Origin of the sequence: Desulfitobacterium sp., assembly GCF_034927245.1 — a bacterium.
Taxonomy (GTDB): Bacteria; Bacillota; Desulfitobacteriia; order Desulfitobacteriales; family Desulfitobacteriaceae; genus Desulfitobacterium_A.
In genome coordinates this window covers 115,343-173,013 of the sequence record NZ_JAYFQK010000003.1, presented here as the reverse complement: position 1 = coordinate 173,013, position 57,671 = coordinate 115,343, and the positions used below count along the sequence as shown (strand labels likewise).

The 57,671-nt window shown below is 46.5% G+C and carries 63 protein-coding genes (2 of these 63 running past the window's edge); 7 read left to right on the top strand and 56 right to left on the bottom strand.

Translation table 11 applies throughout. The features are described from left to right. The 22 genes from VB077_RS01035 to VB077_RS00930 form a co-directional block, all read right to left on the bottom strand. Positions 1-337 carry the beginning of an NADH-quinone oxidoreductase subunit M gene (locus VB077_RS01035; RefSeq protein ID WP_323413347.1) on the bottom strand. The gene continues 1,199 nt to the left of window position 1, outside the view, so 337 of the gene's 1,536 nt are visible here — the first part of the coding sequence; it begins with the start codon at positions 335-337; the stop codon falls past the left edge of the window. Continuing rightward, positions 337-2,295: an NADH-quinone oxidoreductase subunit L gene (gene nuoL, locus VB077_RS01030; protein ID WP_323413346.1), complete on the bottom strand. Its 1,959-nt coding sequence runs from the start codon at positions 2,293-2,295 to the stop codon at positions 337-339. The genes VB077_RS01035 and nuoL overlap by 1 nt, the downstream gene beginning before the upstream one ends. Positions 2,296-2,316: 21 nt before the next feature. Beyond that, a complete protein-coding gene (gene nuoK / locus VB077_RS01025; protein ID WP_323413345.1) occupies positions 2,317-2,649 on the bottom strand; it encodes an NADH-quinone oxidoreductase subunit NuoK in 333 nt (110 codons plus the stop codon). Then, positions 2,646-3,155, bottom strand: coding sequence for an NADH-quinone oxidoreductase subunit J (locus VB077_RS01020; protein WP_323413344.1), 510 nt, complete (start codon positions 3,153-3,155; stop codon positions 2,646-2,648). The genes nuoK and VB077_RS01020 overlap by 4 nt, the downstream gene beginning before the upstream one ends. After that, positions 3,152-3,562 (bottom strand): NADH-quinone oxidoreductase subunit I, encoded by a 411-nt coding sequence (locus tag VB077_RS01015; protein ID WP_323413364.1) that lies wholly within the window; start codon positions 3,560-3,562, stop codon positions 3,152-3,154. Before VB077_RS01015 ends, VB077_RS01020 begins: the two co-directional genes overlap by 4 nt. Before the next feature lie 8 nt (positions 3,563-3,570). Next, positions 3,571-4,617 carry an NADH-quinone oxidoreductase subunit NuoH gene (gene nuoH / locus VB077_RS01010; protein ID WP_323413363.1) on the bottom strand — a complete coding sequence of 349 codons (1,047 nt, stop codon included), beginning with the start codon at positions 4,615-4,617 and terminating at the stop codon, positions 3,571-3,573. 26 nt (positions 4,618-4,643) lie between these two features. Then, complete coding sequence (locus VB077_RS01005) at positions 4,644-5,747, bottom strand: NADH-quinone oxidoreductase subunit D (RefSeq protein WP_323413343.1); 1,104 nt, start codon at positions 5,745-5,747, stop codon at positions 4,644-4,646. A 13-nt stretch (positions 5,748-5,760) separates the two neighbouring features. Further along, positions 5,761-6,252: an NADH-quinone oxidoreductase subunit C gene (locus tag VB077_RS01000; protein WP_323413342.1), complete on the bottom strand. Its 492-nt coding sequence runs from the start codon at positions 6,250-6,252 to the stop codon at positions 5,761-5,763. After that, entirely contained in the window at positions 6,242-6,751 is a 510-nt protein-coding gene (locus VB077_RS00995) for an NADH-quinone oxidoreductase subunit B family protein (RefSeq protein WP_323413341.1), read from the bottom strand. Before VB077_RS00995 ends, VB077_RS01000 begins: the two co-directional genes overlap by 11 nt. Continuing rightward, complete coding sequence (locus VB077_RS00990) at positions 6,742-7,101, bottom strand: NADH-quinone oxidoreductase subunit A (protein ID WP_323413340.1); 360 nt, start codon at positions 7,099-7,101, stop codon at positions 6,742-6,744. Before VB077_RS00990 ends, VB077_RS00995 begins: the two co-directional genes overlap by 10 nt. Positions 7,102-7,242: 141 nt before the next feature. Next, positions 7,243-8,025 carry a ribonuclease HII gene (locus VB077_RS00985; protein WP_323413339.1) on the bottom strand — a complete coding sequence of 261 codons (783 nt, stop codon included), beginning with the start codon at positions 8,023-8,025 and terminating at the stop codon, positions 7,243-7,245. 122 nt (positions 8,026-8,147) lie between these two features. Then, complete coding sequence (gene ylqF / locus VB077_RS00980; protein WP_323413338.1) at positions 8,148-8,972, bottom strand: ribosome biogenesis GTPase YlqF; 825 nt, start codon at positions 8,970-8,972, stop codon at positions 8,148-8,150. A gap of 54 nt (positions 8,973-9,026) precedes the next feature. Continuing rightward, a complete protein-coding gene (gene lepB, locus VB077_RS00975; protein WP_323413337.1) occupies positions 9,027-9,539 on the bottom strand; it encodes a signal peptidase I in 513 nt (170 codons plus the stop codon). 178 nt (positions 9,540-9,717) lie between these two features. Next, a complete protein-coding gene (gene rplS, locus VB077_RS00970; protein ID WP_323413336.1) occupies positions 9,718-10,059 on the bottom strand; it encodes a 50S ribosomal protein L19 in 342 nt (113 codons plus the stop codon). A 154-nt stretch (positions 10,060-10,213) separates the two neighbouring features. Beyond that, positions 10,214-10,771: an RNA methyltransferase gene (locus tag VB077_RS00965; protein WP_323413335.1), complete on the bottom strand. Its 558-nt coding sequence runs from the start codon at positions 10,769-10,771 to the stop codon at positions 10,214-10,216. 1 nt (position 10,772) lies between these two features. Further along, entirely contained in the window at positions 10,773-11,570 is a 798-nt protein-coding gene (trmD, locus tag VB077_RS00960; protein WP_323413334.1) for a tRNA (guanosine(37)-N1)-methyltransferase TrmD, read from the bottom strand. Then, positions 11,567-12,076, bottom strand: a complete 510-nt coding sequence (gene rimM, locus VB077_RS00955; RefSeq protein WP_323413333.1) for a ribosome maturation factor RimM — start codon at positions 12,074-12,076, stop codon at positions 11,567-11,569. The genes trmD and rimM overlap by 4 nt, the downstream gene beginning before the upstream one ends. A gap of 81 nt (positions 12,077-12,157) precedes the next feature. Beyond that, a complete protein-coding gene (locus tag VB077_RS00950; RefSeq protein WP_323413332.1) occupies positions 12,158-12,388 on the bottom strand; it encodes a KH domain-containing protein in 231 nt (76 codons plus the stop codon). A 23-nt stretch (positions 12,389-12,411) separates the two neighbouring features. Further along, positions 12,412-12,678 (bottom strand): 30S ribosomal protein S16, encoded by a 267-nt coding sequence (gene rpsP / locus VB077_RS00945; protein ID WP_323413331.1) that lies wholly within the window; start codon positions 12,676-12,678, stop codon positions 12,412-12,414. Positions 12,679-12,779: 101 nt separating this feature from the next. After that, positions 12,780-14,153 carry a signal recognition particle protein gene (gene ffh / locus VB077_RS00940; RefSeq protein ID WP_323413330.1) on the bottom strand — a complete coding sequence of 458 codons (1,374 nt, stop codon included), beginning with the start codon at positions 14,151-14,153 and terminating at the stop codon, positions 12,780-12,782. Positions 14,154-14,168: 15 nt separating this feature from the next. Beyond that, the gene (gene ylxM, locus VB077_RS00935; RefSeq protein WP_323413329.1) at positions 14,169-14,537 is read right to left on the bottom strand and encodes a YlxM family DNA-binding protein; all 369 of its coding nucleotides are present in this window, start codon (positions 14,535-14,537) and stop codon (positions 14,169-14,171) included. A gap of 54 nt (positions 14,538-14,591) precedes the next feature. Further along, positions 14,592-16,094, bottom strand: coding sequence for a carboxylesterase/lipase family protein (locus VB077_RS00930; RefSeq protein WP_323413328.1), 1,503 nt, complete (start codon positions 16,092-16,094; stop codon positions 14,592-14,594). A 332-nt stretch (positions 16,095-16,426) separates the two neighbouring features. Here VB077_RS00930 and VB077_RS00925 point away from each other — a divergent pair, with 332 nt between their 5' ends. From VB077_RS00925 to VB077_RS00910, 4 genes are all read left to right on the top strand, one after another. Then, on the top strand, positions 16,427-16,558 hold the full coding sequence (locus VB077_RS00925; protein WP_323413327.1) for a hypothetical protein: 132 nt from the start codon (positions 16,427-16,429) through the stop codon (positions 16,556-16,558). 510 nt (positions 16,559-17,068) lie between these two features. Continuing rightward, positions 17,069-17,614 carry a ubiquitin gene (locus VB077_RS00920; protein ID WP_323413326.1) on the top strand — a complete coding sequence of 182 codons (546 nt, stop codon included), beginning with the start codon at positions 17,069-17,071 and terminating at the stop codon, positions 17,612-17,614. A gap of 25 nt (positions 17,615-17,639) precedes the next feature. Further along, a complete protein-coding gene (locus VB077_RS00915) occupies positions 17,640-18,314 on the top strand; it encodes a response regulator transcription factor (protein WP_323413325.1) in 675 nt (224 codons plus the stop codon). Beyond that, entirely contained in the window at positions 18,307-19,773 is a 1,467-nt protein-coding gene (locus tag VB077_RS00910; RefSeq protein ID WP_323413324.1) for a HAMP domain-containing sensor histidine kinase, read from the top strand. The genes VB077_RS00915 and VB077_RS00910 overlap by 8 nt, the downstream gene beginning before the upstream one ends. Positions 19,774-20,023: 250 nt before the next feature. On the opposite strand, the gene VB077_RS00905 is transcribed toward VB077_RS00910, so the two are convergent. The 19 genes from VB077_RS00905 to VB077_RS00815 form a co-directional block, all read right to left on the bottom strand. Continuing rightward, on the bottom strand, positions 20,024-21,316 hold the full coding sequence (locus VB077_RS00905; protein ID WP_323413323.1) for an amidohydrolase: 1,293 nt from the start codon (positions 21,314-21,316) through the stop codon (positions 20,024-20,026). 27 nt (positions 21,317-21,343) lie between these two features. After that, entirely contained in the window at positions 21,344-21,982 is a 639-nt protein-coding gene (locus tag VB077_RS00900; RefSeq protein WP_323413322.1) for a class II aldolase/adducin family protein, read from the bottom strand. Further along, a complete protein-coding gene (mtnA, locus tag VB077_RS00895; protein WP_323413321.1) occupies positions 21,983-23,020 on the bottom strand; it encodes an S-methyl-5-thioribose-1-phosphate isomerase in 1,038 nt (345 codons plus the stop codon). It lies immediately after the preceding gene. Between the two features lie 15 nt (positions 23,021-23,035). Then, positions 23,036-23,812: an S-methyl-5'-thioinosine phosphorylase gene (locus tag VB077_RS00890; protein WP_323413362.1), complete on the bottom strand. Its 777-nt coding sequence runs from the start codon at positions 23,810-23,812 to the stop codon at positions 23,036-23,038. Positions 23,813-23,823: 11 nt separating this feature from the next. After that, entirely contained in the window at positions 23,824-24,777 is a 954-nt protein-coding gene (ftsY, locus tag VB077_RS00885) for a signal recognition particle-docking protein FtsY (RefSeq protein WP_323413320.1), read from the bottom strand. 164 nt (positions 24,778-24,941) lie between these two features. Continuing rightward, a complete protein-coding gene (smc, locus tag VB077_RS00880) occupies positions 24,942-28,541 on the bottom strand; it encodes a chromosome segregation protein SMC (protein WP_323413319.1) in 3,600 nt (1,199 codons plus the stop codon). Beyond that, positions 28,525-29,232 (bottom strand): ribonuclease III, encoded by a 708-nt coding sequence (gene rnc / locus VB077_RS00875; RefSeq protein ID WP_323413361.1) that lies wholly within the window; start codon positions 29,230-29,232, stop codon positions 28,525-28,527. The genes smc and rnc overlap by 17 nt, the downstream gene beginning before the upstream one ends. 97 nt (positions 29,233-29,329) lie before the next feature. Beyond that, complete coding sequence (gene fabF, locus VB077_RS00870) at positions 29,330-30,574, bottom strand: beta-ketoacyl-ACP synthase II (protein ID WP_323413318.1); 1,245 nt, start codon at positions 30,572-30,574, stop codon at positions 29,330-29,332. 33 nt (positions 30,575-30,607) lie between these two features. Next, the gene (locus VB077_RS00865; protein ID WP_323413317.1) at positions 30,608-31,555 is read right to left on the bottom strand and encodes a nitronate monooxygenase; all 948 of its coding nucleotides are present in this window, start codon (positions 31,553-31,555) and stop codon (positions 30,608-30,610) included. A 165-nt stretch (positions 31,556-31,720) separates the two neighbouring features. Beyond that, positions 31,721-31,948, bottom strand: coding sequence for an acyl carrier protein (acpP, locus tag VB077_RS00860; protein WP_323413316.1), 228 nt, complete (start codon positions 31,946-31,948; stop codon positions 31,721-31,723). A gap of 43 nt (positions 31,949-31,991) precedes the next feature. Continuing rightward, positions 31,992-32,735: a 3-oxoacyl-[acyl-carrier-protein] reductase gene (fabG, locus tag VB077_RS00855; protein WP_323413315.1), complete on the bottom strand. Its 744-nt coding sequence runs from the start codon at positions 32,733-32,735 to the stop codon at positions 31,992-31,994. 1 nt (position 32,736) lies between these two features. Further along, on the bottom strand, positions 32,737-33,678 hold the full coding sequence (gene fabD / locus VB077_RS00850; RefSeq protein ID WP_323413314.1) for an ACP S-malonyltransferase: 942 nt from the start codon (positions 33,676-33,678) through the stop codon (positions 32,737-32,739). A gap of 34 nt (positions 33,679-33,712) precedes the next feature. After that, on the bottom strand, positions 33,713-34,660 hold the full coding sequence (fabK, locus tag VB077_RS00845; RefSeq protein ID WP_323413313.1) for an enoyl-[acyl-carrier-protein] reductase FabK: 948 nt from the start codon (positions 34,658-34,660) through the stop codon (positions 33,713-33,715). A gap of 16 nt (positions 34,661-34,676) precedes the next feature. Continuing rightward, positions 34,677-35,669: a beta-ketoacyl-ACP synthase III gene (locus VB077_RS00840; RefSeq protein WP_323413312.1), complete on the bottom strand. Its 993-nt coding sequence runs from the start codon at positions 35,667-35,669 to the stop codon at positions 34,677-34,679. A 16-nt stretch (positions 35,670-35,685) separates the two neighbouring features. After that, entirely contained in the window at positions 35,686-36,681 is a 996-nt protein-coding gene (gene plsX, locus VB077_RS00835; RefSeq protein ID WP_323413311.1) for a phosphate acyltransferase PlsX, read from the bottom strand. 17 nt (positions 36,682-36,698) lie between these two features. Continuing rightward, positions 36,699-37,268: a transcription factor FapR gene (fapR, locus tag VB077_RS00830; RefSeq protein ID WP_323413310.1), complete on the bottom strand. Its 570-nt coding sequence runs from the start codon at positions 37,266-37,268 to the stop codon at positions 36,699-36,701. A 117-nt stretch (positions 37,269-37,385) separates the two neighbouring features. Beyond that, a complete protein-coding gene (rpmF, locus tag VB077_RS00825) occupies positions 37,386-37,565 on the bottom strand; it encodes a 50S ribosomal protein L32 (protein ID WP_323413309.1) in 180 nt (59 codons plus the stop codon). A 31-nt stretch (positions 37,566-37,596) separates the two neighbouring features. Then, on the bottom strand, positions 37,597-38,118 hold the full coding sequence (locus tag VB077_RS00820; protein ID WP_323413308.1) for a DUF177 domain-containing protein: 522 nt from the start codon (positions 38,116-38,118) through the stop codon (positions 37,597-37,599). Positions 38,119-38,183: 65 nt separating this feature from the next. Beyond that, positions 38,184-39,383 (bottom strand): acetate kinase, encoded by a 1,200-nt coding sequence (locus tag VB077_RS00815; protein ID WP_323413307.1) that lies wholly within the window; start codon positions 39,381-39,383, stop codon positions 38,184-38,186. A 298-nt stretch (positions 39,384-39,681) separates the two neighbouring features. Between VB077_RS00815 and VB077_RS00810 the strand changes: the two genes are divergently transcribed. Further along, positions 39,682-40,848 carry a nucleoside recognition domain-containing protein gene (locus tag VB077_RS00810; RefSeq protein ID WP_323413306.1) on the top strand — a complete coding sequence of 389 codons (1,167 nt, stop codon included), beginning with the start codon at positions 39,682-39,684 and terminating at the stop codon, positions 40,846-40,848. A gap of 47 nt (positions 40,849-40,895) precedes the next feature. On the opposite strand, the gene VB077_RS00805 is transcribed toward VB077_RS00810, so the two are convergent. Further along, a complete protein-coding gene (locus VB077_RS00805; RefSeq protein WP_323413305.1) occupies positions 40,896-41,387 on the bottom strand; it encodes an ATPase in 492 nt (163 codons plus the stop codon). Positions 41,388-41,399: 12 nt separating this feature from the next. Next, the gene (gene rsmD, locus VB077_RS00800) at positions 41,400-41,945 is read right to left on the bottom strand and encodes a 16S rRNA (guanine(966)-N(2))-methyltransferase RsmD (RefSeq protein WP_323413304.1); all 546 of its coding nucleotides are present in this window, start codon (positions 41,943-41,945) and stop codon (positions 41,400-41,402) included. A 255-nt stretch (positions 41,946-42,200) separates the two neighbouring features. Between rsmD and gpr the strand changes: the two genes are divergently transcribed. Continuing rightward, positions 42,201-43,187 (top strand): GPR endopeptidase, encoded by a 987-nt coding sequence (gene gpr / locus VB077_RS00795; protein WP_323413303.1) that lies wholly within the window; start codon positions 42,201-42,203, stop codon positions 43,185-43,187. 292 nt (positions 43,188-43,479) lie between these two features. Here the strand turns inward: gpr and VB077_RS00790 are convergent, their stop codons facing one another. From VB077_RS00790 to VB077_RS00765, 6 genes are all read right to left on the bottom strand, one after another. Further along, complete coding sequence (locus VB077_RS00790; protein ID WP_323413302.1) at positions 43,480-43,599, bottom strand: small, acid-soluble spore protein, alpha/beta type; 120 nt, start codon at positions 43,597-43,599, stop codon at positions 43,480-43,482. Positions 43,600-43,795: 196 nt separating this feature from the next. Next, on the bottom strand, positions 43,796-46,249 hold the full coding sequence (recG, locus tag VB077_RS00785; RefSeq protein WP_323413301.1) for an ATP-dependent DNA helicase RecG: 2,454 nt from the start codon (positions 46,247-46,249) through the stop codon (positions 43,796-43,798). Next, the gene (sdaAA, locus tag VB077_RS00780; protein ID WP_323413300.1) at positions 46,246-47,109 is read right to left on the bottom strand and encodes an L-serine ammonia-lyase, iron-sulfur-dependent, subunit alpha; all 864 of its coding nucleotides are present in this window, start codon (positions 47,107-47,109) and stop codon (positions 46,246-46,248) included. Before sdaAA ends, recG begins: the two co-directional genes overlap by 4 nt. A 13-nt stretch (positions 47,110-47,122) precedes the next feature. Further along, positions 47,123-47,794 carry an L-serine ammonia-lyase, iron-sulfur-dependent subunit beta gene (gene sdaAB, locus VB077_RS00775; protein WP_323413299.1) on the bottom strand — a complete coding sequence of 224 codons (672 nt, stop codon included), beginning with the start codon at positions 47,792-47,794 and terminating at the stop codon, positions 47,123-47,125. Between the two features lie 102 nt (positions 47,795-47,896). Further along, positions 47,897-49,579, bottom strand: coding sequence for a DAK2 domain-containing protein (locus VB077_RS00770; RefSeq protein ID WP_323413360.1), 1,683 nt, complete (start codon positions 49,577-49,579; stop codon positions 47,897-47,899). A gap of 42 nt (positions 49,580-49,621) precedes the next feature. Next, positions 49,622-49,978, bottom strand: a complete 357-nt coding sequence (locus tag VB077_RS00765) for an Asp23/Gls24 family envelope stress response protein (protein WP_323413298.1) — start codon at positions 49,976-49,978, stop codon at positions 49,622-49,624. Positions 49,979-50,152: 174 nt separating this feature from the next. Between VB077_RS00765 and rpmB the strand changes: the two genes are divergently transcribed. Next, positions 50,153-50,344: a 50S ribosomal protein L28 gene (rpmB, locus tag VB077_RS00760; RefSeq protein ID WP_323413297.1), complete on the top strand. Its 192-nt coding sequence runs from the start codon at positions 50,153-50,155 to the stop codon at positions 50,342-50,344. A 106-nt stretch (positions 50,345-50,450) separates the two neighbouring features. Here the strand turns inward: rpmB and hslO are convergent, their stop codons facing one another. The 7 genes in view from hslO to VB077_RS00725 are tightly spaced (at most 45 nt apart) and all read right to left on the bottom strand, a layout consistent with a single transcriptional unit that may run on beyond the window. Continuing rightward, on the bottom strand, positions 50,451-51,344 hold the full coding sequence (hslO, locus tag VB077_RS00755) for an Hsp33 family molecular chaperone HslO (RefSeq protein ID WP_323413296.1): 894 nt from the start codon (positions 51,342-51,344) through the stop codon (positions 50,451-50,453). A 45-nt stretch (positions 51,345-51,389) separates the two neighbouring features. Beyond that, positions 51,390-52,055 (bottom strand): thiamine diphosphokinase, encoded by a 666-nt coding sequence (locus tag VB077_RS00750; protein ID WP_323413295.1) that lies wholly within the window; start codon positions 52,053-52,055, stop codon positions 51,390-51,392. Further along, a complete protein-coding gene (gene rpe / locus VB077_RS00745) occupies positions 52,052-52,726 on the bottom strand; it encodes a ribulose-phosphate 3-epimerase (RefSeq protein ID WP_323413294.1) in 675 nt (224 codons plus the stop codon). Before rpe ends, VB077_RS00750 begins: the two co-directional genes overlap by 4 nt. Positions 52,727-52,728: 2 nt before the next feature. Beyond that, positions 52,729-53,622: a ribosome small subunit-dependent GTPase A gene (gene rsgA, locus VB077_RS00740; protein WP_323413293.1), complete on the bottom strand. Its 894-nt coding sequence runs from the start codon at positions 53,620-53,622 to the stop codon at positions 52,729-52,731. 21 nt (positions 53,623-53,643) lie between these two features. After that, positions 53,644-55,323: a Stk1 family PASTA domain-containing Ser/Thr kinase gene (pknB, locus tag VB077_RS00735; RefSeq protein WP_323413292.1), complete on the bottom strand. Its 1,680-nt coding sequence runs from the start codon at positions 55,321-55,323 to the stop codon at positions 53,644-53,646. Beyond that, positions 55,320-56,738 carry a peptidoglycan D,D-transpeptidase FtsI family protein gene (locus VB077_RS00730; protein WP_323413291.1) on the bottom strand — a complete coding sequence of 473 codons (1,419 nt, stop codon included), beginning with the start codon at positions 56,736-56,738 and terminating at the stop codon, positions 55,320-55,322. The genes pknB and VB077_RS00730 overlap by 4 nt, the downstream gene beginning before the upstream one ends. After that, a protein-coding gene (locus VB077_RS00725; RefSeq protein ID WP_323413290.1) for an FtsW/RodA/SpoVE family cell cycle protein crosses the window boundary here: on the bottom strand, positions 56,735-57,671 show its 3' portion. It continues 344 nt past the right edge of the window; only the last 937 of its 1,281 coding nucleotides appear in the window; the start codon falls outside the window, past its right edge; its stop codon occupies positions 56,735-56,737. The genes VB077_RS00730 and VB077_RS00725 overlap by 4 nt, the downstream gene beginning before the upstream one ends.

Genomic DNA, 57,671 nt, shown 5'->3' with positions numbered 1-57,671 from the left:
AATCTTTGACCCGTTTGTCGATATTCCAGGAAGAATAAACCGCAGTAAAGCCAATCAAGTTGGTTAAAAGAAGCATCGGTAAACTGATCCCGTCTACTCCTAAGCCAAGATTTACTCCGATATCCCTAATCCAGGGAATAGTCATCGTAAACTGCAGTCCGCCAACCGATTTGTCATACGCAAAAAACAAGAAAACAGACAGAGCAAGAGCAGCAAACGTGCCTATAGCTGCCACAATTTTAATCATTTTTGTTTCTTCCCGCGGAATGAATACAATAATGAACAGCGCAAGGACGGGCGCAAGTAACGTCATAAGAAGGATGAAGGAGTTAGACATTATTTTACACCTCCTAGCATCGCTAAGGGGTTAAGTCCCGCAAGTTGTCCTTCGCCTACGGCCAAGACGATATAGAATACGACTACAGCAAAGAAAAACACCAAAGCGTAGGTTTGTAATTGGCCTGTCGTGAAGCGGCGCAATCCACTGCCGGTTCCCCGAACCAAAAGTGCCAGACTGTTAACAATACCGTCGATAATATAGATATCGAACCAATAAAGCACTTTAGCAATAAATCCGTCAATAATCTTATCAATAACCCATTGGTAAATCTCATCGATATAGTATTTGTTTTTCAGAAGCTTATAGACTCCGGGGAAACGCGCGACAACATCTTCAGCCTTAATGGCTTTCTTAACATAAATTGAGTAGGCCAGACCAATTCCTATAAGTCCGGCTGCCACTGAAATTGCGGCTAAACCCCAATCCATAGCTTCAGGCTCAAATACTCCATAGTGAATGAAATAAGCAAAATTGTGATCGGGAAGAGCAGCCCACCCCCCTACAACGCTGAAAAACGCTAAGATGATGAGGGGTACCGTCATTGTTTTTGGTGATTCATGCGGATGATTTTCAGGCTTTTCTTCACCCAAGAAGGCCACAAAGAAAAGTCTGCACATATAGAAAGCGGTTAGAAAAGCGGTAAATAAACCGATGGCATAAATAAACGGATGACCGCTATGCATTGCGGAAGCTAAAATTTCATCTTTAGAGAAGAAACCCGCAAACGGCGGAATACCCGCAATCGCCAGAACACCGATACCAAACGTGATCGTTGTAATCGGCATCTTCTTGTAAAGGCCGCCCATGTCCCAGATATTTTGCTTTTCATGAAGGGCATGAATAACAGAACCCGCTCCGAGGAACATCAACGCTTTAAAGAAAGCATGGGTCATCAGATGGAACATGGAAGCAGTCAGAGCACCGACACCCAACGCAAACATCATATAACCCAGCTGACTCAAGGTCGAATAGGCAAGGATCTTCTTAATATCATCCTGCGCAATAGCAATCGTTGCTGCAAAGATTGCCGTAAAAGATCCTATGATTGCGACAAATTCCAGGGCAACCGGTGAAGCATTGTCAAAGAGGAAGAACATCCGCGCAACCAGGTAAACCCCGGCAACAACCATTGTTGCGGCATGGATCAAAGCACTGACTGGTGTAGGACCTTCCATGGCATCAGGCAGCCAAACATGGAAGGGGAATTGACCTGATTTTCCCATCGGTCCGATAAACACCAGCAAAGCCATAACCGTTAGGTAACTGACACTGCCGATTAAGGCAAAATCTTGGAACCCTGACGCCATTTGCGCTGACAAGGAACCCGGACCATAAAAGTCTAATGATCCGAATTTCGTGTAAAGGAGAACGATTCCGATCAGGAGTCCGACATCCGCAACACGCGTCGTCACGAAAGCCTTTTTTGCGGCCTCGCGCGCGGAGACTTTGAAATACCAGAAACCAATTAAGAGATAGGAGCATAAGCCCACTAACTCCCAGAAAACGTACATTTCCAAAAGATTCGTCGACAAAACAAGACCTAACATTGAAAATGCAAAGAGCGATTGATAGCAAAAGTAACGGGAAAAGCCTTTATCCCCGTGCATATAACCCAATGAATAGATTTGAACCATCGATGCGACCAGCGTAACTACAAAAAGCATCATCGCACTCATCGGATCGATCAGGGTCCCGAAATTAATTTGGAGACCCCCGATACTGAGCCAATTCACAGTACTCATAACCGGATTTTCAACCACTTCAGCTCCCGAGGAAATTACACCAATGCCGATGCCAATCGATAGGCATAAAGATGTAAGAATCGCCAAGATCGAGATAGCAGCAGACAGTCCTTTGGAGCGCTTCGTGATAAAGGCAATGATGAAAAACGAGAGGAAGGGCAAAAATGGGATTAACCATGCCCATTGAAAGAGATTATGCATTTCCTTGAACACCTACCTTCTCCATAGACTCTCTTACCACTTTAACCAGTTGAGATCATCAACATTTGTGGTTTTGCGATTGCGGAAAATCGTAATGACTAAAGCGAGGCCAACCGCAATTTCCGCTGCGGCGACAACGATGACAAACAAAGCAGACACTTGACCAACCAAAGGATTGATTCCTTGATTCTCCCAGGGCGTAAAACGGCTGAAAGCAACAAAATTAAGATTAACCGCATTAAGCATCAATTCAATCGACATCAATACGGCAATCACATTTCTTTTCGAGAACACCCCATATAATCCAATACAGAACAACATGGCTCCTACGAGAAGATAAGTGGAAAGTCCTACACTAATGGTCATTTCCGTTCTTTCCCTCCTTTCGCGAGGATTACCGCACCGATTAAAGCGATCGTTAATAAGAACGCAGCCACTTCAAACGGGACCATATACCATGACAAAAGCAAGGCAGAAAGTTCTGTCGTTCCCCCTGCAGTCGAAGGCATAGGCAGAATTCTCCATGCATCATTCGTTAGAATGACTAAGGCAATCAGAGCGAAAAGTAAACCGGCTACGCAAACACCCCAGGTCCATTTATTCGTATTCGGGTTACTTACCGCCACGTCTCCGCGCAAGGTCAGCATCACTGCAAAAATAACCAGAATCGAAACAGCCCCTGCATAAACCAGGATTTGGGCTGCGGCCAGGAATTCAGCATTTAAGAGAACATAGAGCACAGCTACACCCAGGAAGGATAGCGCCAGAAAGAGGGCACTATGAACAATATTTGTAGAAGTTACAACACCCCAAGCAGCAGCCACTGCAATGATCGCGAAAATAAAGAACACTACTGTCGCCATAGTACTCATGCGTTCTCCCCCTTCCCGTTTCGCTTGGAACGTTCAATCATGTCCCAGAGCAAATCATCACGGCTGAACACCGAATTTTCGAATTCCTGGGTTACCGTTAACGCCTTAGTCGGACAAGCCTCTGTGCAAAGCCCGCAGAAGATGCAACGGCCCACATTCATTTGGTAAGATTTCAGAACTTTTTTCTTCGTAGTTTCATCTTTTTCGCTCGTGAGGTTTATGACTTTGTTCGGACAAGCAGTTGCACACATGCCGCATGCAATACATTTGGCCGGATCAAGCCCCATTGAGCTGCGAACCGATTTGGGAAGGGTCGGCATTACTTCAGGATAATATTCTGTAATGTTGGGTTTCATCATCTTCTTGAAAGTGATGCGCATCCCTTTCCAAAGTCCTTTTCCAAACAGCACTGTCGTCACCCTCCTATCACGAGCCGGTAAATGTATATACCAAAACCCGTTAATATGATGTTAAGAAGCGCGAGCGGCAGCAAGAACTTCCATGCAAAATGCATCAGTTGGTCAATCCGAATCCGAGGGAATGTCCAACGAATCCACATCATGAAGAAGATGATAACGCCCACTTTCAACCAGAACCAAATCCACCCCGGCAGGAATCCGGGGCCTTGCCATCCCCCCAAGAATAGAGTCGTTGCCATCGCTGCAACTGCGACCATGTTCCCATATTCACCAAGATAGAATAAACCCCAACGGATACTCGAATACTCCGTAAACGGTCCTGCAACAATTTCTTGGTCGGCTTCCACAAGGTCAAAGGGTGCACGATTGACTTCGGCAACACTTGCGATGAGAAAAACTGCAAAAGCCAAAGGTTGAATAAAGATAAAAGGAATTGTCTTTTGGGCTACAACAATGTCAGTGAGATTAAAGGATTGGGTGATCATCACAACACCGAGCACTGAGAAAATGAGAGGGATTTCATAACTAATCATTTGAGCAACCGCTCTAATCCCGCCCATCAGGGAGTATTTACTATTTGAACCCCAGCCTGCCATCAGCAATAGCAGCGTTCCTATCGAAGATACGGCAAAGAAATAAATCACACCTAAATCAAGATCAACAGGAACCATACCGTCGCCAAAAGGAATAATAGCTAACGTCATAATGGGAATACAGAAAAAGATGGCCGGAGCAATTGCAAAAACTAACTTGTCTGCTCCTGCGGGAAAAATGTCTTCTTTGCTCATAATTTTTAATGCGTCTGCGATGGTTTGAAACCAACCGATCGGTCCTAAGCGATTCGGTCCGGGTCTTAAAGAAGCCCAACCTGCGACTTTCCGTTCCAATACCACAAGAACAAGTACAGCTAGAACGATCACGATGACAACGGCTAGAATGCCGATAATTGTCATCGTTAAGTCTGCCCAAACGGAATTGGGATCTGCAAACAAACCACGGATGGCAGCCGCAATGACTCTTGGCAATTGATTTAAAGCTTCCATCATATTCTCCCCTCGTTGAGAGTTTTTTACTTATCTACTTCACCGAGAACGGCATCAAAGCTTGCGAAAATAACAATAAGATCTTGGACTGTGTTGCCTATCAGCACTTTGTTTAAAGATTGCAGGTTTGTAAAGGTACCTGTCCGGATTCTGATCCGAACCGGTTTTTGAGTACCGTCACTTACAATATAAAAGCCAAGTTCCCCTTTCGGATTTTCCACACGATGATAAACCTCACCTGCAGGTACTTTAATCAACTTTGGAACTTTAGCCATAACCGGACCATCTGGAATATTTTCCATCGCTTGACGAATGATCTTGCCGCTTTCTTCGATTTCATATAGACGAATCATGTTTCGATCATAAGTATCACAGCCATTCAGTACGGGAACTTTAAAATCAAATCGATCATAAATTCCGTAAGGTTCGGCTTTACGTACATCATAATCAAAACCTGAAGCACGAATAACCGGGCCTGTCAGGGACAGATCCTTAATGGTCTCCGGCGACAAAATACCGATATGCTTCATTCTGCCCATGGCAATTTCATTTCCGAGATAGATTCCGTAATACTCTTCAAGCATATCCGGTAAATCCTCGAGAAATGATTGAAGCGCAGGCCAAAACTCCGGCGGAACATCGTTTTGAACTCCGCCGATCCGCATGCTGTTTGTTGTCATCCGCGAGCCTGTGGACATTTCAAAGAGATCAAGGATTCTTTCCCGATCCCGGAAAGGATACCCCCATGTTGTCCAACCGGCAATATCCAGGGCGGCACTCGATATGAACACCATATGACTGGCAATCCGTGCTAATTCCGCAAAAATAACGCGCAAGTATTCCGCCCGCTCCGGAATCTCGAGCTCCATAAGTTTTTCAACGGTCTGGACATACGCGAGATTATTGCAGGGTGATGCAAGATAATCTAAGCGGTCTGTATAAGGTATAAATTGTTGATAAGTTCGGCTTTCGGCGAGCTTTTCGATACCCCGATGAAGATAACCCATTTTGGGTTCGACTTTTGTTACAATTTCACCATCTAAATGAACCACCATACGGAACACGCCGTGCATGCTCGGGTGTTGGGGGCCCAAGTTTACAATGAGTTCTTCAGTACTTGCTTCTCCCATAGTTTAACCCCCCCTATTCATTATCCGTGCGCACGCGCGTGATATTTCGAACCTCGGCCGGTTCTGTCACATAATCCTTACGCAAGGGAAATCCCTCAAAATCATCCCACAAATAAATTCGTTTCAAATTAGGGTGGCCCTTAAATACGATTCCAAACATATCGTACGCTTCGCGTTCCCAGAAATTAGCGCCGCCCCAAACGCGGGTTGCTGAGTCAATAACCGGATTATCGCGATCGACGATAGCCTTAATTCTCAATTTCTGAGGGCCGCTCCAGCTTCTTAGTTGATAAACGACTTCAAAATGATCTTTGGCATCAAACCCTGCCAAATCGTGGAGGAAATCACAAGGAATTCCATCGAATGTTTTAGCCGCTTCCAATGTCTCGATAATATATTGGCTATTGACCGTAAGGACCAAGTTATCTGATCCTTCAGCAACATTGCCGCCGACACGAGCGGCTAACTCGTCCACACGTTTCCTTAACAATTCTTTATTTTCCATGATTCATTAACCTCACCTTTGCTGGGTGATTAACCTTATATTGGAGTTGTAAAAGACCAAATATTAAGGATTCCGGCCGCGGAGGACAACCGGGAACATAGACATCGACCGGCACTACGTTATCCACTCCGGTATTCATCGCATAAGAATCTGCAAACGGACCGCCGCCGCTCGCACAACTACCCATAGCGATAACCCACTTCGGTTCCGGCATTTGATCATAAATCCGGCGAAGCAAGGGTGCCATTTTACGGGTACACGTTCCGGCGACAATCAATACATCTGAGTGACGCGGTGAAGCACGAAATACTTCATAACCAAACCGGGATAGATCAAAACGTGGTCCGCCTGCCGACATCATTTCAATCGCGCAACACGCCAAACCGAAAGTAACAGGCCAAAAAGAATGTCCACGACCCCAATTCAGTGCTTTATCGATAATATTTTGATTTGCCAGTGCATCGGCCTCTCGCAACTCTTTTTCTTTTGCTACATCCACTCTAAAGCACCTTCTTTCCATGCATACCAATATCCAACGAGAAGAATAACAATGAATATAAACATCTCAACAAAGGCAAAGGTCCCGAGTTTTTGGAACGATAAAGCCCATGGATACAAAAAAAGCGTTTCCACGTCAAATGCCGTAAAAACAATAGCATAGAGGAAATAATTACTTTTAAACCCTACCCAGGTTCGCCCAATAGTTTCATTACCGCCCTCAATATTTTTTAGTTTTTCAGAGTTTGGTCTCACCTTGGGCCCAAAAAGCTTAGGCAACACTAACATAATAGCGCTGACTAAAATGGCTCCAATGAGGAATACACCAATAGCAGCAAAATTATCGGACATTCTCCTTACCCCCCCTCCATAAGAAATATTAATTTTGTAATTTGATAATATTATGATAAGCCAAAACTAATTTTGCCATATCAGGATATCCAAGTCAATGCATCTGTAAATATCTGTAATATTCTGAGTTTTAGCTTAAATCTAACTAATTGATCGTCTTTGTTCGACAGGAGAAAAAGTTTGGCGATGAATCGGACAGGAACCATAGGCCTCAAGAGCCTCTAAATGTTTTTGGGTCCCATATCCTTTATTTTGAGCGAACCCATAATGGGGATATATCCTATCAAGTTCCGTCATTAAGCGATCACGGGTAACCTTTGCTAAAATTGAAGCTGCCGCAATGCTCGCGGAAAGAGAATCCCCCCGCACAATCCCTTTTTGAGGTATTTTCAGCAAAGGCAGTTCTAAAGCATCAATCAATAAAAAATGAGGACGTATTTTTAAGCCCTCTACAGCCCGCTTCATGGCTAGTTTTGTAGCCCCCAGGATATTGAGCAAATCAATTTCCGCAGGTTCGGCACTGCCAATAGCGTACCCCAGTGCCTGACTTGATATTTGTTCAAATAACTTTTCTCTTTTACTCTCCGATAACTTTTTTGAATCATTAAGCCCAGGCAGGTCAAAATGCACAGGAAGAACACAAGCGGCAGCCATTACCGGTCCTGCCAGAGGTCCTCTGCCCACTTCGTCTATCCCTGCAATGTGGAGAAAGCCATTTTTCCAGAGTTCCCGTTCTTCCCTAAGCAGACCTTCGATCCTTTCCTTCTCGGCTTTCTCTGTCTGATCGCTTTTGATCTTTCGGGAGACAAGACGTCGAATCCCTTGGCGAGGGTCCTGAGCACATCGCTTTAAAAATTCCTCTGAGGGATTCGACTTCATAATAGTTTCCACCTCACGAATGCTCATTTGTGACAATGGTTTCAATGACCTCTCTTCTTTCTCACATATTTACTTCGACATATAATTCATGTTCCCTTTTTAGGTTTCCGAATAGCGCTATATGATTTTAGTTATATGTAATTAAATTATTCGATTCCCGATTTTTTTCAAAAGCGATCCATTGTGATTTTTCCCAGAGCGCCGGAACGAAATTCGCGCAAGAAAATCTGGGATGCTTTAAGAAGATCAACTTCTCCTCCTTTAATTAAACATCCACGGCTTCGGCCTATTCCTTCGAGCGTCAATTGAGACGGCTCCCGGGTATACCGTTCTAACGATGTTGGGTAATATTCCTTCAGCCAACCCAGAAGCCACGCCGCTAACTCTTCCTGATTAAGCACCTCATCACGAATAGCGCCGGAAGCAGCAAGTTTATTACCCACTTCCGGATTTTCAAATTTAGGCCAGAGTAAGCCCGGCGTATCTAACAGCTCGAGTTTATCATGAATACGAATCCATTGATTTCCTCGTGTAATCCCAGGTTTATTTCCTGTCTTCGCCTTTGCACTTCCAATCAATTGATTGATCAGGGAGGACTTGCCGATATTAGGAATTCCGACGACCATGGCCCGGATGCTTCTTGCCCTTACCCCTTTCATAGCCATTCGATCCTGTTTGCCCGCCATTAAACGCTCCATCTCCGGTACAATCTTTCCTACCCCGAAACCTGTTGCGGCACTTACAGCCAAAACAGGGCTTGTCTTACGCAGCTCCCTAAGCCAAGATTCCGTCCATTGGGGATCAGCCAAATCCGCCTTATTGAGAAGAACGATTTTAGGTTTACCTTTAAGCAATTGCTGCAAAAGCGGATTGCGGCTGCTTTCAGGCACGCGGGCGTCACCCAGCTCGATAACCGCATCAACCCACTTTAACTGATCTAAAAGGAGTCGTTTAGCTTTGGCCATATGACCGGGATACCATTGAATACTCATGAAAACACCTTCAACTCTTTCCAACATCCTTCATTATCAATGTCAAAGTTATATTTACCGAAGTAACTTTATACGCTGCAAGGGGTAATAAATCATCACCGCCTTGCCGATGATGTAATTATGGGGAAGCACCCCCCACTCCCGCGAATCTTCACTCTGACGCCGATTATCGCCGAGCACAAACACATTGTCCTTCGGAATCGTTTCCGCACCAAACGGAGGATAATCTCCGGCTTTTAAGTAAGGCTCATCCACTAATTGACCATTGATGAACACTTGATTATCCTTCAATTCAACCGTTTCACCTTCAACCGCAATTATGCGCTTCACAAAGCTTCGGCTTGGATCACGAGGATATGCAAATACGACAATATCGCCGCGTGATGGCGCCCCCAGACGATAGCTTTGTCTATTCACCAGGATTCTGTCTCCCGGAACGATTCCGGGTTCCATAGAACCGGATGGAATTAAATACGGTTGCAAAACAAAAAGCCGCAGAAGTATTCCGAGGATTACAATTCCGATAAGAGTCCATGTCAGCCCGCTTAATCTCATTTTTCGCAACATAAATCTATTCCTCCCCGTTCAAAAGAACTCTTCTTTAGTATGAACCGGGGATTTAAAGAGCATACAAAAAAAACATTGACTCAAAAATAGACCCAGCAATGCCAAGTCTTAACATTAATATTTCAATATTTCAATATTTCAATTAAAAAGGACTGGATTTTATCCAGTCCTTTTTTAACTAGCGACGGTCGCGAATTCGAGCAGCTTTACCGGAAAGCTGTCTGAGATAATACAATTTAGCGCGACGCACCCTACCATGACGAACAACCTCAATCTTATCGATTCGAGGAGAATGGAGCGGGAATGTTCTTTCCACACCAACGCCATAAGTAACACGACGTACCGTGAAGGTTTCGCGAAGTCCGCCACCCTTCATTTTAATGACTAAACCTTCGAAAACCTGAATACGCTCCCGGGTACCTTCAACGACTTTAACGTGTACGCGTACGGTATCTCCGGGACGGAAGGTAGGAAGATCCTTTTTCATTTGCTCTTCTTCAATCATACGAATATAATCCATTTATAAATTCCCCCCTTCCTTGCTTAGGTGTTCATCACTGAGCCGATTTTACGACTTCTAAACAGCGAGCGGACCACCCATCATACGTCAAAAATTATTTTAGCATATGTTTAACACGCCTGCAACCTAAAAGTGGAGGAATTCCGAATTCTGATCAATGTCCCCGAAGTCGATCAAGTATGATCGAAGCTGCCGACCGAACTGAGAGGTGGTTCCATTCCCCCGGACCATACACCGGGTCCAAAATTAAATCACAACTGTCCAATACCTCTTGAATCAATCCCCAGCCCGTTCCAAATAAAAGCAAGACCGGATCATCCGTTTCCTCAATCCTCTGTCTCAAGGCAGAATAGCTGATCGTATTCGGGTTCTGATGAGCATCTGTTGCCACTTTCAACGCCCTTCGCCCTTGTTCCTTTTCGATTTCCGCCTCGACTTCTGCTAAGTCACTCGCTAATCTGACCCGAGAAAAAGCCTCCTGACGGTTCTGATTATACTCCGAACCGAAACCTTCCTGCCAATACCCCATAATTCGCAATGCCAAAGCCCGCTGAGCCTCAGCCGGGTGCACAATATAATAACGTTTTGCCCCGAAGGTCATCGCGCTTCGTGCTATATCATGGATATCCAAATTGGTTATTGAAGTTGCAATCGTTTCCATGTTCTTGTTATAGACCGGAGCATGTATCAAAGCAAGATACAGGTCACCCATATCATTTCCCCCTATTTCGTTTCGGCTTTGGCTTGAGATGCTCCCAGCGGGCACGTTCCCCATTAATCTCGGGATGATTCTCTGCCAGTTCCCGGAGGAGAGGATAATCCCCGGGTAAAAACTCTATGTTGTGAATAAGATCCGGTCGTTTTAGAAACGTACGGCGGAGTGATTCTTTACGCCGCCAAGCTTCAATTCGTGCATGATGACCGGACAACAGAACTTCAGGAACCTCCATGCCTTCAAATACGGGAGGACGAGTATATTGCGGATACTCTAATAAACCATTACTATGGGAATCCTCCTCAAAGGAAGCGCTCTCACCAAGTACCCCGGGAATAAGACGGGCAACCGCATCAATCATGACCATCGCCGCAAGTTCCCCGCCGGTTAAGACAAAATCCCCCAAGGATGCCTCTTCATCCGCAAGACAGCGGATTCGCTCATCAAACCCCTCATAATGCCCGCAGATAAAAACAAGCTCATCCTCGCGGCTCCAGGCTTGAGCCTGCCGCTGGTTAAATACTTTTCCTTGCGGGGTCAGCAGGATAATCCGGCGCCGGCCTTGAGTCGGTGCAAGATCACGCACAGCAGCATAGAGCGGTTCAGGCTTGAGAACCATTCCGGCTCCCCCGCCATACGGGACATCATCGACATTTTTATGTTTACTTACGGCATAATCCCGAAAATTAACAAGCTCAATATTAATCAGCTCATGTTCCTGCGCCCTCTTTAAGATGCTTTCCTGTACAGGGGCAAACATTTCCGGAAATAGGGTAAGCACTGTAAATTTCATCATTGAGGTTTATCCTCCAGCAGACCGGGAGGAAGTGTGACGTCCATTCTTCTTCCTGGAACATCAACCTTTTTCACGACAGTTTTCAGAGCCGGAACACAAATTTCTCCGCATTCTCCTTTGACAAGATAAACATCATTCGCTCCTGTTTGCAGCACCTGGGTTAAAACACCGAGACAAACTTCACCGTCAAATACCTGCATTCCTTCTAATTCGAAGTAGTACCAGCCTTTCTCCAAAGGGGGCACATCGGCCCGATCAATTTTCACAGCAAAACCCCGCAGCTTTTCAGCTTCTTCCCGGGTCTCGATTCCCTCCAGTGTTAAATAAACTTCGTCCTGATGGACTTGGACTTTCAAGATATTGAAGGTACGGATCACACCCTTTTGTTCGAGGGTGACCTTTGCCAGCTTCTTGAAGCGCGATGGATTATCCGTGAGCGGAAAAATTTTAAGCTCCCCGCGGATACCATGCGGTTTAATCACTTCCCCGACCAGAACCTCATTCATTCAGAAAGACTCTCCTTCCTTAAAAGACCCTATGCTTTAAGAGCGTTTAACGTCAAAAAGGGCCCAAAGCCCTTCTTAACGTTATTGATCAATGTCGACATGGACTCTCCGTCCGTCTTTTACTGCGGCAGCTTTCACAATCGTACGAATGGCATTCGCAATTTTACCCTGTTTGCCAATAACTTTACCCATATCTTCCGGAGCCACCGTCAATTGCAAATGAACAGTTTTTTCCGATTCCGTTTGGGCAACTATGACTTGATCCGGGTAATCTACTAAGGCCTTCGCGAGGACTTCTACGAGTTCCTTCACAGGAACCACCCCCAACTATCCACTTACTTTTTTGATTCGTGGAATTTAGCCAAAATACCGGCTTTACGAAGCAAAGATTTAGCAGTATCCGAAGGTTGAGCACCGGTAGCAAGCCATTGGAGGACTTTTTCCTCGTCAATTTTCAAAACTTCCGGTTTCTTCGTCGGATCATAATAGCCTATTTCTTCAATAAAACGTCCGTCACGGGGAAAATTAGAATCGGCTACGACTAAGCGGTAAAACGGATTCTTTTTAGCACCCATACGACGCAGACGAATTTTAGTTGCCATACTCTATTCACCTCCTCAATAAGGTATTCCGTAATTTTAGCAAGTTAAATTCTTATCGACTCCCAATCATGATTGGGAGAAAAATAGCGTTTTTTCGAGATCTAGGATCTAAAAGGAAGCTTGAAAGCAGTCTTTTTGCCTTTCTTGCCTTTTTTCCCTTTACCGCCCAACATCCCCATACCGGGTACACCGCCGCCCGAGAATTGTTTCATCATTTTCTGCATCTGTTCAAATTGCTTAAGCAAGCGTCCCACTTCTTGAATGCTGGTACCGCTTCCCTTCGCAATCCTCCGTTTTCGGGAATCTTTAATAAGAGAAGGTTTGCGGCGTTCTTCCAAAGTCATAGAACGAATGATCGCTTCAACGTGAGCCATATCCTTTTCATCAATCTGCACATCTTTAAGCTGATTTCCTACCCCCGGGATCATTTCCAGCAGGGATGACAGGGGGCCCATTTTCTTGATCTGCTGCATCTGATCCAAGAAATCATCAAGTGTGAATTCCTGTTTGCGCAGTTTTTGCTCCATATCCCGGGCTTGTTTCTCATCAAAAGCGGACTGAGCTTTTTCGATCAGGGTGAGAACATCACCCATTCCCAAGATACGCGAAGCCATTCTCTCGGGATAGAAAGGTTCAAGAGCCTCCATTTTTTCACCGATACCCGCAAACTTGATCGGGCAACCGGTTACAGCCTTGATGGAGAGGGCGGCCCCTCCCCGTGTATCGCCGTCAAGTTTGGTCAATATAACCCCATCGACTCCAAGTTCATTATAGAAACTCTCGGCAACATTTACGGCATCCTGACCTGTCATCGCATCAACGACGAGCAGAATTTCATGGGGCTTCACTGACGCTTTGATATCTCGCAGCTCGCCCATCAATTCTTCATTGATATGCAGCCGTCCGGCAGTATCGATAATCACGACATCCTGGCCCTGACTATTGGCCTGCCGAATACTCTCTTGAGCAATCGTTACGGGATTTTGTTCTCCCATTGAGAAAACCGGGACTTTAATCTGTTCTCCCAAAACCTGCAGTTGTTTAATCGCAGCCGGCCGATATATGTCACAGGCAACCATCAAAGGATGTTTCCCTTGTTTCTTAAGCGATGCTGCCAGCTTCGCCGCATGTGTCGTTTTACCTGCTCCTTGCAAGCCGACAAGCATAAGTACTGTCGGCGGCTTGGAAGAAATATTTATTTTACTGGAAGTACCACCCATGAGGGCAATCATTTCCTCATTAACAATCTTAATGACCTGTTGAGCCGGAGATAAAGATTCCAGAACTTCCTGCCCGATTGAGCGTTCCTTCACCTTAGCCACGAACTCTTTGACCACTTTGTAGTTCACGTCAGCTTCAAGCAAAGCCATACGCACTTCGCGCATCGCTACATTGACATCCTCTTCCGTGAGCTTTCCTTTTCCTTTTAAGCGCTTAAAGGTTTCTTGTAGTTTATCACTTAGGCCTTGAAACATGCCCTTCCCCGCTTTCTAGGAGGATTCCATAACATTAAACACATCATTGATCTGTTGACAGATCTGCTGATAGCTTTCCCATGCTTGAGGATTCGCAAAATCCTCCTCCGTAAATCCCTTCAGCTGTTCCTTAACTTCAATCAATTTTTCTTGTTCTAATAAAAAACGTTGAACCAAGCCCAGTTTTGCTTCATATCCACGCAAAATTTTTTCGGTTCGTTTCAGCAAATCATAAACAGCTTGGCGGCTAATATCCACTGCTGCCGCAATTTCCACAAGAGACAGATCCTGCTCATAGTGAAGATCCCAGATATTTCGCTGTTTTTCTGTTAAAAGCGGACCGTAAAAGTCAGCAAACAATGCCATCTCAGCAAAACGTTCCATAATCAACAGCCCTCCTGTAAAGGAGTTTTGCTTTACTAAGACATTCTAGTTGATTCAAGAATATTTGTCAACCTTATAATCACAGCTCCACTGCATTGGCTGATAATCTTTTTGAGATGAAACTTTATCCCATATCTCCCGATCAACATGAGGATCATTGACCACTTCACTTTCACCCTTGAAGACCATAACCGGCCGGCTTTCCGGGTTATAGATCGGCCAATAGGGCAGTTCCGGAGTATTGGGATTGCCTGTATGGGCAAAGGCTATCCAAGCTTGATGCATCTGACCCGCTAATTTAACAGCCTCGGGGGAATCGACACCGAATAGATTTGTATTGTCCGGATTTACCCTATGCCAGACAAAAGGCAGTTCAAAGGCATGGCAGGCTCCCAGCCTCGGATTTTCGTAACCGAAATAATAAACCCAAACCGCTCCCTGCTCTGCCAAAGCCTCACTATATTTTAAAGTCGGGTAAACGAAAGAATAATATGACATAATTCGATTGTAAAGCATCTTATCCATAGGTACGGTTGCGAAATTTGCTGCGAGCACCGGCCATACTTTTCCTAAGGCTCGTTCTAATCGGCCCGCAATTTCGGCTTCATCCCACCGCCGATAAGAAGGGATTCTCGCTGCAAACAATCGATATTCATCTTTATTTGACCCGCAAATCACTGGAATATCTTTAGCCGCTCCTTTACGGATTGCCTCTTCAGGCGGCACGGGAATCAAAAGGCCATCAAGAACCGGGCAAAATGTCATCGGCGGAAAATTCAGCGAAACTTTTAATAATTCCTCTGCCGGTAAGTCGATAAGTTTTTCATATTCATGAGTTTGGAGATTAAGAGAATCCATAACTTTTTTCGCTGTTTGAGCCGCCGAATCCGCAGAAATGACTAAATTCGAAGCGCTCTCCATGATTGCTTGGCAAAAAAGTCCTTTTGCCTCAGGCATAGCAAGCAGAATGCCCACACTCACCGCGCCTGCGGATTCACCGAAGAGAGTCACCCGATGAGGATCTCCGCCAAAAGCCTGAATATTTTGCTTGACCCACTTTAAGGCGGCTATTTGGTCCAGTAGTCCGCAGTTCCCCGATGTCGCATATTTTTCGCCGCCAACCTCGGCTAGATATAAAAAGCCAAAAACACCCAACCGATAATTAAGCGTGACGACAACAACATCTCCATGCTCGGCAAATGAAGTACCGTCATACATATCAAAAGAGCCTGAGCCGCTGCTATAAGCTCCTCCATGCAGCCAAACCATCACCGGGCGAAGTTTATCATCCGCATCGGGGGACCATATATTGAGATAAAGACAATCTTCACTTTGCGATCCTGAAGCAATTCCTTTCCAAACTGTCGGCTGAAGGGCAAACGGTCCAAATTGCACCGTTTCACGCACACCCTTCCAAGTATCCGGTTCTTGAGGCGGACAAAAGCGCAAGGGCCCTACCGGCGGTTTCGCATAGGGAATCCCTTTCCATACCGAGACATCTCCAACCCTTTCCCCTTTTACTTTACCCGAACACGTTTCAACAATCGTTTTAAACATTATCTTCTTTCCCTATATCTTTCGCTATCATAAAACCATCTCCAAGTTTTATACTACATATTAATAGTAGACCTCTTCAGGAAAAGACTCAAGGGGAAGCGGAAAAAGCGGTTTCCAAATTGTGGCAACTTTAATAGGTGAGGCATAGACTGTATTATCTCAGAACAAAGGAGGAATTCAAATGGCATTTGGTGCTGGTGTTGATGGGGCTTGTGGATGTGGACCTAACTTCTTACCGGGAATTGCAATCGTAGTAGTCATTATTCTTCTTCTCATCGCAATGGGAATCGTATTCTAAGCAGAAATATAAAAAATGATAAGGAGGTAATGTCATGTACGGTATGGGCTTTGGTGGTGCTTGCTGTCCTCCCCCTGTTTGCTGCCCCCCTGTTGGCCGCGGCGTTGGCGTAGGAATTATTGCAATTGCTATTTTGATTCTTATTGCCTTAGGTGTAATCTTCTAAGATAAAAGAAAGGAAAAACACTTATGGTTGGATTTAGATTTAGGCGTTTCGGGTTTTTCCCGTTTTTCGGCTTTCCATTCTTCCCTTTCTTCCCATTTTTTTGGTGGTAAAAATTAAGCCGGGTCATCCCCGGCTTTTTTTTACTAACGGAAAGTATAAATATTTCTGCAGATAAACTCGAAGTGCAACCAGCGGTTTTCGCTCTCGCTAAGGCAACAAGTGCGTCGGTCCATACTATGGACCGACGTGGCGAAAGCCAGGTTTTCTTTACTTTATCGCCAAGCGAAAAGAAGAAGGTTATAAATTCATATTACACAATGACGATAACGATAAGCAAATGAAGTACAATATGTATTATAATACATATGGAAGCTAATCATGGAGCGATTTGAACATCGACTTTTTAATCAAATTTTAATTTTAGTCCAATTCTCTTTAAATCTCTTAGGGTTAGAATATATTCGTAACCTAAAACTCAATTCTAACCTAAAAACTAAGGAGGAATTTCTCATGACAAATCTAGAACAAGTGGAAAAGCTCTGTGCAATGGCGAATATCAGCTATGAAGAGGCTAAGGCTGCCTTAGATGCGGCAAACGGCGATTTGCTTGACGCCATTATCTTGCTTGAAAAACAAGGAAAGATTCATGCTCCATCCGGGGACGGTTATTATAGCAGCGAGAAAGTTGCAGACGCCAAGGTCGAATCCTATAAAGACGATTACTGGGAAAAGCACAATTGCAAATCAGACAAAGCATCCTTCTCCTCTTTACTAGGAAAAGCCTGGGAGTTTTGTATGAAACTATTCCGTAAAGGCAATGCCAATTCCTTTGAAGTGCTCAAGAGAAACGAAGTAAAAGCTTCTATTCCCGTTACTGCCCTTGCCCTGCTGCTCATCTTCGCGTTTTGGATTACTCTCCCTCTGCTTATTATCGGATTTTTCTTTGGTTTACGCTATCGCTTTGTTGGAACCGATTTCAAAGGCAACACGATAAATAATGCGATGGATAGTGCAGCAGATGCTGCCGAAGAACTTAAAAAATCAATTAAAATCTAAGATACTAGTGAATGGTGGGACTTCTATGCATTCAAAAATCCTGATTATCGAGGACGAAGAAAAGATTGCCCGTTTTATCGAACTTGAGCTCAGCTATGAAGGATATACCACGACAAAAGCTTTTGACGGCAGAACAGGCCTTGAACTAGCCGAGACCGGCGAATTCGACCTTATTTTGCTGGATATCATGCTGCCTCAGTTAAGCGGAATGGAGGTTCTGCGTCGAATTCGCCGGACCTCCTCTGTTCCTATCATCATGCTGACCGCTCGGGACAGTATAATCGATAAGGTTTCCGGACTTGACAGCGGAGCAAACGATTATATTACCAAGCCCTTCGCCATTGAAGAGCTTCTTGCGCGAATCCGCACCGTCCTTAGGAATACAGCACCGGAGGACACAGAGATATTATCCGCCTCCGGTCTGCTTCTGGACACCGGCCGCCGCACAGTTACGATGAAAGGGAAGATGATCGATCTTACGAAACGTGAATTTGACCTTCTTCATTTTCTGCTTAAAAATAAAGGAATGGTTCTTTCGCGGGAAATTCTGCTTGAAAATGTATGGGGCTTCGATTATTCGGGAGAAACCAACGCCGTAGATGTCTACATCCGTTTTCTCCGCGGCAAAATTGATGAAGTGTTCAATATTAAATTCATACATACCGTCAGGGGAGTAGGATATGTGATTAAAGATGAATAGTGAAGCGTCAAGCAATCCTTCCAACAGTCTTAGTCATAAAATTCGCTTTTCGATTGTATGGAAGCTTAATTTTATTCTTTTTCTGCGTAAGTTTGGGCTTTTTTTGGTCCTTGACCTGATTCTGTGTCTGGTATCGGTATTAGGTCTGATTATCCATGCGGAACAGACCGCTGCAGCTGCGGCCGAAATACTCATTGAAACGGGACTTCCCACCCCCGACGAAGAAAACTGGCTTACACTTACCGAATGCAGTATTCAATTGCCGACGGAAAAAATCCAAGGATTTCATATCCCTAAAGTCCTTCAATCTAACCTTTCCCCACTTACGGCATCAGGTGTCCGCAGTTTCGACCTGCCGGATGAGGAAGGTTTGAACGCCTGGGGGGTATTACAGGCTGTTTCTTACAATATGGCAATAGAAATAAACAATAGTTCTTATCTTATTTCTTACCATCCCCAAAATAGCCTCCGGATTCTCGCTGAGATATTTGCTGTAATATTGCTTTTTGAGCTGATAATGCTATTCAGTAATATTTCTTCAAATGCACGGATGATCCGCAATACCCTCCGCCCTATCCATGAACTAGCTGAAACCGCATATGACCTCAGTACTGAGGGAGCCTTTTCACCGGAACAGCTAAAAGCTCTGGCGGGTAAGTTGAATAACATCAACGCAGCAAAGCTGGACACCAGAATTTCCGTCGGCGAAACACAGAGCGAGCTTCAAGGCCTTGCCGCGGCAATCAACGGAATGCTGGACCGCATCAATGAATCCTATCGTTCGCAGGTACGCTTTGTATCAGACGCTTCCCATGAGCTAAGAACCCCGATTTCCGTTATTCAGGGGTATGCTAATCTCCTTGATCGCTGGGGAAAAAACGACGAAAAGACCTTGCAGGAATCCATCGATGCGATCAAAGAGGAAACCGCCAATATGAAGGGGCTGGTCGAACAGCTGTTATTCCTAGCCCGTGGCGACAATAACACGATGGCTCTCCAAATGGAACGTTTTGAATTATCCGCACTTGCCGATGAAGTACTACACGAAACCCGAATGATCGACAGCGGTCATGAATATGATTCGCGTCTTATGCCGGTTTTCATCGACGCGGATAAAGGTCTCATCAAACAGGCAACACGAATCCTCATTGATAATGCTATGAAATACACACCCACAGGCAAACGGATAACCATCTCGATCACCGGCGCAGACGGTTATACCCATCTGTCCGTCCAGGATGAAGGCATTGGAATTGCTCCCGAGGCGCTTCCCCAAGTTTTTGATCGCTTTTTCCGCACCGACGAATCCCGGGCCAGAGCAACCGGCGGATCAGGTTTGGGGCTGCCTATCGCAAAATGGATCGCTGAACGTCATGGCGGACACATGGAGGTTCTAAGCCGGCTCGATATCGGCACTCGAATCTCAATAGTCCTTCCCATTGCACCGGAAGCGGATTAAACGGTTAGGGCGTAAAATTAGAAGCGAGATTCTGCAAATCTTCCCCTGCAGCGACTAATTTCTGGGTCATCTTTACAATAAATTTCCTTATTGATCTGTTCGGCTTCTTCTATTTGCTTAAACATTGCCTCTGTACTTATACATTCCGATATGTATAAAAAAACATCTACGCAGTGTAGATGTTTTTCTGTTCCCGCAATTCCTGCAGGCTCTCTTAGCTTCTCTTTCCATAATTTCAGAAAAAAAACGCTTAACCATTGGCAATCCGTTTGGCACGCTCTTCAACTTCTTGGCAAATCCGCTTAACATCCAGAGTTAAAAGCTTGCGTTCTTCCATAATAAACGTTCCATTGACCATCATCGTACGAACATCGCCGGCATGGGCAACATAGACAAGATGAGCGGGGATGGAAAAGCGTGGATAGAAATGCGGCTGATCAAAATTAATGCTGATCAGATCGGCTTTATATCCCGGGGCCAACATACCCACATCCTGATACCCTAAAGCTTTAGCTCCTTGGACTGTGGCCATTTCCAAAACTTGATAGGCAGGAAGGACTGTTGTATCTTTCCTTAACTTCTGCTGGAAGGCAGCACTGCGCATTTCCCCGAAAAGATCAAGATTATTATTGCTGGAAGCTCCGTCCGTTCCCAGGCCAACAACAATTCCTTTCGCCAGAAGTTCGGGAATTGGCGCCGTACCGCTGTTCAGTTTCATATTGCTCTCAGGATTATGGGCTACGGCGACCTTTTTCTCAGCTAATATATTCATATCTTGTTCGGTAAGATGAACGCAATGTGCTGCAACCACATGTCCTTCGAAAATACCGAGGTCATTCAGCCATTGGACAGGGGTTTTACCTTGCTGTTTATTGATCGTATTGATCTCATCACGTGTTTCGCAAAGATGAATATTGATGCCCGCACCTCGTCGATCAGCCTCTGCTTTGACTCTTTGCAGATACTCTCCCGAACATGTATAAGGAGCATGGGGTCCAAACATAACCCTGATTTTTCCGTCGCCGGCCCCATGGTAGCGTTCAAACAAATCAATCTGCTCCCGAAGCGCTTTCTCTCCATTGGGAGCATTCCCAATCATTCCGCGAGACAACACGGCGCGCGTCCCGGCTTCGAGCACGGCATCGCCCACACGATTCATGCCGGAATACATATCAAGCATCGTCGTTGTACCGGATTGAATCATTTCCGCTAAGGCTAACAGCGTCCCCCAATAAATGTCCTCGTCACTTAATTTATTTTCAAAAGGCCAAACCTTCTCCTGAAGCCAAGGCATCAATGGAAGGTCATCGGCATAACTTCTCAGCATGGTCATCGCCGCGTGAGTATGGGCATTGATCAGCCCAGGCATAACAACATCATTCGGGAGTTCTAAGATGCGATCCGGTACAAAGCCCGCCGGTGCCGAACCATTTGGACCTACTGAGAGGATCCGATCCCCTTCAAGCGCAATTTCTCCTTCAGGATAAAAATCCTCCGGCCCTGTCATGGGTAAGATCATTGCCCGGATTAAGATTTTTGACATATTAGCTCACTCCTTAAACCCCAACGTTTACTCTCTCTGCCCATACTGATATAAATAGTCCGCTCTCAGCACACGCTTATCTTCATCACTTAGCTGAAAAGGATTGCCCAGAAGCCGTGACATAATATGTATTTGTGCGCTCTTTTCGACGATCTGACAGACCTTAAGGGCCTCATCGACACTGCGTCCTACTCCAACTAAGCCATGATTTGCCAGGAATACAGCATTGTTATCCGCAAGCGAGCTTACCGCAGCCTCTGCTAATGCTCCCGTGCCTGCCGGATGATAATCCGCGACATTGACCTCTCCCCCCGCAATCATCGCGAAATCCTCGACTAAAGCGGGTAAAGAAACGCGCGCAACAGCATGAGCTGTCGCATAAATAGAATGCGTATGCACAATTCCTTTGACATCTTGGCGCTCTGCATAGACGGCCCGGTGGAGGTGTTCCTCGGAAGAGGGTTTACGCCGGCCTTCAAGGATCTTTCCCTGAAGATTCATCAGCACTAAATCCTCTTCTTCAAGGGTCAGATAATTCATTCCGCTCGGGGTAATCCAAAATCCGTCCCGCGAATCATCCCAGGCTGAGATATTACCCCACGTTCCGGCAACTAAGCCGGTCTGAATCATTTCTTTACCGATTTCAATTATTTTAGCTCTCAGCATTTAAGATCTCACCATTATTTTTAATAAATTTACCGAAAACGGGGATGAAACAATCCCTTTTTCCGTAATAATTCCTGTGATATATTTTGCCGGTGTCACATCAAAGGCCGGATTATATACCGGTACTTCAGCCGGTGCTGTCTGAACTCCAAATAATTCTCGCAGTTCCTGTGGATTTCGCTCTTCAATCGGGATTTCCTGTCCGCTTGCCACTTTGAGATCAATCGTCGAAGTAGGTGCCGCAATATAAAACGGTATTCCATGGGCATGGGCTAAGACGGCAATAGAATACGTGCCAATCTTGTTCGCGGTATCCCCATTCGCGGCAATTCGATCCGCACCTACGATTACAAGGTCAATTTTTCCTTGTTGCATCAAATAGCCTGCCATATTATCCGCAATAAGCGTCACCGGAATATTCTCTTTCATTAACTCAAACGTTGTTAAACGGGCTCCCTGTAAAAACGGACGTGTTTCATCCGCATAAACGCGAATTTTCTTGCCCGCCTGATAAGCCGCTCGTATCACGCCTAAAGCGGTTCCGTATTCTACGGTAGCCAATGCCCCGGCATTGCAGTGCGTAAGGATATTCGCTTCCTCGGGCACAATCGGATTACCCTGCTCGCCAATTAAATGATTGACCCTTCGATCATCTTCGGCGATGCTTTCGGCCTCTGCCACAAGGGCCTTGCGAATCTCATCCAAATCCTCGACTTCATATAAATCACGCAAACGATCTTCCATCCGGCGTAAAGCCCAAAATAAGTTAACCGCTGTCGGACGCGTTTTGGTGAGACGCTCCTTAACCTCGTTCATATGCTCTTGAAGTCCGATTCGATCACCGGTATATCTTATCGCTCCTAAAGCATAGCCATAAGCTGCCGCCGCCCCGATCGCCGGTGCACCTCGAACCTCCATTTTTTCAATAGCCTCTGCAACTTCCTCGTAAGTGGTTGCATCTCTATAGATTATTGTCACCGGAAGCTTTGTCTGATTCAATATTCGCAGGGAATCTCCCAGCCATTCTAATGCTTTCACATCCCTACCGCCTTTCTAAAACTTACCAGCCTCTTCATTTGCTAATCGACATGGGCAATCCTGTTCAGGGTTCATCATCTTAAAGGTCTCACCGACTAAGGCTGCAACTGTTTTGCCCATTGTTTTCATACTAGCCAACACTTCAGCGTGAGTTAAAGGGTGATCTGCTATTCCCGCAGCTTCATTGGTAACCATTGCAATTGTAGCATAACACATCCCTAATTCCTTGGCCAACACGACCTCGGGAACACTTGTCATGCCCACCAAATCTCCCCCCAGCATCCGGTACATCTTTATTTCGGCAGGAGTCTCAAAACGCGGTCCCTCCGTACAAGCATATGTAGCATTATTCTTAAGCGTTACTCCGAGTCGTTCAGCCGCTTTTTGAATATCACGCTGCACGGAATGACAATACGGTTCAGTCATATCTACATGCAGAACCCCGTTTTTACCGCCTTCATAAAAGGTTTGAGGCCGACTTTTTGTGAAATCCAGAAATTGCTCCACTAATACAATATCACCTAGCTTGTAATGCGTCGATAAGGAGCCTACGGCTGCCGTCGCCAAGATCTTCGTTACGCCTAACTCTTTTAAAGCCCATATATTCGCTCGGTAATTTACGAGATGAGGAGGAGTTGCGTGATCTTTGCCATGCCGACTCATAAAAACTACAGGCTCCTTCAAATCCCCAATCCGCCCGAGATCAATCTGCACTTGTCCATAAGGAGTCTGCACTGTCTCTCCATGATAGTCCTGTAAACACAGATTTTCTAATCCTGTCCCACCGATCAAGGCCAAACGGCTCAAACTTCTTCCCCCTTCTCAGGTGAATTTTCTTCCTCCGTTTGACTAAAAAGTGCATCAGCGAAATCCTGAGGAACAAAAGGACGTAAATCCTCCATTCCTTCACCGACACCTACCCATTTCACGGGGATCTTAACTTCCCCTTGAATTCCTAAGACAACGCCGCCTTTCGCCGTACCGTCCAATTTCGTAAGGACGATTCCGGTTACGCCTGCAGCCTCTTGAAATATCTTAGCTTGTTGTATAGCATTTTGTCCGGTTGTCGCATCAAGTACCAGTAAAACCTCATGGGGAGCACCCGGAATTTCACGTTCGATAACTCTTTTAACCTTCTTTAATTCTTCCATCAAGTTCACTTTATTGTGGAGTCGTCCGGCAGTATCCATGATCACAAGGTCAACTCCCCGGGGTTTCGCATATTGGATGGAATCATAAGCCACTGCAGCCGGATCGGCACCTTCACGCTGCTTAATGACCTCAACTCCTGCACGGTTGCCCCAAATTTCGAGTTGATCTATCGCAGCCGCTCTAAAAGTATCGCCGGCTGCCAGGATAACCTTTTTCCCTTCATTCTTAAAATAGTATGCGAGTTTACCAATCGTTGTCGTTTTCCCCACACCGTTTACCCCAACGACCAAAATAACACTCGGGCCGCTTTGGGCAAATTGAATAGGAACCTCTTCTCCCAGAAGATCTGCAATTTCCTCCTTCAGAACTTCTCGAAGTTCCTGAGCTTCGGTGAGTTTCCTTTTCTTAACCTCTTGGCGCAAACGCTGCACCAATTCCATGGAAGTAGTAACCCCAACATCGGAGCGGATCAAAACTTCTTCTAATTCTTCATAGAGATCTTCATCAATTTTCCGGCGGCCGGTCAGAATTTCTTCTACCTTGCCCACAAACTGATCCCGTGTTTTTGTCAATCCTTCTTTTAGTTTTGTAAAAAAACCAGCCAAATGGATTTCCTCCTTATTAAGGCGCACCTTTGACGATATTGTACCACAATTTAGACAAGTGCTCAAACGCGGCGCATTAAAAAGACCAGGGACTATCGCAACCTATGGTCTTTTGCGACAGCCCCTGGTCTTAAATGCTTTTCCGTCGTCATCAATACTATATGTTAGGCACTCTGAGTATCCCGTTCATCCAATTGGACGGATAGAAGTTTCGAAACCCCAGACTCCTCCATCGCAATTCCATAAAGGACATCAGCTTCTTCCATCGTTCCTTTACGGTGGGAGATCACCAGGAACTGCGTTGAATCAGCCAAGCGATGAATATACTGGGCAAAACGGCTGACATTGGCATCATCTAGGGACGCCTCTATCTCATCAAGAATACAGAACGGACTCGGTTTCACACGCAGGAGGGCAAAAAGGAGGGCAATCGCTGTCAGTGCCCGCTCTCCCCCCGACAAGAGTGAAAGAAGCTGGGGTTTCTTCCCTGGAGGTTGGGCAATGATCTCGACCCCTGTCTCTAAAAGATTATGCGGATCATCCAGGCTAAGCTCGGCATTACCCCCATCGAAAAGCTCTTTAAAGACCCTCTGGAAAGCTTCATTTACCGCTTTAAAGCCTTCGGCGAAACGTTCGGACATCGTTTTATCCAGTTCACCGACCAACGCATGTAAGCTCTCGCTTGCTTCTACCAAATCCTTCTTTTGCGTCGCCAGAAATTCATAGCGGCTTAACATCTTCGGGTATTCCTCAATGGCGGCCTGGTTAATCGGTCCGAGCGTCTCGATTTGACTTTTAAGCTCCTGAATCCGTGCCAATAACGCGGCTCGTTCCAGCTCTGTCTCATAATCTTGGACCTCCTCCCAGGTCAGGGTAAATTCTTCTTGCAAGCGATTGATTCCGCTCTCCCATTCGGTTTCCCCGCGCGCTGTTCGAAGATCCAAGGCATGAAGCTTCTGTTCGACATTTTGCTGCTCTTGCCGTTTTTTCTGTACGGTTTGTTCCTTCTCAACCAGCCTGACGGATAACGCTTCCCTTTCTTGACGCATCCGGATCAGGGCTTCCTGACTCTTCATCTGCCGTTCTGAAGTCTCCGCATGCCTTTTCCCCAAATCGTCCTGTTCCTGGGTTAATGTTTGCCGGGCAGTTTCCAGGCTTAAAACTTCCTCCCGCTTGTGCTGAAAAATCTCGGAAAGTTCGCCCAGCACTTCCTGCTCGTGCTTTATTTGTTCGCCTGCTTGCTGCATTTCCTGTTCCCATTTTGCAAGCCGGATCTTTGCCTGTGTCAAGCGTTCCTGAATAACTTCAGCTTCCTTGCCGGCCTCTCTGGCCTTTTGTTCTTGAAGTTCAATAACTTGACGGGTGCGTTCTGACCGGGCTGTGATTTCCGTTAACGCTTGTTCCAGCTCGCATTTGCGCTCTGTCCGGATTTTTGTCTCCTGAATAAACCCTTCTTCTTGGCTCTTAAGCGCTTCAGTTTCTTGATCCAAACGATTCAGTCGTTCACGCGTATTTTGACCCTTTGTCCGAGCAACGGCCAACTCTTGTTTAATATGCTGACCCATTGCCAGCAATTTCCTGCGAATTTCCTCTGCCTCCTGCAAGCGTTGGCTTATCGTTTGAGCCTCTTTTTCCAGATCCTTCTGTTGGATTTGCCGCCTTTCAAGTTCATCCCCTAATTCCTGCAGTTCCCGGGTCCTCCCCAGCAGGTTAGCCCCTTTCCGTTGTTGGCTTCCGCCTGTTAACGATCCTCCGGGATGCACCTGATCACCATCTAAGGTTACAATCCGCGCTCTGTAACCCGAGGCCCGGGCTACCCGTGTGGCGGCTTCCATATCCCTGACAACCAAGATTCTCCCTAAGAGAGATTCTATGGCAGGTTGAAAGCGGTCTGCAAATCGGACTAAATCAACAGCAATTCCGATATACCCGGGATCTTGAGCTGCCTCCTGTGTTACAGTGGCACGCCCACCGCGAATCACATCCAAAGGCAGAAAAGTTGCTCTACCTAACTGATGAACTTTAAGATACTCGACCGCTGCTTTCGCATCCTTTTCCGTTTCGGCAACAAGATTCTGAAGACCTGCGCCTAAAGCCGTTTCAATGGCAACTTCATAATCCTTTTCAACCGTTATCAAATCAGCAACCGTCCCGCACAATCCTCGGCAGGCTTGAACGTTATTATTTTTAGCCCTTAGGAGCTCGCGAACGCCCCTCTGATAGCCTTCCCGGGAATCTTCCAGACCCTTTAACGCATGATGACGCGCCAGCAGCTTTTCGGTCTCTCGGTTAAATTCACGGCGTTTACCTTGTGCATCTTGGCTTTGTTTTTGAACCGCCAGCAGTTCGACCTGATTGAGCTCAAACTCACGGCGATTTTCTTGTTCTTGCTGTTCAAGGGTTTGTAAGACCTGAGCGTTATCCTCAGCCTGCTTCTGAACCTGCGTTTGTTCCGATTCTTTGGTTCCTTTTTCTTCTGAAGCCCGTTGAAGCTGGACTTGAAGGCCTGCCAAAGAATGCAGTGTCTTTTGGTATTCCTGGTTGACCTGGTTTTGATCCGCTAGAATTTGGTCCGCCAGGGCTTTTAATCCTTCCATCTCTTGGATTCCGGTCTGAGCTTTCACTTCGGTTAAGCGGCGCTCGTCTTCTTGAACCGCAAGGCTAGCCTCCTCAACCGTTTGAAGGAGTACGGCCTCTTTGCCCTCTAAGGCAGTGAGACGTTGTTCGGTTTGCTGCTTCTTTTCCAGACTTTCCTGAACTTCTTTATTGACCCGAACGATTTGCTCGGCTAAATAGCCCTCGCGTTCCTGACGAATCCGCTGCTCTTGGACAATCAGATTCAAAGCCTGTTCGACCTTGTAAGTCTCTTCTTGTTGTTTTTGGATTTTCTCATCCGCTTGGTTTAAGCGGACCTTATCCTCAACGGTCTGACTCTCCGCCTGTGCCAAATCACGGATAGCCGAGGCCAGTTCTAAACGCAGCTGTTCGGCTTCTTTTGCCGAAAAATTAAGTTTTTCACGAATACCCCTTAAATCACTGACGATGACTTGAATCTCAAGGTGCTGCTGTTCCTGACTTAAAGCCAAGGACTGCTCAGCCACCTGAGCTTGCCCAGCCAAAGGCGTCAGTTGACCCTCGATCTCATTAACAATATCGTCCAACCGTTCTAGGTTATGTTCAGTCTCATCCAAGCGTTTCAATGCTTCGCGTTTGCGCATCCGGTATTTCGTAATTCCGGAGGCTTCCTCGATTAACGTCCGGCGTTCCTCCGTTTTAAGGTTTAAAATCTCCTCAACGCGGCCTTGTCCGATAATCGAAAATCCTTCTTTACCCGCGCCGGTATCCATAAAAAGTTCATGGATATCCTTCAAGCGGCATGGGGCACGGTTGATAAAAAATTGTCCTTCTCCATCTCGATAGACACGGCGTGTAATTGTTACTTCCTGAAAATCCAGCGCAAAAATTCCCGTTGAATTATCAAAGGCTAAGGAAACTTCGGCCATTCCGACCGGACGCCTTACCGTGCTGCCTGCGAAAATAATATCCTCCATTTTTCCGCCCCGCAGATTCTTGGCACTTTGCTCACCAAGCACCCAACGCACGGCATCGGCAATATTACTTTTACCGCTTCCATTAGGACCCACCACGACACTGAGTCCCGGTCCTAATTCCACCTTAACTTTATCCGCGAAGGACTTAAACCCTTGGATCGTAACTGATTTCAAAAAAACCGGGCGCTGAACGGCCTCATTCGCCACGGGCATCCCCTCCCAGTTCGTCTAAAACTTGCCGGGCCGCTTTTTGCTCAGCTTCTTTTTTGGTTCGGCCTATGCCTTTACCTCTAAGTTGGCCTTGCAAATAGACGCCTGCCGTAAAGCGTTTGTTATGGTCCGGACCCTCTTCCGCTAAAATCCGATAACACACTTCCGCTTCGTCATGCTGTGCTCTTTCTTGAAGCGTCGTCTTATAGTCTCCATAATTTCCTTGAGCAACTTCCGCTATCTCCGGTGTTAACAATTCAAGGATAACGCGCCTGGCTTCCTGAAATCCGTACTGAAGGTAAATTGCTCCGATGATCGACTCAACGGCATCGGCAAGAATTGAAGGTCTCTCTCTCCCGCCGGAGAGCTGCTCCCCTTTTCCCAGCAAGAGTTCTTTACCTAAGTCAATCTTCACGGCTACCCGCGCTAAAGTCGACTCATTAACCACTGCCGCCCGCATTTTGGTAAGCTCACCTTCGGGACGTTCCGGATATTTCAGATAAAGATATTCGGCGATAACAAAATCTAAGATGGCATCACCCAGAAATTCTAAGCGCTGATTATTCTCAAGCCCGGCTTTCGGGTTTTCAAACAAGTAGGAAGGATGGGTAAGCGCCGTCCTGAACAAGCGATTGGGAAGAGGATTAAGATCCAGTCGCTTTGCCAACAGCAGACCGATTGTATTTTTTTTCATCGGCGCAGGCGGGAATCTCCGGCGAGAGCTTTGGCCCTCACCGGAATTTTTCGTTTTAATCCTATTGGGATGTTTTTGTACCATTTTGTCTTACTCCTTATTTCTGTGAATACTCTTTGATAACAATTGTAGCATTATGGCCTCCAAATCCAAAGGTATTCGACAGGGCAACCTTAACATTTCTAGCACGCGCTTGATTGGGTACATAATCCAAATCACAAGCAGGGTCCACTTCTCCATAGTTGATCGTCGGTGGAATGATCCCATTTTGAATGGCTAAGACACTGGCAATCGCTTCGATTGCCCCTGTTGCCCCCATCAAGTGACCTGTCATGGACTTTGTCGAGCTGATCGCCACTTGATTGGCATACTCCCCGAAGACAGCCTTAATAGCCGCTGTTTCTGTCGAGTCATTGGCCCCTGTGCCTGTTCCGTGAGCATTGATGTAATCCACATCTTCCGGTTTAACCCCGGCACTCTCGATCGCTTTGAGCATGGCCCGAGCCGCACCTTCTCCGCCCGGAACGGGAGTCGTAATGTGATACGCATCCGCAGTGCTTCCATATCCCGCTAATTCGGCATATATTCTTGCTTTGCGCGCCTGAGCATGTTCCAAAGACTCCAGAATAAGGATACCCGCACCTTCTCCCATGACAAAGCCTGTCCGCCGCGCGTCAAACGGACGAGAGGCGGCTTTCGGATCTTCCTTTTCGGTCGACATCGCCTTCATCGAACAGAAACCGGCAAACGCCAGAGGAGTTAACGGGGCTTCGGTTCCTCCTGCGACAACAATGTCGGCCTCCCCCTGCTCAATCAACCGCATAGCTTCGCCGATGGCATTTGTAGCGGAAGCGCACGCGGTAACAACCGTGGAGCTGGGCCCTTGTAAACCGAAAGCTATTGATACATGCCCTGCCGCCATATTACTGATCAGCATCGGTACAAAGAAGGGGCTGACCCGTCCCGGGCCCTTAGCCATCATAACTTCCTTCTGTTCCTCAAACGTCGTTACACCGCCTATCCCACACCCCAGCACTGTAGCGGCCCGTTTCTTATCGATTTGATCTAAATCGAGTCCCGAGTCATCAAGGGCCATTTTCGCAGCAACAACTGCAAATTGAGCGAAACGATCCATATGGCGGCTTTCTTTTTTATCCAGCCAGTTCGTCGGTTCGAAATCTTTAACTTCACCCGCTACTTTTGTCGGCATATCACTGACATCAAACCGGGTTACGAAATCAATACCTGACACACCATGGGTTAAACTTTTCCAAAAGTCTTCAACCGTATTCCCAACCGGGGAGATCACACCCATCCCGGTGATTACTGTACGATGTTTCACGCTAAAAAATCCTCCTTAGTTCGAGTAAACTGATCATTGAGCACGAATAATTTCAGTCTTAATATCTTCAAAAATTTCGTGCACGGATAAAACCTTTTTCGCCTTGCCATACTTTGCCCCTGAGAAAACTAAACCTTCCTGAATATTTCCTTGCTGCGACTTATTCAAACGATCCATAATGCAGAAATTTGCTCCGCACTCCTTTAGACAATGATCACATTTTTGGGGACGAACATTTCCCCCATTGAAAAGTTCATCTGTGAAGGGATTGCGAATGGCCCGTCCGGGCAACCCCACCGGGCTGTGAACAATGACCATATCTTCTTCCTTGGCGTTGATTAAATGGGCTTTCCACGCCGGTGCCGCGCTGCTTTCCTCACTAAGGGCAAAACGGGTTCCCATTTGAACACCGTCGGCTCCGAGCCGCAGTATCTCGACCACATCTTGTCCATTCATTACTCCTCCGGCCCCAATCACCGGAATTTTCACGGCTTCTCTGACTTCGGGCAGAATTTCACGCATCGATCGATCCGTTCCTAAGTGTCCGCCCGCTTCAGTGCCCTCGACTATAACCGCCGCAGCCCCAAGTTTTTCCGAAATACGGGCAAGCTTTGCCGTCGAAACAATCGGTATAACAGGTATTCCCGCTTCTTTCCCCCAGCCGAACATATCCCGGGAAAAGCCTGCACCTGATACCAAAAGATCAATCTTCTCATCGAAAGCGGCTTTTACGAGTTGGGCAAACTCACGAACCGCAAACATAACATTTACCCCGATGATCCCCTTTGTTCTTTTCCGTGCTTCGCGGATTTCCCGGCGCAATTCCTTAACTGAAAGTCCGCTTCCGGCAATTATCCCGATTCCCCCTTCTTCTGCCACGGCAGATGCCAGAGGGGCCATAGAAATGCGCACCGCCATACCTCCCTGAATAACGGGAACCTTGGCGACTAAATTGGCAATATGGAGTTCAGGTATTTTCACTGATTTTCCTCCTGTTCAACTTCTCATTATGCTTCGTAATTACTCTTTAAAACTTTATATAAAACCCTTCAGACCATCTGCAGGGAGAATCTCTGAAACAAATTTACTAGAAACAAATTCATTAGAAAAGAAAGTCCCGCTGTGCTTTACGGGACTTTCTAGGCACTATTGGTTTTCTTTGATGTAGTTGACTGCATCTCCAACAGTCCGAATTTTTTCTGCATCCTCGTCCGGAATATCCAGATCGAATTCTTCTTCAAGGGCCATAATCAGTTCGACAATATCCAAAGAATCTGCGTTCAAATCTGTAAAAGAAGTATCTAAAGAGATCTCTTCCTCATCGACTCCGAGTTGATCCACGACGATAGATTTTACCTTATCAAAAACTGCCATGATACGAATCACCTCCTCTCACAAATATACATTATATTTATTCTCACATTAACATTCCACCATCTACGGCAAAAACTTGACCCGTGATATAGGAAGATGCCGCAGATGACAAAAATAATACCGTCTGTGCAACTTCTTCAGGTGTTCCGATACGGCCTAAAGGAATGCTTTGTTGAATCTGCTCCTTCACCTCATTCGGTAAGCTTTCCGTCATATTTGTGGAAATATACCCCGGGGCAACGACATTGACCCGAATTCCGCGTGAAGCAAGTTCCTTAGCCATTGATTTACTAAAACCGATAATTCCCGCTTTAGCTGCGGCATAGTTGGCTTGCCCCGCATTACCGGAAATTCCTACGACCGAGGCAATATTGACAACCACACCTGAGCGCTGCTTCATCATAATTTTGCTTACCGCTTTGCTGGTCAGGAATACACCCTTCAGGTTCGTGTTCAATACCGCATCCCAATCGGCTTCCTTCATCCTTAATAATAAATTATCCCGGGTAATGCCGGCATTATTCACGAGAATATCAACTTTTCCGTACGTTTCTATCGTTGTTTTTACCAGGCGGTCAACATCCGCCGCTTGGCTGACATCCGCTTGAACCGCTATGGCTTGCCCGCCCTTGTCCTCGATCATGGTCACTGTTTTTTCGGCCTGCTCGGCATTCCCGGCGTAATTTACGACGATCCGGGCTCCGGCTTGTGCCAATTCAAGAGCTATAGCCCGACCGATCCCGCGCCCGGCACCTGTCACAATGGCTACGCTGTTTTTCAGAAACATTTTATCGACTCTCCTTTAAATATGCAAGTGACTTTTCTAAACTTGCCAAATTATTAACGTTAAGAAGGGCGGCCCCCGGCACAATCTTCTTAACGAGGCCGGTTAAAACCTTTCCTGAGCCCAGTTCGAGGAAGGTATCCACCCCTTGTTCGCGAAGATAGCGAATGGATTGTTCCCACAGAACCGGTGAACTCACTTGTTCAACCAGACTCTCAACAATTTGAGCACAGTCCCGTACCGCTTGAGCATTAATATTGGCAATCACGGGATAAACCGGTGTTTTCCAGCTAACCTCTTCTAAGATCGGTCTTAGTTTTTCTCCCGCACCTTTCATATAGGGACTGTGAAAGGCCCCGCTTACCGCGAGAAGCATCCCTCGCTTAGCGCCTAAATCTTTGGCATTATCGACGGCCCGTTGTACAGCTGCTGTTGCTCCGGAAATAACAACTTGACCGGGACAATTATAATTCGCCGGACCAACCCATTCCTCGCCTTGACAGGCTTCACGGCATGCTTGTTCAACTTGAGCCGTATCTAAGCCCAGAATCGCCGCCATACTTCCTTTATCCGCGGGCATCGCGTCCCGCATCAGTTCTCCGCGTCTGCGCACTGTAGTGACCGCCTCTTCAAGGGTTAAACTCCCTGCTGCAAGATAAGCCGAATATTCTCCCAAACTATGCCCTGCCACATAATCGGGCTGTATTCCGGCACTTAGCAGCGCTTTCAAAGCTGCGGCACTGACAAGCAGCAGCGCCGGCTGCGTATTTTCGGTCTGCCGTAAAACTTCTTCCGGACCTTCAGACATGACACGTGCCCATTCCGATCCTAAAACACGATGACTGACTTCGAGAACCCCACGTCCTTCGGGAAGATTAAATAGTTCCTCTCCCATGCCAACAGCCTGAGAGCCTTGCCCCGGAAATAGGAATGCCAATTTTCCCATCTTTATCTCCTTCGCCTATAACATTAAACGCTACTTATACCGTAAAACGTTCTTTTAATTTTTGAAATTCACGCTCGGCCCCGTCGATAACATCATGAACAATTGCGGCTGCCGGTTCGATCCGCATAACCGCCCCGGCCACTTGACCGGACATCACTGAGCCGTTTTGAACGTCTCCCTCGACCATCGCCATCCGGAGCCTTCCCGCACCCAGTTTTTCAAGTTCGGCTATCGGCGTTCCGACCTTCTCCAATTCCGTTAACTCCCGTGTAAAGTGGTTATTCAGACAGCGGACAGGATGCCCTGTCGAGCGGCCGGTGACGACAGTATCCCGATCTTTGGCTTTAAGGATGGCCTCTTTTACCGTTAACGGAATCGTACATTCCTCGGCACTCATGAAGCGGGTACCCATTTGAACCCCTTCGGCTCCAAGCGAAAGTGCGGCTAAAAGGCCTCGGCCGTCAAATATCCCGCCCGCAGCGATGACCGGAATCGTAACCGCGTTCACGACTTGCGGAACTAAAGGTAATGTCGATGTTTCGCCGACATGTCCCCCTGATTCCATCCCCTCGGCAATGAGTGCATCGACGCCGGCTTTCTCCAAGCGCTTGGCCAAAGCCACCGAAGCAACCACGGGAATAATCTTTGTTCCCGCTTCTTTTAGAACCGACACATATTTGCCGGGATTTCCCGCACCGGTGGTAATAACAGGTACCCTTTCTTCTAAAATGACCTGCATGACCTCTTCCACGAAAGGGGACATCAGCATCACATTGATACCAAACGGCTTTGAAGTTCGGCTTTTCACCTTTAGGATTTCAGCTTTAACCCAATCGGCAGGTGCATTTCCGGAACCGATAATGCCGAGGCCCCCGGCCTCTGACACAGCGGCTGCTAATTCACCCGTAGCGACCCATGCCATCCCCCCTTGAAAAATCGGGTATTCGATATTCAACAAATCGCAGATTCGACTTTTGATCATCCTTACTCGTCCCTTCCTATCTCTTTGACCACTTAAGCACTGTGCCGCCCCATGTCAATCCTGCACCAAACCCCACCATTAAGAGATTGTCTCCATATTTTAACCGTCCGCCGCGAGCGGCTTCATCCAAGGCTACCGGAATTGAAGCCCCGGACATATTCCCGTAACGATCAAGATTAACAAAGACCTTTCCTGAATCAATGCCCAATCGTCTGACCGACGCATCGATAATTCGCGAGTTTGCCTGATGAGGGATAAATAGGTCGATATCGTTCTTTTGCAATCCGGCCTTTTCAATAACGTTAAGCGCAGTTTCACCCATGATTCGTACCGCAAATTTAAAGACTTCACTGCCGGCCATACTGAGCGTATGCATTTTTTTCTGCAGGGTCTCCGGTGTTGCCGGGTTTCGCGAACCCCCTCCGAGCATCGCTAAGAGGTGCCCCCCCGAACCGTCAGCCCCAAGTTCATAGCTCTTAAAGCCATATCCCTCTTCTACCGGCTGAATTACCGCAGCTCCCGCACCGTCTCCAAAGAGCACACAGGTCGAACGGTCTTCCCAATTCAGTATTTTGCTTAACGTTTCCGCCCCGATCACTAAAACAGTGCGATATACTCCGGTCGCCACAAATTGGGCAGCCGTGGTGACTCCATAGATAAATCCGGTACAAGCCGCCGATAAATCAAAGGCCGCCGCATTTTTCGCGCCAAGACGATCAGCCACAAGAGCAGCCGTTGCCGGGAAAGCAAAGTCCGGAGTAACCGTGGCAACGATAACCAACTCAATCTCTTCCGCTGCCACCTTCGCATCCTCTAAGGCCTTGACAGCAGCCTGATAACACAACTCGGAAACGGGAGTCTTATCATCGGCAATATGCCGCTCTCTGATTCCCGTCCGGTTCACAATCCATTCATCATTTGTATCTACCATCTTCTCCAAATCGGCGTTAGTTAAAACCTTTTCGGGAGTATAAGATCCCGTGCCGACAATTCCTACACTGTGTAACATTGTGATCCTTCTTTCCTCACTTTTTTAGCGGAGGTAATTCCTGACGAATTTTCTCGATAAACTGACTTTCAACACACTCCCGAGCCACCCGTATTGCGTTAAAGATCGCTTTTTGTTTTGAACTGCCATGACAAATGACACTGATTCCGTTCACCCCCAAGAGGGGAGCCCCGCCGTATTCGGCATAATCCATCATTTGGGCAATTTCCTTTAATCCCGGTTTAATCGCCAGGGCCCCTAATTTTCGAACGGTTGTCGCTGTTATCTTTTCTTTAATCAATTGAAAAAGCGCTCCTGCCAATCCTTCAGTAGTTTTTATGACAACGTTTCCCACGAAGCCCTCACATACGGTAACATCCGCCCGCCCAAAAGGCAAATCGCGTCCTTCAAGATTGCCGATAAAATTAATCGGTGCCCCTTTGAGCAGCGGATAGGTCGTTTGCGCTAATTCGTTGCCCTTCGTCTCTTCTGTTCCGATATTCAAAAGAGCTACACGCGGATTGTTGATTCCTAAAATTTTCTCTGCATAAATGCTCCCCATAATAGCATACTGAACGAGATTCTCCGGTTTGGCGTCAGGGTTAGCCCCTACATCCAGCAAAAGCTTTCCCCCTTCTAAAGTCGGGATTACCGTCCCGATCGCCGGCCGATCAATCCCCTTAATTCGGCCCAAGCCCAGCAAACCGGCTGCCATTTGGGCACCCGTACTGCCGGCGCTGACGACAGCATCTGCTTCTCCTTCTTTAACCATCCGGGTCGCCACGACAATTGAAGAATCCTTTTTCTTGCGAACCGCCTGTGCCGGATGTTCTTCCATGCTGATAACCTCTGCCGCTTCTCTCACTGATAAATTTCGGGGACAGTCGGTGGTTGTCAGAAACTCCGCTATCCGCTCGGGCTGACCCACTAAGATGAGTTCGGTTTCCGGATAAGTTTGTGCAGCCTGAACGGCCCCTTTCACAATTTCTGCGGGAGCATAATCCCCCCCCATAGCATCGATGGCTATTTTCATTGCAATTCCCTCCAACCCTATAAGTTAATCTCTGCCTTAAAGCCAAACAGTATCCAATGCCCGATTAAAACGTCTTCTTGATTAACCTGTGCCTTAATATCCACCCAGTATTTATTGCCCTTACGTTTGATCACTTTTCCGTAGGCGATAACCGTTTCACCCAGATGAACAGGGCGAAGAAATTTAAGATCAACACTGCCGGTTACCGCTGCCTCGGCATCAACGAGCGCAATAGCCAAAGAGTTGGCCTGAGCAAACAAATGATGCCCCCGTGCGACTCTGGCTTTATCAAGAACCATATTCTCTTCAATCAGCATTGCGGAACGACCCATCTGCCCAACCTTCAGTTCCGTAAGAAGTCCAATCACTTCCTGTTCTTCGAGGGACTTTAAGGTGTCATAAGCTTCATGAGCAACAGCACGCGTGCGTTCCCGCAGTTCCGGAATCCCTAAATTGCTTCGATCAAGACGAATGGTTGAAACGCTCACATTAAACCGTTGAGCAAGCTCTTCATCCGTTGAGAAGGGATTCTTTTCAATTTCCTCTATAAGGGCTTGATGCCTCTCCTGTTTATGATGTCGAGTCAATTTTTTCACCGCATTCTAATTTTGTGACCTGGTACTAATTATAGACTAGCTCTTAAGGCTTTTCAATAAAAGAGCGAATAAAAAAAAGGAGTCCCTAATGGACTCCTTTTTTTATCCTTATTCTCCCATGGAGATAACTTCTTTTGCCTTATAATAACCGCAGTTTGGGCAAACATGATGCGCTAATTTCGGTTGATGGCATTGGGGGCACTCGATGTGGTTTGGTGCAGTTAACTTCCACATAGCCCGACGTTTACGTACTCTTGATTTGGATTGGCGATGTTGACCGACACCCATTAATTACACCCCCTTTAAGCTGCTAAATGAATCAATCTCTCTTCGACCACTGGGCCAGCGCCGCTAAACGCGGGTCCGTCTGCTCAATCACACACTCACAAGTGGTATGATTCCGATTAACCCCACAGACCGGGCAAAGCCCTAGGCATTCTGGAGAGCAGATAAATCTCATCGGTAGAGCCAACACGATCTGTTCAAAAATCCGATCATTTATTTCTATCTCGTCTTTATCGAAGACTAGAACGGTTTCACTGAGTTCTCCATCGTCAGTGTCCTGAGCCATGCCGCCATAAACCCATTCATCCTCATAAGATAAATCAAGCGGATAAATAAAGTCATCCAAACAGCGGCCACACTGCGTTTTGAACTTAGTTTGGACCTTTCCCTGAACATGAAGGGATTTTCCCAGGTTGGTCACCTGAAGTTGAACGCGTACAGGAGCTGCAAAAGACACCCCTTCAAGTTCCGATTCATAAGAAGAAAATTCCTCTTCTAAATTGAAATGAGCCGTTTCGTTCTCATTACGGCGAACTTGAGCGACATTAACCTTCATGCTTATCACTCCAATACACAACCAATATTATAGTTGGCACAATTTTCTTTGTCAAGGAAAACTCCTTAACCTTGATTTACGAGAGCATACGTATCCATGGCAATCATCAATTCTTCATTCGTTGGAATAACCAGAACCCGACAACGTGCGTTCTCTACCGAGATATCGATTTCTTGACCCCGAATTTTATTTTTCTCCGGATCAATTTCCACACCGAGATACGTAAGACTGTTGACAATACTGGCACGCATCGATGCGGAATTTTCACCTAAGCCGGCCGTAAAGATGATTGCATCTGCCCCATCAAGGATTGCGGCATAGGAACCAATATATTTTTTAACATCATGGGCAAAGATGTTAAGTGCTAATTGTGCTCTGTAGTTACCCTCTTCAGCAGCCGCTTCAATATCACGGAAATCACTGCTTACTCCCGATACCCCAAGAACACCGCATTTCTTGTTTAAGAAAGCCGTAACCTTCTTCGAGGTTAAATCTTCCTTTTGCATAAGGAAAGATACGATCGCAGGGTCAAGGTCTCCGGAACGCGTTCCCATCATCAATCCTTCCAATGGTGTGAAGCCCATGGAGGTTTCAACTGATTTCCCGCCTTGGATTGCCGTTATTGAAGATCCGTTACCTAAGTGACAGCTGATTATTTTCAGATCTTCAAGAGGACGATTCAACATAGCTGCAGCGCGTTGGCAAACATATTTATGGGATGTTCCATGGAACCCGTATTTCCGGATTTTATATTCTTCGTAAAGTTCGTAAGGAATACCATAGATAAAGGCTTCCGGCGGCATCGTTTGATGAAAGGCTGTGTCAAAAACAGCGACCTGAGGAACACCGGGCATTAAGTTCTGACAGGCTTCAATCCCGGCAATATTCGGTGGATTATGGAGAGGCGCAAGCTCGACACATTCTTCAATCGCCTTAATGACATTTTCGTCAATAATAACGGATTGAGCAAATTTTTCACCGCCATGGACAACGCGATGACCCACGGCTTCAATTTCCTTCAGGTCTTTAACAACCCCGTATTCAGGGTTAACTAAAGCATCTAAAACCATTTGAATCGCCGCAGTATGGTTGGAAATTTCTGCGGTTATGATTTCTTTTTCACTGCCTGCTTTACGATGCGTTAATACCGATCCCGGCATACCAATCCGTTCAACAAGTCCCTTCGCCAGGGGTTGTTTCGTCTCCGTGTCTAGAAGCTGATACTTCAAAGAGGAGCTTCCACAATTAATAACTAGAATGTTCACGTTTGTACCTCCTAAATTCCTTTTCCACCCATTCTTTTTTCTCTTTCGTTTACTAGTTTGCCCCAAAAAATCTACTTCTTATCAAAGAAGTAGATTTTTATCCGATAACTAATCGCGACGCCAATTATAGCTACAAAACACTCTTAGTTTACCACATACCGTTTCATTTTCAACCCCTTGCGTGAAAATTCGACGTATTGCTAAATAATTCACTTCATTCAAAATTGCTCTGAAAATCCACTTCTAGGGCTTTGCAAGCTTCCATATAAATTAGGTATGAATGAAAGGCGGGTGAATTATGGCAGCAGCAATCCGCACGATTCCTTTTTTTCTTCTTGCTCTTTTCATGTTTTTTTACCCTCAGGAAGTTGTCCTTTCGGCGGCAGAAGGGCTAACGCTATGGTGGACCTTTGTTTTACCGGCCCTGCTCCCCTTTTTTATTCTCTCCGAACTCTTAATGGGCGCAGGTTTTGTGCATTTTCTGGGTATACTTCTGGAACCATTGATGCGGCCTTTTTTCCACTTGCCAGGCAAGGCCTCTTTTGTAGTGGCCATGGGCTATACTTCCGGAATCCCCGTCGGTGCCGTTCTTACCAGTAAACTCCGCCAACAAAATCAGTTAACCCAAGTTGAGGGAGAACGGCTCTTAGCATTCACCAGCAACCCCAGCCCGGGATTTATGTTCGGTGCAGTTGCTTCGGGTATGCTTGGAAGACCCGAGCTTGGCCTTGTCTTAGCAGGTGCTGTATATTTAGCCAACCTTCTCGTGGGTATTCTTTTTCGTTTCTACCGGTATCAGCCCGGCGAGAAACACTTAAGCTCTGCTGTTTCTCTTAAACGAGCCTGGCAGGAGCTTCTTAAAGCACAGGAACAGGATGGACGCCCTTTTGGTCAGCTCTTAGGTGATGCCGTACGCCAAAGCATCCAGACGGTTTTACTCGTCGGGGGATTTATTACCTTTTTTTCTGTGCTGATTAAGCTCTTAAACACTACTCAGATCACGACAGGTTTAGCCCTTATTCTTAATATGTTAACCGGCGGTCATTTGACCTTAGACAGTATAACAGCCGGGGTAAATGCCCTCTTTGAAACGACCTTAGGTTGTCGCTCAAGCCTTAAAGCTTTCTCAAGTCTTAACATTCAGATTGGCTTTTTGAGTGCGGTTTTGGCCTGGGGCGGGTTATCGGTATTTGCACAAGTTGCCAGTTTTACCAGTTTAACCGATCTCCGTTTTTCAGCCTTTTTCCTCGGACGCATCCTGCAAACCGGTTTAGCAATCCTCTTGAGTCAGGTCTTGCTTAACTTCATCGACCTTCCCGCTTCCTCTCCTCTATTTGCCTTCCCCTATTTAGAAACGTCCACCGGCTTTTTACTGACCTGGCGGCTGAGTGTCTGGGTTTTCTGCGGTATTATGCTTATTTTCCTTCTTGCCGCTGCCGGGGTTCGATTATTGAATCAAAAATAAGAGGCCGTTGCATTGCAACCGCCCTTATGTACATTATTATTCCTTTATTATTCAGTCGGTTCGGCTTTTTTTCCGCTTTGATCCCGCTTTGCCAGTGTCCTAAGTTCTTCCCTGTTCTGATGCAGGGATTTCAAGGTCTCGGCGACACTTTTTTCAACTTGCTGCAAAAGTTCATCGGTATACTGGACGGCTCCGATTTTAACTTCTTTCGCATAACCTTGAGCTTGGCGGACAAGGTCTTCAGCATAGGTCTGGGCTTGTTTGGTGACCTCGTTTTCCCCGGCCATTTTTTCAACATAGGATTTCGCGCGTTCAAGAATGTGGTCTGCTTCAGCTTTAGCCTCATCGACAATTTTTTGACGCTCATAAAGTACGCGCTGAGCCTCTCGAATTTCTTCGGGCAAAGAAGCTCTCATCCGGTCGATGAGCTCAAAAATCTGCGTATCATCAACCAATACTTTTCCGGTCATCGGTATTTTAGTACCGCGGTCAACAATCTCTTCCAATTCCTCTAAAATCTCATAAACGTCGTTTTCCAAAGCTATCCTCCCCTATTCTACACATCTCTGAATATACCAGACTTTCGTATCACCATATTCACTGATTTTACGGATCTCAAAGGGTTCACAAACCCGAAGCTCTTCATCAGACGCAGTTTCGGCAATAATAACCCCCAATTCGTTAAGCCGGCAAGGTTGACTGAGCAATTTTAACGCTTTGCTTACTAATTCCTGTCGGTATGGAGGATCAAGAAAAATTAAATCATATTTTTCTTCGGGATATAGCTTAAGAAAATCAAATGCATCCATGCTAAAAAGTTTGGCTTGAGCTTTTACCGCAAATGTAAGATTTTCTTGAATAACTTTTTGCGCGGAAAATGTTTTTTCAACCAGAATCGCCTCTCGTGCCCCACGGGATATCGCCTCAATAGCCAAGTTCCCTGTCCCCGCAAAAAGATCAAGAACTTTTGCTCCGTTAACTTTTTCCATTAGCACATTGAAAATTGCACCTTTTACTTTATCCGCCGTAGGACGAGTATCCATTCCGGATACCGTTTTAAGTTTGCGCCCCCGCATTTCCCCGGCAATAATTCGCATAGACGTTCTCCTCGGAATAAAAATAAAAAATAAGACAGGCTAACACAAGTATACCACAGCCGTTAAACTTATTAATAAGATTTTCGTATATTTTCACTCAATATGCAAAGACTATTTTTCGGTAGGACTTTTTTCCTACCTTCCCCCATCAGTTCTTCCTTTCATTTCTCCTCTTGATCACTGGTCGTGAGGGCCAGTGATTTTTTGCACTCTTGCACTTAAACATTGTCAAATGCTTCGGGGAGGTTAAATTGCATGAAAAAAACAGATTTTATCCGGAAATTTAATGTCAACATTGATATGGCGGTCGAAGCCCATGAAATTCTTCGCGGAGAAATCGGAGAAGAAGTTCCCGGTGTACGAATGACCAAAGCCGAATTTGACCATGCCACCGTAACCAAGATTGATATTGAAACAGATCAAGGGGTTCAGGAAATGGGGCGTCCTAAAGGATCTTACATAACAATTGATGCTCCCGAAATCCGCCAAAACGATTACTTGGTTCATAACGAAATTAGTGAAGTTCTTGCCCAAGAACTCATTGATTTGATGAAACTTAATGATAATTCAAGTATTCTTATCGTCGGTTTAGGGAATTGGAATGCAACACCGGATGCGCTTGGTCCTCAAGTTATTGATAAAACCTTAGTTACGCGTCATCTTTTTCAGCTCTCTCCGGATGAACTCAAAGGGAAATTAAGAAAAGTAAGTGCTATTGCTCCCGGTGTGCTCGGTATTACAGGGATTGAAACTGCGGAAGTCATCCGCGGTCTTGTCGAACATGTCAAACCGGATTGGGTAATTGCTATTGATGCTTTAGCCGCGGGTTCCCTTGAGCGTATCGGGACCAGCATTCAAATTGCGGATACGGGAATCTCACCGGGCTCGGGCGTAGGAAATCAGCGCGTCGGTATTAACGAGGAAACATTAGGCTGCAAAGTCCTGGCCATTGGTCTGCCCACTGTTGTCAATGCGGCAATTATCGCGCATAGCTGTCTTGAAGGGGTGCTTGATGAGCTCAAAACAAGCCCCAGTCTTTATAAGCTTTATAAGGGATTCAGTCCAAATGCTTTAGAACATATTTTATCCCAAGCTTTGTCGCCATACAGCAATAATTTGATGGTAACACCGAAGGAAATCGATACCTTGATCAAGAGCGCCGCCAGGATCATTGCCGGAGCCTTAGGGATCGCCTTGCACCCCGGAATTACGCGTGAGGAGTATCAAACGTATTTGCAGTAGAGCAATACCTGATATAAACCACTGGCTGCGCTAAGCTAAAGCGCGAAACCCCTTCACGGGCTTTCGGCTGCGAAAGCTTTGTTCACCTGAACGTCCCTCCGCGAATCGTTCACTTCTATGCGTTATAGGAGACTGGCTCTGAGTTGAGGTACGAAACTTAGAGCCCTAGTCGACTTATCCTCGAAGGGGAGAAACTATGCTTTCGGGTCTTTTGCAATAGTCCATAATTTTATGCGTACGAAAACGGGGCTGTTTTGCAACAGCCCCGTTTTGTTCCCGAACTTAAAACTGATTAAGTATTAGGGAACTTCTTATGCTTGCGGTTTGCTATACCGATTTCCTGAGCGACCTCATACTTGAACTTCTCAAGTTCTGCAGATAAGGGAGCTCCTGTTTTCTTTTGATCTTCCATGCTTAGCCCTCCTCTTTTTCATGTATTGAGTAGACCTTCAGCGTAACTTTTGTGCAAACCTGCATCGCTGCACAGCATATTATTTATTCTTGATTTCTAGAGTTATTATTATCTTATAGCCGCAACTGATACACGGGAATTAAAGTGAAAATCTAACTCTTCGACCAAAAGCGCAAAAAAATCCCAAATAAAATGATTAGTGCAAACCTACATTTTCTAAAGCATAGTACTTATCGATTTCCTGTAATAACTTCTCGTAATGCCGGGGCTCTGCTAAAACCTTTTGTGCTGTCTGATAAGCTTGTTCAATAATCCGAGCATCCCGCGAAAGATCCGCTAAGCGCAATTCCATAACTCCATGCTGACGTGTCCCCAGAATTTCGCCGGCACCCCGCAATTTCAGATCCTCTTCCGCAATCTTAAACCCGTCCTGGGTTTCACAAAGAACCTCTAATCTTCGACTGTCCTTTGATGAGGACATGAGGATACAAAACGACTGCTCACTTCCCCGTCCGACCCTGCCGCGAAGCTGATGGAGTTGGGCTAAGCCGAAGCGTTCAGCGTTTTCGATAACCATAACGGATGCATTGGGGACATTGACACCGACCTCAACCACCGTTGTTGAGACAAGGATATCTGTTTCCCCTGATTGAAAACTCTGCATCACTGCTTCTTTTTCCGAGCCTTTCATCCGGCCATGCAAAAGAGCTACCTTCCGTTCCGGGAAACGCTCACACAGGGCTTCAAAGCGTTGTGTTGCGGAGATAAAATCCATATGTTCCGATTCTTCAACAAGGGGACAAACGACATAAATCTGGTGGTCCTTTTCCATTTGCTCTTCCATAAACTTTTCCAGATTAGAACGTCCCCGCTCGGAGAGTTTACGGGTGATAATGGGTTTTCGTCCTTTGGGCATTTCGTCGAGGACCGATAGCTGTAAATCGCCATAAAGCGTTAAAGCTAAAGTTCGCGGTATAGGTGTGGCTGTCATGACCAGCACGTGAGGATTTTCCCCTTTTGTTTGAAGCAAGGTCCGCTGTTTTACTCCGAAACGATGTTGTTCGTCGGTCACAGCTAAACCCAAGGCTTTAAAAACCACCGTTTCCTGAATAAGCGCGTGTGTGCCGACCACGATTTGAGCTGTACCTTCGGCTATTTCCCGAAGAACCTTCTCTCGCTCGCTCCGGTTCTGACTTCCGAGCAAGCATACAACGCGAATGCCCAGCGGAGTAAACGCTTCCCTTAAGGATTGAACATGCTGAAGCGCTAATATTTCCGTAGGGGCCATCATCGCTCCCTGATAGCCGGATCCCACTGCTTTGAGAAGCGCCGCCATCGCGACCGCCGTTTTACCGGAACCCACATCTCCTTGGATAAGCCGTGTCATTCCTCTTGAGCTCTCCATATCACGGAAAATCTCGCGAATAACCCTTTTCTGGGCGGAGGTCAGTTCAAACGGAAGCGATTTAACGAATTGTTCAACTAATATCTGTCCGCCTTTCAGAGGAGGACTATCCTCACGCTGTAGCCCTTGGCGCAAACGCGCAACGGCTAGCTGCAGAAAGAGTACTTCTTCAAACACAAGCCGTTCGCGAGCCTTTTCTAAGCTTTCAAAAGAAGCCGGAAAGTGGATTTCACGATAAGATTGCGGACGTTCCATCCGATTCTTTCGCATTTCGTCAGGAAAAACTTCCGGAAAATAGTCGGGAACTTGAGAGATGACACTTTTCACCAGATTGCGAATCACCTTTGAGGAAAGACGAGCGGTTTCAGAATAGATGGGAATAATTTCAGGGGGTTTACCGGTACCCGTCCTTGTTATATCTGTCGCTTGAAGTTCGGGGACCCTTTTTTGCCAACGCACTTTCCCTGTCACCGTTACCGATGTTCCCACCGGGAATTGTTTAAGAATGAAGGTTTGATTAAACCACACCGCTGTAAGCAGACGTCCCTCTTGTTCAATCGAAAGTTTCACTACCTTTAGGCGGCCTTTGGTGATTTGTCCGGCAACAACTTTGCCGCTGACGGTGGCTAACTCACCGTCTTTAAGTTCATCAATCCGCTGCAGCCGCCGATTCTCATAACGCCGAGGAAAGTAAAGCAATAAATCTTTGACCGTATTAATTCCCAAATGTTCCAATTGTTTGGCACGTTCCGGCCCTACCCCTTTAAGGTATTGCAAAGGGCGATCTTTGGCCACGGGTTGAGGTTTAGGTTGAGGTTGAGGTTGGGGGATAACCTGTTTTACGAAGATTGGTTTTACCGGAATTGGTTTTACAGAAATCGGTTTTACGGAAACTGATTTCTTCGGATCAGACTTTGCCGGAATCCGAGACCCGCCCGGTTTTAATGAATTCACTTCTGCATGTCCATTAATTCCTTCGCTCGAACTCACATTTTCAATAAAGCGCCGCAGATGGGCTAAGGCTTCCCGTCGCTGCAAGGGACTCCATGCTTCATAATTTTGAGCCATCATTTCAAGAATTTGCCGATCACCGTTTGGCGCGATTTGTTCTAAACGCCGTAAAACGCCCGCCAAGAAAAAGTGAAAGCCGCCCACGACTCCCGTATCACTGCATCCCTGCTTTTCCTCGGCTACAACAGCTCTTTTTAGATTTTGGAGAACAAGTTTTTCTTGACCGGATATCATAGAAAATCAGCCTTAATTCTTTGCCCCGTTTTGGATACCGCTAATCCGCCTTGAGCTGTTTCGCGAAGGCTACACGGCATCTGTCTGCCGATTTCTCCCATGGCATCGATGACTTCATCCAGAGGAATTTTGCTCTCTACCCCCGCTAAAGCCATCTCCGCAGCCGCAAGAGCCAACGTTGCCGCTGTCGCATTTCGTTTAACACAGGGAACTTCAACAAGCCCTGCAACAGGATCACAGACCAAACCTAAGAGGGATTTCATCGCTAAGGCAGCCGCATTTCCCGTTTGAGCGGGCGTTCCCCCTGCAAGTTCAACAGCTACAGCCGCGGCCATCCCGGCGGCGGAACCAATCTCCGCCTGGCAGCCTCCCTCCGCACCCGAAACATTTGCCCGATCAGCGATGACCATACCCACCCCAGCCGCTGTAAAAAGCGCTGTTTCCAACTCTTCTTCGGTCGAACCCAGCAATTCATCCACAGTAAAAAGTACAGCCGGTAAAACACCGCAAGAACCAGCCGTAGGCGCTGCCACAATTTTCCCCATCGTCGCATTGACTTCAGCAACGGCTAAGGCTCTGGCAATAGCTCCGCTTACGATATCACCGGTAAGACTCTTACCGCTCTTCCGGCGATTATAAACCTTAGCTGCATCCCCTCCCACAAGTCCGGATAGCGATTGGCGCTCCTCGCTTAGGCCGGATCGGACAGAGGCTCGCATGACCTCTAAATTCGAACGCATCCGTTCCCGTAATTCTGATTCCGTTTTCTCTGAGTCCTCGGCTTGCTCAGCCAGGACAATCTCACCGATTTTCAATTCCTTCTCTTCGGCAAGCCGAATATAATCTTGATAAGCCCGCATTAAGCATTCCTCCTTACTCCAAGGGTTCAATCGCCATCGCTTGATGGACAGCAGGGAGTCTTGTCATTAACGTTAAGGCTGCCGGTTCAATGGCTTGATCCGCTTCAACAATAGTCAGTGCCCGAGCACCTTTCTTTTCACGGGAAACATGCATTTGAGCAATATTGATTTGAGCTGTGGCTAAAATTGAGGTCACTTGGGACACCACTCCGGGTAAGTCTTGGTGCAAAAGAATCAATGTATAAAAATCACCCATGACTTCAACTTGAAATTCATTGATTCGGGTAACAACGATTCGCCCTCCACCGATGGATGAACCGATTACTTCGACAACATTACCCTGACGTCCGGTTAAGCGGAACCTGGCTGTGTTAGGATGTACATCTCCTAAATTATCGGTCTTAAAGCGAATTTTTATTCCTTTTTCCTCCGCAATTTGGAAAGCTTTAGGAATACGTTCATCATCTGTATGCATACCAAGGAGGCCCGCAACCAGGGCTAAATTTGTCCCGTGACCTTTTCCTGTTTCTGCAAAGGAACCATGCAAGGTGATCTCAGCCTCCATGGGTTCATTCCCTAATATTTTCAACGCCATTGCTCCGAGACGAACAGCGCCTGCCGTATGTGAACTTGAAGGACCCACCATCACAGGGCCTATTAGATCAAAAACAGTACTCTTACCCAAGCTTCCAACCTCCAATTAACGCACCGGTCTTCGAAAGTGCCTGTTATCCGATATTGTAAATCCCCCCGGAACTCACCGGAGGGATTGGCCTGCGTTCTTGTCTTATTCTACCCCTAAAATATAATAATAAAGGGGCTGTTGTCCGGGATATAACTCAACTTCGATCGAGGGGACTTCATTTTCCAGCCATTCTCTAAGCTGTTCTGCTTCCTCTTCCCTAGTCTCTTCCCCATAGAATATGGTAACAAGGTCATGCTCCCGCCATTCCATTTTTTCCAGGGTGGACTGAGCAACCTGTAATCTTTCATGACCCGTAATCTGAATAACATCTTCAACCAGGCCGAGAATATCTCCTTCTTTGATTTCCAAATCCCCAAATTGAGAATCTCGAATAGCGTAGGTGACTTCTGCCGATTGAATCTGGGTTAATCCTTTGTCCATGTTCTGTGCGTTTTCTTCGGGATCCCCCTCCGGGTCGTAATTAACAAGTGCTGAGATTCCTTGCGGAATTGATTTTGTCGGGATAACATAAATATTTTTATCAGTAACAATATCTTTAACCTGATTGGCAGCCATGATGATATTTCCGTTATTCGGAAGAATATAAATATTTTCAGCCGAGACTTTCTGAACGGCTTCGACTAAATCCTCTGTACTGGGATTCATCGTTTGGCCGCCAAATACCACTTCATCCACACCTAAACTTTTCAGCACATCGGCAATACCTTGTCCCATTGCCGCGGCAATAATTCCGTGTTTTTTTAGCGGTTGCTCCTGCGTCTTTGTCTGAGCCTGTTCGGTACTTTCCAAGACTGCTTCATTATTTTTATCCTTTAAAGCATGGGCCATCGCTTCGTTTTGGGAAAGCATATTATGAATTCCGACTTCATGCAACGATCCGAATTGAATCGCATAATCAAGAATCTTACCGGGGTTTTTAACATGAATATGAATTTTTATGACTTCATCCGTACCCACAACCAACAAACAATCTCCGCGGTCGCTTAAATCCTGGCGGATACGGTCAGCATCAAGGTTTTTACCCTTGACTAAAAACTCTGTGCAATAAGGAAATTCGAGGTTCTCTACCTCCATAAATCCGGTTGGAGCTTCCGGGGGCTGCACCTTCTCCTTTGCGGGGGAAGCCGAATCCTCTTCAACCTCGAGACCCTCGAGTGCTGAAATCCACCCTCCGATAATAAGGAGAAATCCTTGGCCCCCGGCATCGACAACTCCGGCTTGTTTGAGCGTCGGTAACATTTCCGGTGTTTTCTCGAGAGTTTGTTGACCCTTTAAATACGCTTCTCGGAGTGTTTCAAGTGGACTGCCGCCCTGTTTGGCCCGGGCTAATGCGCCTTTGGCTATTTCTCGGGAGACGGTTAGGATCGTCCCTTCAACAGGCTTCATAACTGCTTTATAAGCGGTATCAACCCCCGCCTGGAGAGCTTGTGCAAGCTGGAGAGCCGAAACGTTTTTTTGTCCTTCGACACCCTTGGCGATTCCGCGAAGAAGCTGAGAGAGGATGACTCCGGAATTCCCGCGCGCACCCATCAGCGAGCCCATAGATACTGCAGCCGCCACCTCCGCCACAGATTGCCCGGAAGTCTTCTCCGCGTCTTTTACTGCGGACTGAATGGTTAAATTCATATTTGTACCTGTATCGCCATCCGGAACGGGAAAAACGTTTAAAGCATCCACTTCACTTTTTTTAAGCTCCAATGCTTTAGCCCCCGCCCGCATCATCATTTTCCATTGCTGTCCACTAACGTGTTCTCCTATTTCCATCGCTGGTTTCAAATCTTGATCCTCCTAATCTTTAACCGGCCGTTACTCAAGCACACGAACACCTTGTATATTTACATTCACTTGAGCGACCTTCAACCCGGTCAGGTTTTCTGTTGTATATCGGACTCGCTCCATAACATTCGTTGCGACTTCAGAAATATTGACACCATAGCCGACAACAATGTAAAGGTCAATAACCACTTGATTTTCATCAATCTTTACCATTACCCCGCGAGCTAAGTTTTCACGGCCCAGTAATTCGGTAAATCCATCGGTTATTTTACGAGAAGACATTCCCACTAAACCATAGCACTCCACTGCTGCAGCTCCGGCAATTGTAGCGATGACTTCCTCGGAAATATCAATTTTCCCCAAATTATTGTTAATTTCTTTTCCCATTTTGCGGATCTCTCCCTTCAGGCACTATCCATATCAGCATTATTCTACCAATAATAAATGAAATGTTCAATAATTTATATCTTCCGGGAATAATCCAAGCCAAAAACTTGCCAATCCTTAAAACTTTTGTTAAACTATTATAGTGTCATTTCCGGTGTAAAGGAGGTAAGAGCAATGGCTAATGTTTGTGCTATTTGCGGAAAAGGGATTTCAACAGGTATTCAAGTGAGTCACTCCCATATCCGTACCAAACGGACTTGGAAACCGAACCTTCAAAAGGTTCATGCCATCGTTAACGGCACTCCGACCCGGATCAGAGTTTGCACCAGATGCTTACGTTCCGGTAAAGTTCAACGCGCTGTCTGATTTTCGTGCGTTTTTCCAAGTAAAGCTCGACATTGTCGGGCTTTTTTCATTGTTTTTTTCTCTAAATGTCTGGAGGGGCTGTTACAGAACAGCTCCTCTTTTTATTTTATTCTTGCCCCGCTTGTTCATAAAGCTCGCTTAGCTCTTTTTCATTAAATAAATAATGCTCATTGCAGAAATGGCAAACCAATTCCGCTTGCTTGTCTTCGAGAATTTCCTTTAGTCCTTCCCGGCCTAAACTCACTAAAGTTCCCCCGACTCTCTCCTTTGAGCAGGAACAATGAAAACCCGCAGGACGTTTTTCTAAGACCTGATAAGATAGCCCGCCCAATAATGTCTCCGTCATTTCTTGCATCGAATGACTATCCGCCGCAATTTTACTAATCCCTTGGGTTAACGTCTTAAGCTTTTCCTCAATTTGATCGATGCATTCTTCAGATGCCCCCGGCATAAGTTGAATCAACAATCCTCCGGCACCTGCAACCTGATAATCCCGTTCGACCAAAACTCCCAATAACGCCGCGGATGGAATCTGCTCCGAATTTAAGAGATAATGGACAAGATCCTCAGCAATTTCGCCGCTGACCAAGGGAACCGTACTCGTATAATTTTCGCCGTTTTCTAAACTTTTACTTACGGCGAATTCCCCTTGCCCTACGGCTTGGGCTACATTTAGCTTTCCTTGTTCATTAAGCATCATATCTACAAATGGTTCATGAACATAACCCCGAACTTCGCCTTGAGCATTGCCAACGGCAACAACCCCGCCTAACGGACCGTCCCCTAAAAGGCGAATCGTAATAAATTCATTTCCTTTAAGCGAACTGGCCAATAACAGAGATGCTGTCATCAGCCGGCCTAACGCTGCCGTTGCTACCGGGGAAGTATGGTGCCTTCTGCGGGCCTCCTCGACCAGATCTGTTGTTCTTGCCACAACCCAGCGGGCTTGACCCCCGAGGAGGGTTCCTACCCATATCTCATCATGGTTATCATTTGCCATTTAATTCATCATCCTTTAAACGTTCGTTTGGCGAAGCTACGCTAATTAAGTGAGCAAAACGAGCAGAGCTATCCCTTCCTCAACCTGGACGACAGCCTGTTCTTCTAAAAAAACATTGCTTATCCCGCGCGGCGATTCTTTTAAAATAAATTCCCCATGCAAAGGATAAAATAATCCATCTGTAGTCACGCGTATTTTTTCGGTTACCGGAATAATAGAAAGCTCCTGTCCCGCTCGGCCTTTGAGTGTCTCCCTCCCCCGAATCATATAGATTTCATGAAGCGGGTCTTTGATATGAATACAACAGCCCCTGTTAAGGAACTTGAGCAGAAGGGCCAGATTTCCCAACAGATGATCCACTCGTCCTCCTGTTGCACCATAAAGCCACAGTGAAGACATCTCCCGGGATGAGGCGTTCGGTGAAGACATTTTAGTCCCAAGCATATTTAGGGCATACTCTAACGCAAGTTCCAGATCTGTCTCATCTTTTTCCCTCGGATATTGCTGAATGAGCACATCATTCCGGCGGCATAATTCTAAATTTTCCGGAGTAATGGAGTCCAGGTCACCGATTAAAACATCAGGTATCCGCCCCGTTAGAAGCGCGGAGTTGCCCCCGCCATCTGCACAGATCAGATAATCGAAGCGCGCCAATTCCAAGCGTCCCCACTCCGCATCCCACTGTCCGTTAGCCAAAACCGCTATTTTCACTTTGATCCACCTTTAAATTCAAGTCCGGATTTACGAATATCCCGAATCGCTTGTGCCGGATCAGGTTGTGCAAATACAGCCGCACCTGCCACTAAAATCTCGGCACCCGCTTTAACAGCGTCCGGTGCCGTTTGGACATTAATTCCGCCATCGACTTCAATCCGGCATGAGGACTGCATCTGTTCTAAATATTTATGTAAGACTTGAATCTTCGGAAGGACTCCGGGAATGAATCTTTGTCCTCCAAAGCCGGGATTAACACTCATAATCAAGACCATATCAAGGTCCGGCAAAATGTATTTCAAACCGTCTAAAGGTGTCGCGGGATTCACAGCCACACCTGCCGATAAACCTAAAGCTTTGATCTGTTGAACGGCCCGATGAATATGCGGAGTCGCTTCAAGATGAACAGTGATATGATCCGCACCGGCCTCAGCAAAATCTTGAATATAACGTTCCGGTTGTTCAATCATCAAATGGACATCAAATAACATTCTGGAATGGGGACGCAATGCTTTAACAACAAGCGAGCCAATCGTCAAATTCGGGACAAAATGCCCATCCATGACATCAATGTGCAAAACTTCAGCCCCGGCTTCTTCGACTGTACGAACCTGTTCGCCCAGCCGGGAAAAATCTGCGGAAAGAATGGAGGGTGCAATTTTTAGCATGTCTAATATCTCCTCTCAGCGGCAATAACTTCTTCTAAAAATAAACAATAATGATCATATCGTGTTTTTTCAATCTGCCCGGATTCAACGGCTGCCTTCACAGCACAATCGGGTTCCTTATGATGCAAACAGCTCGTAAAGCGGCATTTTCCCGATACATCCGCAAACTCCGGAAAAAAGAAGGACAGTTCTTCGCGTTTCATCTTAGGCAAGTAAAGAGAAGAAAAACCGGGTGTATCCGCAATTAAACCTTCCCCGCATACCATTAACTCAACATGCCGGGTTGTATGGCGACCGCGCTTCATTTTGCGGCTGATTTCCCCTGTCTTCAGTTCAAAACCTGGCTCCAAAGCATTAACCAAGCTTGACTTGCCTACTCCCGAAGGACCCGCAAGAACGGTTACCTTTCCTTTGAGATGTTCCCGAACTTCGGCTAGGCCTTGCCCTGTCCGCGCTGAAACCTTGACAAAATCATAGCCCAATTTCTTGTAATAATCTAAGCTTGTGACAGCATTTTCTGACGTTGCCGTACTGCCTTGCTCCTCAGCCTGATCCACTTTATTAATAATAATAATCGGCTTGATTCCAACCTCTGAAACCTGAATCAACAAGCGATCCAGCAAATTGAGATCCGGCCGGGGCGAAAGGAGTGCAAAAACGAGAAAAGCCTGATCCACATTTGCTATTGTGGGACGAACCAACGAATTTCGCCGTTCTTCCACTTTCTCAATCGTCGCCTTATTCCCCGTCCCCGGAAGAATCTGAACACGGTCTCCGGTCAAAAATTCCTGTTCTTTAATGCGAAAGCGGCCGCGCAGGGAACACTCCCATACTCGACCTTCCGCATAGACATAATAAAATCCACTGTAACCTTTGAGCAAAATACCTACTATCATATCTACCCCTTAATTTTGAAATTAAGCTAATGGCCCCGGGCCATCGGACACCGTAATCGTCACGATCGTTCCGGGCGGAATCGCATCCCCCGGTTTTGGATTCGTCGCCATCACCGCATCTTTCGGATAATCAGTCGAACTTTCATTGAGAATTACGACCTGAAGGTTCATTTGATCGACTAAAATCTTCTGGGCTTCGGCCGCCGATTTTCCCACCACATTAGGCATCACCAGATTACCGTTCGCTCCGGCACTCACAGTGAGGTCGATCTTGTCGTTCTTCGGCCAAGGCGTATTCGCAGGAGGGTTCTGTCCGGTGACAATTCCGGCCGGCAAGTTGGATTTTGTATCCGGAATAATCTTAATATCCCCGGTAAAGCCATCACTCTTCAGTTTATTCCTTGCATCTTCCTCAGTCATCTGGCCTGTCAACAAATTCGACATCTTCAGCATTTCCGGTCCTTTGCTTACCGTGATTTTAATGGAACGTCCTTTTTTTACCGTAGACCCGGCCTTTGGGCTCTGGGCTGAAATCTTCCCGGCCGCAATAGTATCATCGTATTCTTCATCCACATTTTGATCGAGCTTAAGGTTTGCTTTTTCAGTCGCATATCCGGCCTCAAGTTTCGATAGACCGACTAAATTCGGGACCTCGGTCGGGCTGCCGCCAAGGTAACTAAAGCCAAACCAACCTGCCAAAAGAAGCAACAGTGCGGCAACCGCACCTATTATCCAGGCTTTGCGTTTATTCTTCGGTTGATTCGTTTTCGGAGGCTCATCTTTAGGATGGGCAGATAAAGCCGCATTTACTCCATTGCTCAATGATTTATGGATACGCGTACTTTCAAGGTCTTCCTCAAGAGGCTGTTCCGTCATCTGAAGGGGTTCACCATTTTGGACACGGGTTAAATCCTGAATAAGCTCTGAAGCTGTTTGGTATCGTCGTTCCGGAGCTTTAGCAATAGCCTTTAAAATGACATTTTCAAGTTCTTGGCTGATCCGCGGATTCAGACTGCTCGGGGGAACCGGATTCTCTTGAAGATGCTTTAGGGCAATGGCAATCGGAGTTTCGCCATCATAAGGAACCTTACCTGTCAATAACTCATAGAGAATAATCCCCAATGAGTAGAGATCGGATTGTTCATTCGTTTGAACCCCTTTGGCCTGCTCCGGAGACAGATAATGAACAGAGCCGATAATATCACCCGTATGGGTCATCGTCGCGGCAGAGACAGCCCGGGCAATACCGAAATCCGTGACCTTAGCACGTCCATCCGCGGTTACAAGTATGTTATGGGGTTTAATATCCCGATGGATTATGTGGTGTTCATGAGCATGACGGATTGCCCTGGCGATTTGCAACGCTAAATTAATGCTTTGTTCAGACGATAAGGGTGCATACTCACGGATGAGTTCTTTCAGATTCTGCCCCTCGACGTACTCCATCACAATATATTCGGTATCTCCATCCTTGCCCACATCATAGATCGAGACAATATTCGGATGAGAAAGACTGGCAGCCGATTGAGCCTCTCTCCGAAAACGCCGTACAAAATCGTCATCTGAAGCGAACTGGTCGCGCAAAACCTTAATGGTCACGACACGGTTCAGCAAGATATCCTTGGCCTTATAAACAATGGCCATTCCTCCGACTCCGATTTTTTCTATTATTTCATAACGTTCGCTTAATATTTTGCTCATTTGGATTCACCTGCTTTCTGACTTAATGCTGTTTCGATCATAGCTCGGGCAATCGGTGCTGCCGCTCCCCCGCCTGTTCCTCCATGTTCCACCATTACAGCAACAGCAATCTGGGGATTATCGGCCGGTGCAAAAGCAATATACCATCCATGTGTTTTGCTATTTCCCCCAGGCTCTGCCGAGCCTGTTTTAGCGGCAACTTGAATTCCGGCAATTCCGCCCGGTGAAGCAGTCCCCTCATTTACAGCAGTTATCATCGCACTCTTGATTTTATCCGCCTCCTCAGTCGATAACGCCGTTAGCCACGGTTGAGGGTTGGTTTTATAAAGTACGTTTTGCTGATCATCCATAACCTGACCCACAATATGAGGTGTCATCATGACCCCATGATTCGCAATTCCGGCGGTAACCAAGGCCATATGGAAAGGGCTAACAAGAACCTCGCCTTGACCAAACGAACTTGCGGCAAGCAGATTGGTATTTAACTGTTTAGGAACGGGAGACTGATTCGTAATCTGACTTGGTGGAACAGATAATTCAAAGGGTATGGTTTGTCCAAAGCCAAATTCCTTAACTGCCTTAAGGAATTGCTGATCACCGCTTTGTACTCCGAAGTTTGCAAAATAGGTATTGCAGGAATCAGCGAGGGCCGTATCATAGTTCACCCATCCATGGGCTTTATCATTCTGCTCGGGAATAACCTGTCCATTAATAACCGTCGATCCGGTACAATTATAAAGATCTCCGGTATTAACCCCTGAGCGCAGGATTGCAGCTGAGGTAATGACTTTCATGGTTGAACCGGGCGGATAAAGGGCAAAAGCGCGATTAAGGAAAGGACTTCCCGGCTTTTTACTTAATTCCCCCCAATTTTGATCCAACGCATTGGGGTCAAAACTAGGCTGACTGACTAAAGCCAAAACTTCACCGGTTTTAGGATTGAGGGCCACTGCAGTTCCGCTTTTATCTTTAAGCCCCTCATAAGCAACTTTCTGCAATCGGTAATCTAAGGTTAAAACAACATCGTTTCCCTTGCGGGGGAGCTGAAAAAGCTTTTTAATTTCCTGTTCAGCTGTCGCATCTTTTATTCCTAGGAGCCAATCCCCAAAGGAAGCCTCCATCCCTGCCGAACCATGCTGCAGAGTAGCATATCCCAGCAAGGGCTCCAGGACTTCCCCCTTGGGGTAAACTCGCGTTTTCTTATCATCGGTTATTTGAGTCTGGGCCAAAATTTCGCCGTTCCGATCAAAAATTCCTCCTCTGACAACGCGTTCTTCCATAAGTATGAGACGGCGGTTTGCCGGATTTTGCAGCAAGGCATCAGAACGTACGACCTGCCAATAAACTAATCCAAAACTAAGAAAAATAAAACTGATGGAGAAACCTATAGCGATATACCTTAACCCTTTCTTCATAAGGCATACCCCCTCTCCTTACTCTTTGAGGCGGGCCTGTCCGCAGATACTTGGGAGATATTCGCCAAGATTCCTAAGAGAAGAAAATGAACCAGCATCGAGCTTCCCCCATAACTCACCCAAGGTAAGGGAATTCCGGTCAGCGGCAAAAGCTTCGTGACCCCTGCTAAAATGATTAAAGTTTCCGTACCGATGAGGATACCGATTCCGGCCGCCAGAATCTGTCCAAAACGGTCCACGGCCCTCATGCTCACGCGGAAAGCACGCAGGACAACGATCAGGAAAAGCAAGAGAACAGCCATTGCACCCGCAAATCCGATTTCCTCGGCAATAACGGCAAAGATAAAGTCCGTACTCGCCGCGGGAACTTGGAAAGCTCCGATTCCGTTTCCCAGGCCTACTCCCATGATTCCCCCTCCGCCAATGGCAAAAAGAGATTGAGCAATCTGATACCCACCCCCGGAGGAATCAATCCACGGATTAAGCCACGTTGAAACCCTAACACGGACATGGTGAAACAAGAAATAACCCATTACTCCTGTTACGCCGAGAACAGGTAAAGATATACCCAAATAAAGTGGCCGCTCGGTTACAACATAAAGCAAAAGAACAAACAAAGAATAAAAAACCAAAGCTGTTCCCAAACTCTTTTGAGCGGCTAACAGACCCAGGGAAAAACCGCTCATGATTAAGAACGGACCTAACGTGCGCCCATCCGGCAAAGAGAGCCTTCCAACCTGCACCGTACCCACACGAAGAATTTCTTCGTGCTCATCCAGATATGAGGCCAGAAAAAGAAGTAAGGTGATCTTCACTAATTCCTCGGGTTCAAAACTAAAGCCGCCGATGCTCAGCCAGCTGGTTGCCCCGCCGGCGGTTACACCGAACACCAGGGTCAATAATAGCATAATAACAGAGGCTAATCCCCAAAGA

Bases quoted from the DNA above. Each gene is read 5' to 3' on its own strand.
- fabG (WP_323413315.1), bottom strand. From the start codon at position 32,735: ATGTTTCTGAAAAACAGCGTAGCCATTGTGACAGGTGCCGGGCGCGGG.
- VB077_RS00900 (WP_323413322.1), bottom strand. From the start codon at position 21,982: ATGCTGAGAGCTAAAATAATTGAAATCGGTAAAGAAATGATTCAGACC.
- VB077_RS00730 (WP_323413291.1), bottom strand. From the start codon at position 56,738: ATGAAGAAAGGGTTAAGGTATATCGCTATAGGTTTCTCCATCAGTTTT.
- gpr (WP_323413303.1), top strand. From the start codon at position 42,201: ATGAAAAAAACAGATTTTATCCGGAAATTTAATGTCAACATTGATATG.
- rsgA (WP_323413293.1), bottom strand. From the start codon at position 53,622: ATGATAGTAGGTATTTTGCTCAAAGGTTACAGTGGATTTTATTATGTC.
- rpe (WP_323413294.1), bottom strand. From the start codon at position 52,726: ATGCTAAAAATTGCACCCTCCATTCTTTCCGCAGATTTTTCCCGGCTG.
- plsX (WP_323413311.1), bottom strand. From the start codon at position 36,681: ATGAAAATAGCCATCGATGCTATGGGGGGGGATTATGCTCCCGCAGAA.
- fabK (WP_323413313.1), bottom strand. From the start codon at position 34,660: ATGATCAAAAGTCGAATCTGCGATTTGTTGAATATCGAATACCCGATT.
- VB077_RS00810 (WP_323413306.1), top strand. From the start codon at position 39,682: ATGGCAGCAGCAATCCGCACGATTCCTTTTTTTCTTCTTGCTCTTTTC.
- rpsP (WP_323413331.1), bottom strand. From the start codon at position 12,678: ATGGCAACTAAAATTCGTCTGCGTCGTATGGGTGCTAAAAAGAATCCG.
- VB077_RS01020 (WP_323413344.1), bottom strand. From the start codon at position 3,155: ATGAGTACTATGGCGACAGTAGTGTTCTTTATTTTCGCGATCATTGCA.
- lepB (WP_323413337.1), bottom strand. From the start codon at position 9,539: ATGTTGCGAAAAATGAGATTAAGCGGGCTGACATGGACTCTTATCGGA.
- rsmD (WP_323413304.1), bottom strand. From the start codon at position 41,945: ATGCGAATTATTGCCGGGGAAATGCGGGGGCGCAAACTTAAAACGGTA.
- sdaAA (WP_323413300.1), bottom strand. From the start codon at position 47,109: ATGCGGGCTTATCAAGATTATATTCGGCTTGCCGAAGAGAAGGAATTG.
- rplS (WP_323413336.1), bottom strand. From the start codon at position 10,059: ATGGATTATATTCGTATGATTGAAGAAGAGCAAATGAAAAAGGATCTT.
- VB077_RS01000 (WP_323413342.1), bottom strand. From the start codon at position 6,252: ATGGAAAATAAAGAATTGTTAAGGAAACGTGTGGACGAGTTAGCCGCT.
- VB077_RS00765 (WP_323413298.1), bottom strand. From the start codon at position 49,978: ATGGGAAAAGAAATTAACAATAATTTGGGGAAAATTGATATTTCCGAG.
- trmD (WP_323413334.1), bottom strand. From the start codon at position 11,570: ATGATGAAATTTACAGTGCTTACCCTATTTCCGGAAATGTTTGCCCCT.
- VB077_RS00915 (WP_323413325.1), top strand. From the start codon at position 17,640: ATGCATTCAAAAATCCTGATTATCGAGGACGAAGAAAAGATTGCCCGT.
- fabD (WP_323413314.1), bottom strand. From the start codon at position 33,678: ATGGGAAAATTGGCATTCCTATTTCCGGGGCAAGGCTCTCAGGCTGTT.
- ylxM (WP_323413329.1), bottom strand. From the start codon at position 14,537: ATGGAACGTTTTGCTGAGATGGCATTGTTTGCTGACTTTTACGGTCCG.
- VB077_RS00910 (WP_323413324.1), top strand. From the start codon at position 18,307: ATGAATAGTGAAGCGTCAAGCAATCCTTCCAACAGTCTTAGTCATAAA.
- nuoK (WP_323413345.1), bottom strand. From the start codon at position 2,649: ATGACCATTAGTGTAGGACTTTCCACTTATCTTCTCGTAGGAGCCATG.
- nuoH (WP_323413363.1), bottom strand. From the start codon at position 4,617: ATGGAAGCTTTAAATCAATTGCCAAGAGTCATTGCGGCTGCCATCCGT.
- acpP (WP_323413316.1), bottom strand. From the start codon at position 31,948: ATGGCAGTTTTTGATAAGGTAAAATCTATCGTCGTGGATCAACTCGGA.
- VB077_RS00965 (WP_323413335.1), bottom strand. From the start codon at position 10,771: ATGGGTGACCTGTATCTTGCTTTGATACATGCTCCGGTCTATAACAAG.
- smc (WP_323413319.1), bottom strand. From the start codon at position 28,541: ATGCCCGTGGCGAATGAGGCCGTTCAGCGCCCGGTTTTTTTGAAATCA.
- ylqF (WP_323413338.1), bottom strand. From the start codon at position 8,972: ATGAGTATTCAATGGTATCCCGGTCATATGGCCAAAGCTAAACGACTC.
- rimM (WP_323413333.1), bottom strand. From the start codon at position 12,076: ATGAATGAGGTTCTGGTCGGGGAAGTGATTAAACCGCATGGTATCCGC.
- VB077_RS01005 (WP_323413343.1), bottom strand. From the start codon at position 5,747: ATGGGAGAAGCAAGTACTGAAGAACTCATTGTAAACTTGGGCCCCCAA.
- pknB (WP_323413292.1), bottom strand. From the start codon at position 55,323: ATGAGCAAAATATTAAGCGAACGTTATGAAATAATAGAAAAAATCGGA.
- recG (WP_323413301.1), bottom strand. From the start codon at position 46,249: ATGATATCCGGTCAAGAAAAACTTGTTCTCCAAAATCTAAAAAGAGCT.
- ffh (WP_323413330.1), bottom strand. From the start codon at position 14,153: ATGTTTCAAGGCCTAAGTGATAAACTACAAGAAACCTTTAAGCGCTTA.
- rpmB (WP_323413297.1), top strand. From the start codon at position 50,153: ATGGCTAATGTTTGTGCTATTTGCGGAAAAGGGATTTCAACAGGTATT.
- VB077_RS00840 (WP_323413312.1), bottom strand. From the start codon at position 35,669: ATGTTACACAGTGTAGGAATTGTCGGCACGGGATCTTATACTCCCGAA.
- VB077_RS00790 (WP_323413302.1), bottom strand. From the start codon at position 43,599: ATGGAAGATCAAAAGAAAACAGGAGCTCCCTTATCTGCAGAACTTGAG.
- rnc (WP_323413361.1), bottom strand. From the start codon at position 29,232: ATGAAAAAAAATACAATCGGTCTGCTGTTGGCAAAGCGACTGGATCTT.
- VB077_RS00905 (WP_323413323.1), bottom strand. From the start codon at position 21,316: ATGTCAAAAATCTTAATCCGGGCAATGATCTTACCCATGACAGGGCCG.
- VB077_RS00820 (WP_323413308.1), bottom strand. From the start codon at position 38,118: ATGAAGGTTAATGTCGCTCAAGTTCGCCGTAATGAGAACGAAACGGCT.
- VB077_RS00770 (WP_323413360.1), bottom strand. From the start codon at position 49,579: ATGGAAATAGGAGAACACGTTAGTGGACAGCAATGGAAAATGATGATG.
- hslO (WP_323413296.1), bottom strand. From the start codon at position 51,344: ATGGCAAATGATAACCATGATGAGATATGGGTAGGAACCCTCCTCGGG.
- VB077_RS00920 (WP_323413326.1), top strand. From the start codon at position 17,069: ATGACAAATCTAGAACAAGTGGAAAAGCTCTGTGCAATGGCGAATATC.
- VB077_RS00925 (WP_323413327.1), top strand. From the start codon at position 16,427: ATGTACGGTATGGGCTTTGGTGGTGCTTGCTGTCCTCCCCCTGTTTGC.
- rpmF (WP_323413309.1), bottom strand. From the start codon at position 37,565: ATGGGTGTCGGTCAACATCGCCAATCCAAATCAAGAGTACGTAAACGT.
- VB077_RS00930 (WP_323413328.1), bottom strand. From the start codon at position 16,094: ATGTTTAAAACGATTGTTGAAACGTGTTCGGGTAAAGTAAAAGGGGAA.
- VB077_RS00990 (WP_323413340.1), bottom strand. From the start codon at position 7,101: ATGTCCGATAATTTTGCTGCTATTGGTGTATTCCTCATTGGAGCCATT.